Source organism: Bacillus sp. ISL-47, from assembly GCF_018613175.1.
Taxonomy (GTDB): domain Bacteria; phylum Bacillota; class Bacilli; order Bacillales; family Cytobacillaceae; genus Cytobacillus.
The window spans coordinates 13,943-71,613 of record NZ_JAGGQS010000054.1 but is presented as its reverse complement, the minus strand read 5'-3'; the positions used below and the strand labels follow the sequence as shown (position 1 = coordinate 71,613).

52 protein-coding genes, 1 pseudogene and 1 riboswitch (1 of these 54 cut by a window edge) are annotated in these 57,671 nt (G+C 43.3%); of the genes and pseudogenes, 16 read left to right on the top strand and 37 right to left on the bottom strand.

Features of this window, described 5'->3' with window-relative positions; genetic code table 11:
- Together J7I93_RS18590 and J7I93_RS18585 are read left to right on the top strand one after the other, a co-directional pair.
- Positions 1-2,716, top strand: the 3' portion of a protein-coding gene (locus J7I93_RS18590; protein WP_214727437.1) for an efflux RND transporter permease subunit. 347 nt of this gene lie to the left of the window's left edge; the window shows 2,716 of its 3,063 coding nt (coding positions 348-3,063); the start codon falls outside the window, past its left edge; the stop codon is at positions 2,714-2,716.
- A gap of 156 nt (positions 2,717-2,872) precedes the next feature.
- Positions 2,873-3,130, top strand: coding sequence for a hypothetical protein (locus J7I93_RS18585; RefSeq protein ID WP_214727435.1), 258 nt, complete (start codon positions 2,873-2,875; stop codon positions 3,128-3,130).
- Positions 3,131-3,175: 45 nt separating this feature from the next.
- Here the strand turns inward: J7I93_RS18585 and J7I93_RS18580 are convergent, their stop codons facing one another.
- From J7I93_RS18580 to J7I93_RS18570, 3 genes are read right to left on the bottom strand one after another with little or no spacing between them, the layout of a single operon-like run.
- On the bottom strand, positions 3,176-3,610 hold the full coding sequence (locus tag J7I93_RS18580; RefSeq protein ID WP_214727433.1) for a GtrA family protein: 435 nt from the start codon (positions 3,608-3,610) through the stop codon (positions 3,176-3,178).
- Positions 3,564-4,601 carry a glycosyltransferase family 2 protein gene (locus tag J7I93_RS18575; RefSeq protein ID WP_214727432.1) on the bottom strand — a complete coding sequence of 346 codons (1,038 nt, stop codon included), beginning with the start codon at positions 4,599-4,601 and terminating at the stop codon, positions 3,564-3,566. Before J7I93_RS18575 ends, J7I93_RS18580 begins: the two co-directional genes overlap by 47 nt.
- Before the next feature lie 14 nt (positions 4,602-4,615).
- A complete protein-coding gene (locus J7I93_RS18570) occupies positions 4,616-6,295 on the bottom strand; it encodes a DUF6044 family protein (RefSeq protein ID WP_214727431.1) in 1,680 nt (559 codons plus the stop codon).
- Between the two features lie 231 nt (positions 6,296-6,526).
- On the opposite strand from J7I93_RS18570, the gene galU reads away from it, so the two are divergent.
- Positions 6,527-7,387 carry a UTP--glucose-1-phosphate uridylyltransferase GalU gene (gene galU / locus J7I93_RS18565; protein WP_214727430.1) on the top strand — a complete coding sequence of 287 codons (861 nt, stop codon included), beginning with the start codon at positions 6,527-6,529 and terminating at the stop codon, positions 7,385-7,387.
- A gap of 4 nt (positions 7,388-7,391) precedes the next feature.
- Here the strand turns inward: galU and galE are convergent, their stop codons facing one another.
- The 4 genes from galE to J7I93_RS18545 form a co-directional block, all read right to left on the bottom strand.
- Positions 7,392-8,381, bottom strand: a complete 990-nt coding sequence (gene galE / locus J7I93_RS18560; protein WP_214727429.1) for a UDP-glucose 4-epimerase GalE — start codon at positions 8,379-8,381, stop codon at positions 7,392-7,394.
- 259 nt (positions 8,382-8,640) lie between these two features.
- A complete protein-coding gene (locus J7I93_RS18555; protein WP_214727428.1) occupies positions 8,641-9,210 on the bottom strand; it encodes a CBO0543 family protein in 570 nt (189 codons plus the stop codon).
- A 123-nt stretch (positions 9,211-9,333) separates the two neighbouring features.
- Positions 9,334-10,101: a MerR family transcriptional regulator gene (locus J7I93_RS18550; RefSeq protein ID WP_214727426.1), complete on the bottom strand. Its 768-nt coding sequence runs from the start codon at positions 10,099-10,101 to the stop codon at positions 9,334-9,336.
- A gap of 393 nt (positions 10,102-10,494) precedes the next feature.
- The gene (locus tag J7I93_RS18545; RefSeq protein WP_214988603.1) at positions 10,495-10,923 is read right to left on the bottom strand and encodes a hypothetical protein; all 429 of its coding nucleotides are present in this window, start codon (positions 10,921-10,923) and stop codon (positions 10,495-10,497) included.
- 255 nt (positions 10,924-11,178) lie between these two features.
- Between J7I93_RS18545 and J7I93_RS25640 the strand changes: the two genes are divergently transcribed.
- The gene (locus tag J7I93_RS25640) at positions 11,179-11,283 is read left to right on the top strand and encodes a hypothetical protein (RefSeq protein ID WP_483297142.1); all 105 of its coding nucleotides are present in this window, start codon (positions 11,179-11,181) and stop codon (positions 11,281-11,283) included.
- 107 nt (positions 11,284-11,390) lie between these two features.
- Here J7I93_RS25640 and J7I93_RS18540 read toward each other — a convergent pair whose 3' ends face one another.
- Positions 11,391-13,004, bottom strand: a complete 1,614-nt coding sequence (locus J7I93_RS18540; protein ID WP_214727424.1) for an acyl-CoA dehydrogenase family protein — start codon at positions 13,002-13,004, stop codon at positions 11,391-11,393.
- Positions 13,005-13,129: 125 nt separating this feature from the next.
- On the opposite strand from J7I93_RS18540, the gene J7I93_RS18535 reads away from it, so the two are divergent.
- A complete protein-coding gene (locus tag J7I93_RS18535; RefSeq protein WP_214727422.1) occupies positions 13,130-13,528 on the top strand; it encodes a MerR family DNA-binding protein in 399 nt (132 codons plus the stop codon).
- A gap of 24 nt (positions 13,529-13,552) precedes the next feature.
- Positions 13,553-15,040, top strand: a complete 1,488-nt coding sequence (locus J7I93_RS18530) for a class I adenylate-forming enzyme family protein (protein WP_214727420.1) — start codon at positions 13,553-13,555, stop codon at positions 15,038-15,040.
- 103 nt (positions 15,041-15,143) lie between these two features.
- On the opposite strand, the gene J7I93_RS18525 is transcribed toward J7I93_RS18530, so the two are convergent.
- From J7I93_RS18525 to pgmB, 3 genes are read right to left on the bottom strand one after another with little or no spacing between them, the layout of a single operon-like run.
- A complete protein-coding gene (locus J7I93_RS18525; protein ID WP_214727418.1) occupies positions 15,144-16,130 on the bottom strand; it encodes a BadF/BadG/BcrA/BcrD ATPase family protein in 987 nt (328 codons plus the stop codon).
- A 17-nt stretch (positions 16,131-16,147) separates the two neighbouring features.
- Positions 16,148-16,888 carry a hypothetical protein gene (locus J7I93_RS18520; protein WP_214727416.1) on the bottom strand — a complete coding sequence of 247 codons (741 nt, stop codon included), beginning with the start codon at positions 16,886-16,888 and terminating at the stop codon, positions 16,148-16,150.
- A 5-nt stretch (positions 16,889-16,893) separates the two neighbouring features.
- Positions 16,894-17,547: a beta-phosphoglucomutase gene (pgmB, locus tag J7I93_RS18515; RefSeq protein ID WP_251025899.1), complete on the bottom strand. Its 654-nt coding sequence runs from the start codon at positions 17,545-17,547 to the stop codon at positions 16,894-16,896.
- 263 nt (positions 17,548-17,810) lie between these two features.
- On the opposite strand from pgmB, the gene J7I93_RS18510 reads away from it, so the two are divergent.
- Positions 17,811-18,683, top strand: a complete 873-nt coding sequence (locus J7I93_RS18510) for an aminoglycoside 6-adenylyltransferase (RefSeq protein WP_214727412.1) — start codon at positions 17,811-17,813, stop codon at positions 18,681-18,683.
- A gap of 27 nt (positions 18,684-18,710) precedes the next feature.
- Here the strand turns inward: J7I93_RS18510 and J7I93_RS18505 are convergent, their stop codons facing one another.
- On the bottom strand, positions 18,711-20,018 hold the full coding sequence (locus J7I93_RS18505; RefSeq protein WP_214727410.1) for a uracil/xanthine transporter: 1,308 nt from the start codon (positions 20,016-20,018) through the stop codon (positions 18,711-18,713).
- 238 nt (positions 20,019-20,256) lie between these two features.
- Here J7I93_RS18505 and J7I93_RS18500 point away from each other — a divergent pair, with 238 nt between their 5' ends.
- Entirely contained in the window at positions 20,257-20,775 is a 519-nt protein-coding gene (locus J7I93_RS18500; protein ID WP_214727408.1) for a hypothetical protein, read from the top strand.
- A 129-nt stretch (positions 20,776-20,904) separates the two neighbouring features.
- Here J7I93_RS18500 and J7I93_RS18495 read toward each other — a convergent pair whose 3' ends face one another.
- The 4 genes from J7I93_RS18495 to J7I93_RS18480 form a co-directional block, all read right to left on the bottom strand.
- The gene (locus tag J7I93_RS18495; RefSeq protein WP_214727406.1) at positions 20,905-22,131 is read right to left on the bottom strand and encodes a DUF819 family protein; all 1,227 of its coding nucleotides are present in this window, start codon (positions 22,129-22,131) and stop codon (positions 20,905-20,907) included.
- Positions 22,132-22,271: 140 nt separating this feature from the next.
- Positions 22,272-22,724: an SRPBCC family protein gene (locus J7I93_RS18490; protein WP_214727404.1), complete on the bottom strand. Its 453-nt coding sequence runs from the start codon at positions 22,722-22,724 to the stop codon at positions 22,272-22,274.
- Positions 22,721-23,068: a MerR family transcriptional regulator gene (locus tag J7I93_RS18485; protein ID WP_214988605.1), complete on the bottom strand. Its 348-nt coding sequence runs from the start codon at positions 23,066-23,068 to the stop codon at positions 22,721-22,723. Before J7I93_RS18485 ends, J7I93_RS18490 begins: the two co-directional genes overlap by 4 nt.
- 138 nt (positions 23,069-23,206) lie before the next feature.
- Entirely contained in the window at positions 23,207-23,977 is a 771-nt protein-coding gene (locus J7I93_RS18480; RefSeq protein WP_214988607.1) for a DUF1836 domain-containing protein, read from the bottom strand.
- Positions 23,978-24,146: 169 nt separating this feature from the next.
- Here J7I93_RS18480 and htpX point away from each other — a divergent pair, with 169 nt between their 5' ends.
- Positions 24,147-25,028, top strand: a complete 882-nt coding sequence (gene htpX / locus J7I93_RS18475) for a protease HtpX (protein ID WP_214727403.1) — start codon at positions 24,147-24,149, stop codon at positions 25,026-25,028.
- 414 nt (positions 25,029-25,442) lie between these two features.
- Here the strand turns inward: htpX and J7I93_RS18470 are convergent, their stop codons facing one another.
- Positions 25,443-26,312, bottom strand: a complete 870-nt coding sequence (locus J7I93_RS18470; protein WP_214727401.1) for a DMT family transporter — start codon at positions 26,310-26,312, stop codon at positions 25,443-25,445.
- 417 nt (positions 26,313-26,729) lie between these two features.
- Here J7I93_RS18470 and J7I93_RS18465 point away from each other — a divergent pair, with 417 nt between their 5' ends.
- On the top strand, positions 26,730-27,449 hold the full coding sequence (locus J7I93_RS18465) for a CPBP family intramembrane glutamic endopeptidase (RefSeq protein WP_214727399.1): 720 nt from the start codon (positions 26,730-26,732) through the stop codon (positions 27,447-27,449).
- Positions 27,450-27,776: 327 nt separating this feature from the next.
- On the opposite strand, the gene J7I93_RS18460 is transcribed toward J7I93_RS18465, so the two are convergent.
- The 6 genes from J7I93_RS18460 to kynU form a co-directional block, all read right to left on the bottom strand.
- Positions 27,777-28,373, bottom strand: coding sequence for an SAM-dependent methyltransferase (locus J7I93_RS18460; RefSeq protein ID WP_214727397.1), 597 nt, complete (start codon positions 28,371-28,373; stop codon positions 27,777-27,779).
- 84 nt (positions 28,374-28,457) lie between these two features.
- Positions 28,458-29,297, bottom strand: a complete 840-nt coding sequence (locus J7I93_RS18455; protein WP_214727395.1) for an STAS domain-containing protein — start codon at positions 29,295-29,297, stop codon at positions 28,458-28,460.
- A gap of 660 nt (positions 29,298-29,957) precedes the next feature.
- Positions 29,958-31,301: a sodium-dependent transporter gene (locus J7I93_RS18450; RefSeq protein WP_214727394.1), complete on the bottom strand. Its 1,344-nt coding sequence runs from the start codon at positions 31,299-31,301 to the stop codon at positions 29,958-29,960.
- A gap of 201 nt (positions 31,302-31,502) precedes the next feature.
- The gene (kynA, locus tag J7I93_RS18445; RefSeq protein ID WP_214727393.1) at positions 31,503-32,360 is read right to left on the bottom strand and encodes a tryptophan 2,3-dioxygenase; all 858 of its coding nucleotides are present in this window, start codon (positions 32,358-32,360) and stop codon (positions 31,503-31,505) included.
- Between the two features lie 326 nt (positions 32,361-32,686).
- Positions 32,687-33,316, bottom strand: coding sequence for an arylformamidase (gene kynB / locus J7I93_RS18440; protein ID WP_214727392.1), 630 nt, complete (start codon positions 33,314-33,316; stop codon positions 32,687-32,689).
- Positions 33,313-34,584 (bottom strand): kynureninase, encoded by a 1,272-nt coding sequence (gene kynU / locus J7I93_RS18435; RefSeq protein ID WP_214727391.1) that lies wholly within the window; start codon positions 34,582-34,584, stop codon positions 33,313-33,315. Before kynU ends, kynB begins: the two co-directional genes overlap by 4 nt.
- A gap of 173 nt (positions 34,585-34,757) precedes the next feature.
- On the opposite strand from kynU, the gene J7I93_RS18430 reads away from it, so the two are divergent.
- Positions 34,758-35,375, top strand: coding sequence for a TetR/AcrR family transcriptional regulator (locus tag J7I93_RS18430; RefSeq protein WP_214727390.1), 618 nt, complete (start codon positions 34,758-34,760; stop codon positions 35,373-35,375).
- Between the two features lie 233 nt (positions 35,376-35,608).
- Here J7I93_RS18430 and J7I93_RS18425 read toward each other — a convergent pair whose 3' ends face one another.
- The 6 genes from J7I93_RS18425 to J7I93_RS18400 form a co-directional block, all read right to left on the bottom strand.
- Positions 35,609-36,307, bottom strand: coding sequence for an ABC transporter ATP-binding protein (locus J7I93_RS18425; protein WP_214727388.1), 699 nt, complete (start codon positions 36,305-36,307; stop codon positions 35,609-35,611).
- Positions 36,308-36,321: 14 nt separating this feature from the next.
- Positions 36,322-37,779: an ABC transporter permease gene (locus tag J7I93_RS18420; RefSeq protein ID WP_214727387.1), complete on the bottom strand. Its 1,458-nt coding sequence runs from the start codon at positions 37,777-37,779 to the stop codon at positions 36,322-36,324.
- A 13-nt stretch (positions 37,780-37,792) separates the two neighbouring features.
- Entirely contained in the window at positions 37,793-38,668 is an 876-nt protein-coding gene (locus J7I93_RS18415) for a peptidylprolyl isomerase (RefSeq protein ID WP_214727386.1), read from the bottom strand.
- 14 nt (positions 38,669-38,682) lie between these two features.
- On the bottom strand, positions 38,683-39,882 hold the full coding sequence (locus tag J7I93_RS18410; RefSeq protein WP_214727385.1) for a S1C family serine protease: 1,200 nt from the start codon (positions 39,880-39,882) through the stop codon (positions 38,683-38,685).
- Positions 39,883-40,185: 303 nt separating this feature from the next.
- Positions 40,186-40,860: an RQC-minor-1 family DNA-binding protein gene (locus J7I93_RS18405; protein ID WP_483297143.1), complete on the bottom strand. Its 675-nt coding sequence runs from the start codon at positions 40,858-40,860 to the stop codon at positions 40,186-40,188.
- 69 nt (positions 40,861-40,929) lie between these two features.
- Positions 40,930-41,211, bottom strand: a complete 282-nt coding sequence (locus J7I93_RS18400; RefSeq protein WP_214727384.1) for a hypothetical protein — start codon at positions 41,209-41,211, stop codon at positions 40,930-40,932.
- Between the two features lie 225 nt (positions 41,212-41,436).
- On the opposite strand from J7I93_RS18400, the gene J7I93_RS25245 reads away from it, so the two are divergent.
- From J7I93_RS25245 to J7I93_RS25240, 4 genes and pseudogenes are all read left to right on the top strand, one after another.
- Positions 41,437-41,904, top strand: a complete 468-nt coding sequence (locus J7I93_RS25245; protein WP_251025895.1) for a hypothetical protein — start codon at positions 41,437-41,439, stop codon at positions 41,902-41,904.
- A gap of 146 nt (positions 41,905-42,050) precedes the next feature.
- Positions 42,051-42,218 (top strand): hypothetical protein, encoded by a 168-nt coding sequence (locus J7I93_RS18395; protein ID WP_214727383.1) that lies wholly within the window; start codon positions 42,051-42,053, stop codon positions 42,216-42,218.
- 436 nt (positions 42,219-42,654) lie between these two features.
- Positions 42,655-42,844: riboswitch (cobalamin riboswitch) on the top strand.
- Between the two features lie 148 nt (positions 42,845-42,992).
- Positions 42,993-45,275, top strand: a pseudogene (gene metE / locus J7I93_RS18390) (5-methyltetrahydropteroyltriglutamate--homocysteine S-methyltransferase); the annotation flags it as partial.
- 48 nt (positions 45,276-45,323) lie between these two features.
- The gene (locus tag J7I93_RS25240; RefSeq protein WP_353050277.1) at positions 45,324-45,779 is read left to right on the top strand and encodes an acyl-CoA thioesterase; all 456 of its coding nucleotides are present in this window, start codon (positions 45,324-45,326) and stop codon (positions 45,777-45,779) included.
- Between the two features lie 691 nt (positions 45,780-46,470).
- On the opposite strand, the gene J7I93_RS18385 is transcribed toward J7I93_RS25240, so the two are convergent.
- Complete coding sequence (locus J7I93_RS18385) at positions 46,471-47,079, bottom strand: YitT family protein (RefSeq protein WP_214727380.1); 609 nt, start codon at positions 47,077-47,079, stop codon at positions 46,471-46,473.
- Between the two features lie 95 nt (positions 47,080-47,174).
- Here J7I93_RS18385 and J7I93_RS18380 point away from each other — a divergent pair, with 95 nt between their 5' ends.
- Positions 47,175-47,687, top strand: coding sequence for a GNAT family N-acetyltransferase (locus J7I93_RS18380; protein ID WP_214988188.1), 513 nt, complete (start codon positions 47,175-47,177; stop codon positions 47,685-47,687).
- A 253-nt stretch (positions 47,688-47,940) separates the two neighbouring features.
- Here the strand turns inward: J7I93_RS18380 and ltrA are convergent, their stop codons facing one another.
- The 7 genes from ltrA to J7I93_RS18345 all read right to left on the bottom strand — a co-directional run bounded on the left by ltrA (position 47,941) and on the right by J7I93_RS18345 (position 57,508).
- Positions 47,941-49,215 (bottom strand): group II intron reverse transcriptase/maturase, encoded by a 1,275-nt coding sequence (gene ltrA, locus J7I93_RS18375; protein ID WP_214727379.1) that lies wholly within the window; start codon positions 49,213-49,215, stop codon positions 47,941-47,943.
- A gap of 544 nt (positions 49,216-49,759) precedes the next feature.
- Positions 49,760-51,649, bottom strand: coding sequence for a Xaa-Pro dipeptidyl-peptidase (locus J7I93_RS18370; protein WP_214727378.1), 1,890 nt, complete (start codon positions 51,647-51,649; stop codon positions 49,760-49,762).
- Between the two features lie 405 nt (positions 51,650-52,054).
- Positions 52,055-53,278, bottom strand: coding sequence for a YeeE/YedE family protein (locus J7I93_RS18365; RefSeq protein ID WP_214727505.1), 1,224 nt, complete (start codon positions 53,276-53,278; stop codon positions 52,055-52,057).
- 206 nt (positions 53,279-53,484) lie between these two features.
- Complete coding sequence (dnaB, locus tag J7I93_RS18360; protein WP_214727503.1) at positions 53,485-54,783, bottom strand: replicative DNA helicase; 1,299 nt, start codon at positions 54,781-54,783, stop codon at positions 53,485-53,487.
- Positions 54,783-55,124 (bottom strand): hypothetical protein, encoded by a 342-nt coding sequence (locus J7I93_RS18355; protein ID WP_214727502.1) that lies wholly within the window; start codon positions 55,122-55,124, stop codon positions 54,783-54,785. The genes dnaB and J7I93_RS18355 overlap by 1 nt, the downstream gene beginning before the upstream one ends.
- Entirely contained in the window at positions 55,117-55,869 is a 753-nt protein-coding gene (locus tag J7I93_RS18350; RefSeq protein ID WP_214727377.1) for a conserved phage C-terminal domain-containing protein, read from the bottom strand. The genes J7I93_RS18355 and J7I93_RS18350 overlap by 8 nt, the downstream gene beginning before the upstream one ends.
- 394 nt (positions 55,870-56,263) lie before the next feature.
- Complete coding sequence (locus tag J7I93_RS18345; RefSeq protein WP_214727376.1) at positions 56,264-57,508, bottom strand: MFS transporter; 1,245 nt, start codon at positions 57,506-57,508, stop codon at positions 56,264-56,266.
- Positions 57,509-57,671 lie beyond the last annotated feature (163 nt).

Sequence of the window (57,671 nt, the reverse complement as noted above, 5' to 3'; positions counted from 1 at the left end):
CGAAAATGCCGCAATCACGGATGTTATGGCAGGACAATATGGAACGGCTCAAAGTTATGAGTTTTATATGGATGTTTCCGGCGGCACGATGGAGGAAATGACCGATTTTGCTAAAAATGTCCTCGAACCCCGTCTGGAGGCATTACCCGAAGTCCGTGACGTATCGCTGGCTGGCGTGCAGGAGCATGAAGTTACGATTGAATTAAACCGCTCCGAAATGGCGGAAAAAGGGCTGGATGCCACAGCAGTCATCGGTGCGATCCAGCAAGTGAACAGTGAAGCAACACTTGGAGAACTGAGCAGCGATTCCAACTCTCCTTCCCTTCGCTGGAACACAAAATTGGAAAATGTGGACGATGTAGAAAGGATTAGAATCCCGGCACAGGCAGGTTTCATTGAACTGAAGGAAGTGGCAGACGTTTCCCTTCAGCCGCTTGAAAGCTCTTCCTTTGTCTGGAAAAATGGCACAAAGGACTTTATCTTCGTCCAGGTAGGTCGTGTTGCGGATGCTACCCAAATTGACATGGCGGCAGCCGTCCGCGCCGAAATCAAAAATATTCGTGAAGATGGATGGGTTAAGGGCTTCGAACTGAATGAAATGGTGGCGCAAGCAGATTATGTCCAGGAATCCATTGATGGGGTAACCGGTAATATCCTGATCGGAGGCGTCATCGCGATTGCGATCCTGCTGATCTTTTTGCGTAATCTAAGGGCCACTTTTATCATCGGCCTGTCCATTCCCACTTCTATCCTGCTGACGTTTACAGCAATGTGGGTCTTTGATTACAGCTTTAACATCCTGACCCTGATTGGTTTGGGGCTTGGAATTGGAATGATGGTCGATTCCTCCATTGTTATTTTGGAATCAATCTATCGAAAGAAAGAGCAAGGCTTGGGCAAGCTGGAATCCGTTCTGGAAGGAACGAAGGAAGTATCATCAGCTGTTATTGCTTCTATGCTGACAACGATCGTTGTATTTCTGCCAATTGGCCTGATTGGCGGCGACATGGGGCAATTCATGATTATGCTGTCAGCTGTTGTGGCGATTACTTTGATCAGCTCAGTCATTATCTCGTTCACACTGATTCCGTCTCTTTCTGAAAAATGGCTGAAGCTACGTAAATCAAAGAAAGAAAGCAAAGAAGGGCCCATTATGCGCCTGTATAGCCGGATTGTCGCGTGGACGATCAAGAAAAAACGCTACAGCTTTGCCATGATTGCGATCTTCTTCCTGCTATTTGCCGGATCACTGACGCTTGTGACAAAAATCCCCATGACCATTATGCCGGATATGTTCAATCGTTACACCGAGTTGATGGTTGACCTGGAAACAGGCGTTTCAATAGAAGACAAAGAAGAAATTGCGCAAAACATAAATCAAAAACTGCAATCCATTGAGGATGTTGAGTCCAATTACGTCATGGATAACGGCGGCATGTTTTACACCATTATCAACATGACAAAGGGCGTTAACATTACGAGAGAGCAAAAAGATATTAATGAAGACATTATGAAGGAACTCCGCAGCCTATCAGAAACCCTTCCGGTTGAAAATGTCCAGGGAGCCATGTCGGGTGGAGGCAGTTCTCCAGTTCAAGTAAATATTCTGGGCGAGGATTTTGAAGAATTGCAGGCTATTGCCGCTGATTTTACAAAAGAACTTGAAGGTATTGATGGCATTGTTGGTGTGACAAATTCCATGGAGCGCACATCAGAGGAACAGATTATCGTTTTAAAGGAAGAAGCGATTGAAAAAGCAGGATTAACACAGCCGCAAATTAGACAATTCATCGAGCAGGCCTTTTTGACAATGCCAGTAGGAGAAATGACGGTCAACGAAGAAAATGTGCCGCTTGCTTTGAAATGGGCCGAGAAAACCGATTCCAAATCATCCCTATTAGATTTAAAAGTCCCAACTGCACAGGGTGAGAAAGCTTTATCTTCCTTTATCCAATTGGAGAGTGTCGAAACACCGAATGAAATTTCCCATCTGGATGGCGAGCGTTTCCTCTCCATCTCGGCTGATATGGAAGGCAAAGACCTTGGGGCAATAAACCGGGACGTACAGAAACTGATCAATGACTTTGATGCACCGGCTGGCTATTCGGTTTCGGTTGCAGGCGATCTTGAGCAGCAGCAGGAATTAATTATGGATATGGTGTTTGTGTTAGCCATCGCGATCTTCCTTGTGTACCTGGTGATGGCCGTCCAATTTAACCACCTTGGTCATCCGCTCATTGTTATGTCCGTCATCCCGATGACAATCGTTGGCGTCATTCTCGGATTGTTCATTACCCAAATGGAGCTTAGTGTCATGTCAGGCATGGGAATCGTGATGCTGATTGGAATAGTGCTCAATAATGCCATTCTCTTGATTGACCGGACGAATCAGCTTCGTGCAGAAGGATCCTCTGTGGAAGAAGCCCTTTTGGAAGCAGGGAAAAACCGGATTCGTCCAATCTTTATGACCACCTTGACAACAGCCGGCGGCATGCTTCCGCTTGCAATGGCGTCCGGAACTTCCGGCAACTACCAGGCCCCTATGGCTACGGTCATTATTTCCGGTCTGCTATTTGCCACCTTCATCACCCTGCTGCTGATTCCAGCCGTTTACCGCTTGTTCACAACCTCCAGCCTTCGTTTCGGATGGCTGAAGAAAAAGCGGAAAAAGGAACGCAGGGACGTTAAAGCAGTACCAGGAACAGTAAACAATTAATGTGCTCACCCCCTCCAATTGAGGGGGTTTTTGCAATAATTCCTAGGCAATCGCGGATGTTTTACACAATATGGACAAGGGCTCTTCCCTTCTGAATTTCCTTTCATATATTGTTAGCAGTTTAAATGAAAGGAGAGTAACCTATGTGCCACTATTGTGTTGAATATCATTATTTCAAAAAGAAAGTCTGCCATGATCCGCACTGCAAAATCTGCTGCAAAAAGAAAGACAGCCATGAACATCGCTGCTGCAAGAAATGCTGCCACGACCACAGCCATCACTGTTCCTGCAAGAAGTGCAGTCTCGATTTCCACCATTGCTGCAAAAAGAAGAGCTGCGGCTGCTAAAATTGCTTTTGTAAAAATAGGATACAAGCTTTACATTAAAAAGCAGGTTATTCCTGCTTTTTTTTGATTTCATTTTATACATGGATTCCTCTCGGTTACCTGGATGAAGAGGTCATTTAAAAACAAAGTATTTCTGGCCAACATAATTGGTCAAAGTGTAAATCGCTGCCCCCATGAATACCGCAAGCTCCACACGGGAAAGTTCATACCCCAAAAGGTTAAAATCCTGCACGATCTCTGCGGCCAAATCGCTTATTGAATAAGAAAGAAAATAACTAGATAAAATGACAAAAATAAAACGGTAAGCACTCTTTTGAATGCTGGCGTTACTCTGAAAAGTAAAGATCCTATTCAAAATGTAACTGATTGCAGCTCCCATGCTATTTCCGATAAAAGTAGCGATCCAGTATGACAGTCCGATTAAATTCAAAAGGATAAAGATAATAGATAGGCCCGCCAGCGTATTAACCGCTCCAACAAGCAAAAAGCGAATAAAGGTATTAGTTCGTTTCAGATAATTTTCCAAAATGAATGCCAGTGAACTCATTTTCAGTTCCTCCATCCGCAGCCAGATTAGGAGAAATAGGCATATTAAAAGCATCAATTTCTACTGAAAATTTAGGTCTCCTCTTTGTTTCTTTATAGATCTTCCCAATATATTCCCCAACTAAGCCAATCGCCATAAGCTGCAGCCCGCCAAGCATCCAGATGGAAGTGATCAAGGAAGTCCAGCCGGTTTCGGTTTCACCAAAAAACCTTAGTCCAAGAAAGTAAATGCCAAATAAAAGGCTAATAAAAAAGGAGCATATCCCCAATGCCATGACCATCCGGATCGGTGTAACCGAAAATGAGGTAATGCCTTCAAAGCAAAAGGCGATCATTTTTTTCAAAGGATACTTGGACTCTCCCGCAAGCCGTTCTTTACGGTCATAATACACAATGGCCGTTTTAAATCCGAGCATTGGCACGATCCCGCGCAGGAACATGTTTGTCTCCTCATATCGCTGCAGCTCTTCCAACGCACGTTTGCTCATTAAGCGGAAGTCTGCGTGATTATAAACAAGCTCGACTCCCATCTTCTTCATCATCTTATAGAATCCCTGAGCAGTGCTTCTTTTGAAAAAAGTATCCGTATCCCGTTTTCTCCTTACCCCATAGACAATTTCATACCCTTCCCGGAATTTCAGCATAAACTCCCGGATCACTGAAATATCGTCCTGAAGATCCGCATCGATTGAAACAGCACAATCGGCGGCCTTTCCTGCCGCTGATAAACCAGCAAGCAATGCATTCTGGTGACCCACATTTCTGGAAAGCTTTAGTCCCCTGACCTTATCATTATTTAAGCTTTGCTTATAAATGATCGGCCAAGTCCGGTCTTTGCTTCCGTCATCCACAAACAGAATTTTGCTTTTTTCCGATGCCAGATTTTCGTTCTCCAGTTCTTCAAGCAATTGGCTTAGTTGTTTAATCGTTTCCGGCAGTACCTCCTCTTCGTTATAGCAAGGAACCACGATGGTGAGTACTGGGTTATTCATTTTTTTCCTCCTGATTATATGGCTTTATAAAGGTAGATTTTCCATACAGAGCTTTTTGATTCAAAAACCTTTTCCAGGTGCAGAGCGTTATCGGCAGCATTATCGATGGGAACGGATGAGAAAATATAAGAACCCCCCATTGCCTTGAATGCATCTGTATTCAATTGAAGGTTTTTCAGCCTTTTTTTCGTATGCTTTTTAAACATATAATGCTTTCCAAGCTCGTCCGTAAAGAGATAGCACCTTCCGCCCCATTCATCAAAATAGATGCGGATTCTTTTGTTTTTTTCCAGTTCCTTTTCAATTATTTTCCGAAACTGATATTTGTATGTTAAAGGGTAAAAATTATTATACGAATCCAATGTGTAGAAGCCATTATACTGGGCGATGGCAGGGTGAAGGCCGATGCTTGCGACACGGTAATCCTCCTGCGGGCGCCCAATATAGTTCTTAATATCAGTAAACTGTTTTTCTGCATAAAATTGCTTTACAGTTGGCTTATCCTGAAAAAGAATTTCCTCATTAAAGAGTGATGCGACAATCACTTGTGCTAGGACAAAAACGGGAACCAGCCGCCTCCAAAACTGGCCACGGGACCAAATGATTTTCAAGGACAGGGCAAAAAGAACATAAATAACCAGAGGCCTTAAAAAGTGATACCTCGCAAAGTTGAATGTATCCAGAACATGAAAGCGTTCGGTAAGCGGCAGCCAGCCTTTGTAAAACCAGAAGGCATACCATGCTGATAAAGCAAAGTTTAGAAAAAACAGAAACACAAACACCTTTTCATCTTTCCAGTTCTTTTGCCAAATAATCATGAAAAGGGCTAAGAGCATAAGCGGGAGGATCACTAAGGTGTGAATCGTCGCTGCATGGTGGTGTCCCAAAGCAAAATTTTTAAAGGTTAAGCGGACGCAATGCCAAAAGGTTAGCCTTGCATGGAAATATTCATCACGGCTGTTTGGTTCATCGTCAAATAGAAAGGAATAAACAAGCCGATATTCTACGATAAAAAACATTCCGGTCATATAGGCAATCGATAATAGAAATGGCCAATTCCACTTTTTTTTCCTGATTACATCTGTCAGCCAAAAGATTCCCATGGCACTCAGGAAAAAGAAAAACCCGAGAACGATGCTCGCATACATGGGCAATAAGGTTAAGACAAGGATATCTCTCCAGGATCTTTCCCCTTGCCTGATATTTAAAAATGCCCAAAGCGCAAGCGGCATCCCAAGCGTACTTAGCATACCGGATGGCCAGAATGGAGTGAATGCAAATGCCAGCGCTGTCCCAATCGTAACAGGCGCCCACTTCTCTTCTTTTAGAAAATGCTTTTTCAAAAGAAAATACATTCCAATAAAAGCAAACACTCTAGTAATCGTCTGGCTGAGCGCATAGGCACTCATGGCCGGAAAGAGAGCATAAAGCCAAACAATTAAGGTCCATTCAGAGCCAAACGCATTCCGGGATAGGTTTCCGTTCATAATTTGCGGAATGACTGCATCAATCGGTCCTGTAAGCTCACCGCTTTCGGCGAGGATTTTATACCAGGCAAGATTGGAATCCAAATTATCGTGAACGCGGATATGAGCGTTTTCACCTAATAGGTACAACGGAGACACAAACAAAGCCAAAGCGATAAAGGCCAGGATCAGAAGGTTTTTTTCGGCTGTTATTTTATTCAAAAGCAATCTTTACACCTCTAGGTTCAAGATTATTTACAGCTTAGGGTTCACGAACCTGTGCAAAATATTCCTTAACAGCCATGCTGAGGATAATAAAGGGGATAATACAACCTGACGGCAACATAAAAATAAAAGGAAACTGCCTGCAAGCTGATGTATGACCGTAACTTATAGATAGCCTATAACTAAATGGCGGTTCATGCAGGGGGAATACTGTGGAAAAATGGGAGGGATTTTATGATTAAAAAAGCGGTTATTCCTGCTGCAGGCCTGGGCACGCGTTTTCTGCCGGCCACAAAGGCTCAGCCAAAAGAAATGCTCCCTATCGTCGACAAGCCGGCCATCCAATATATTGTTGAAGAAGCAATCGCTTCGGGGATTGAAGATATTATCATCATAACCGGCAGGAATAAAAGGGCCATTGAAGATCATTTCGACAAATCCGTTGAAATGGAGTTATTGCTGATGAAGAACGGAAAGCTGGAAATTCTTGAAGAAGTTCGCGGAATTTCCAATCTGGCAGATATTCATTATGTCAGGCAAAAGGATCCTCTTGGGTTGGGCCACGCCATTTTATGCGCCAAAAAGTTTATTGGCCATCAGCCCTTTGCCGTCCTTCTTGGTGATGACATCATTGACGGCAAAAAGCCGGCATTGCTGCAGATGATTGAGCAATATAACAAAATGGGCACGAGTATCCTTGGATGCAGTGAGGTTCCCATTTCAGAAGTAAGTAAATACGGGATAGTCGATTACTCAGAGCAGCGGGGCGCATTATATAAAGTTGACAGCCTTGTTGAAAAACCTTCAATCGCTGCCGCTCCTTCGACCCATGCTATAATTGGCCGTTATATTTTAACCCCATCTATTTTTGAAATGCTTGAAAACGGCAAGTTTGACAGCAGTGGAGAATTACAGCTGACAGATGCGCTTCATTTATTGCTCGGCCGCGAGAGAATGTATTCTTATTTAATCCAGGGCAATCGCTATGATGTTGGCGATAAGTTTGGGTTTTTAAAAGCCTCTATTGACTTCGCTTTACAAAGGCCTGAGCTAAAAGAAAAGCTATTGATGTATTTAAACCAAATCCGTCTTTGATTTTTTACCTTTTATATCCGTCAGGGTGAGACCTGTGCCATTTCCATGCATCTTGGATGATCTGGCGGATGGATAATTTTTTTGCATGCCAGCCCAGCAATGCATGAGCTTTGTCTGATGACGCTATTAATTCTGCCGGATCACCTGCTCTGCGGGGTGCTGCCTTTTCTTTAATTGTTTTTCCCGTTACCTCTTCAGCCGCTCTAACAACTTCTTTTACAGATATCCCTTTACTGCCTCCCAAATTAAAAACATTGCTGTCCCCTCCACTTTGCAGGTAGCAGAAAGACAGCAAATGGGCTTCCGCCAGATCTTCTACATGAATATAGTCCCTTATGCATGAACCGTCCCATGTGGGATAATCATCACCGAATATAGATACTTCCGCTCTTTTTCCCAGTGCCGCCTGGAGGATGATTGGGATTAAGTGTGTCTCCGTTTTATGGTCCTCCCCTATTTCGCCTGTTCCCTTTGCTCCGGCCGCATTGAAATAACGGAGCGATACGGACCTTGCACCGGATGCTTTCCCCCACCATGCAGCCATCCTTTCAATGGCCAGCTTTGTCTCCCCATATGGATTGGCAGGCTGGAGAGGTGCATCTTCCCGTATAGGCTGGCTTTTACCCTCGCCGTACACAGCAGCAGTGGAGGAAAACACCAAATAGCCAACCTTGTATTTTGCCATTGCCTTCAAAAGGTTAAGAGAGCCTATCAAATTATTATCATAGTATTTTAGCGGATCATTCATCGATTCCCCTACAAGAGACGAGGCTGCAAAGTGAAAAACACCCTCAATCGGCTCCTTTGAAAATACCTGATCCAGGAATTCTATCGACCTGATATCGCCCTCATAAAAAGCAGCTTTCGGATGAACCGCTGCCCTGTGGCCCGTTTCCAGGTTATCGATCACCACCGCCTCATACCCTTTTTCAATGAGTAAGTCTACAGTATGGGAACCAATATATTCCGCTCCGCCCGTAACCAAGATTACCATCCGATCACTCCTGCTAACATGTCTTTTACACTCAATGTTCTATATGCAGGAGCAATCAGGAGTATGCCTTTAACGCCGGAAGCCGGGACGTGGAGTACACCATGGAAAACTTTTTTCTTTACAAAAATAAGTGCCATTAATGCGACAGGCGATTTACAATATGCTCCAGCGAGAGACAGATGAATGATTTTAATGTAATGCCTGCTAATGAGCTGTCAAATGTCAGACATGATGGGAGATAAAAGAACCACTCTCATCCTTATAGCTGTTCACTGCTTTTTCCCCTAGGGAGCTTCGACTTTATGCCCAACATCAATAAACGAACCGTCAAAAACATAAGAATAAAGCCTATAAACGAATACGTATGCTTCCAATGAATCAATTCGAACATATGTAAAAGGCTAAATAATAGTTCAATGATATAGGCAAAAATTGCCGAAAGGATAGCCGAAGCAATGCCGAAGCTTTTCCATGTGCTGAAGTATTGATATATCAGCATTCCTGAAACCGGGATCACCACAAAATCTGCAGGCATTAATGGCGGGATAAAATGAAATAATTTATCGGGGTAGCCCCATAATAGAAGATCCACACCCATTACATCCAGGAAACAAGCAATCATTCCGCAGATTAAGCCGAAAGCAAGGAGTTCAAAAAAACGCTCCTTGTCCACCAGCCTCCACCAAATAACAAAGGGAAGAACGGTGGCAGCCACTAACAGCCACCAATTAAAGCTCCATAAATCGTCCTGCACCCAGTGTTCAAAAGAAACATCCCTTAACGTTTCCCTGACTTTTTGCACCTCTTCGTATGAAGGAAAATGACTCATAGCATCACCTGCTGTGCGAATTCTTTCTATTCATCTTTCCCCACGCAAGAAGTTACATGCAGTAAACCGATGTATTTAATGATAAATGTAAAAAAAACGGCTGGCCGAAGCCAGCCGCTATGCTTATTTGCTTTGTTGTCCTGTATAAATTAAAATCGCATCTCTTAAAAACTCTGCAGCATGAGGATGGATTTTATCATAATAGGCTTTAAACCTTTCATCTGCGACATACATTTCTGCCAGGCCTGCATGTGCCTCTTTGCTATATTCACTCCAATAAAACGTGATCCACTGCTTATGGAGATCAGCTGCTTTTTGTGCAAGCTCCCCTGCCGGATCGCCTGCTTGTATAGCTGCGGCTAAGGTGCTGTTCACCTCTTCACCCAATTTCGTTACAGCCTCATGCTGCTCCTTTGTCATATTCATCATCTTGGCATTCGATTGATTAACCGTCTCATCGCCATATTTCTCACGGATCTCTTTCCCGTATTTTTTCTCATTATCATCAATCATCTTCTTTTTAAATCCTTCAAACTTTTCCTTGTCTGACATGGCCGTTCTCCCTTCTGCTGACATAATGGTTTTTTCCACATTATCAATAAGCAAATCCAGCTGCTTTCTTTTCTCCAGGAGTTTCGCCCGATGCTCCTTCAATGCACCGGCAGCATCAAAAGCAGGTGCGGTGATGATTTCCTTGATTTGATCCAGGCTGACGCCAAGCTCTCTGTAAAAAAGAATCTGCTGTAGCCGATCCACTTCCTGCTGGCCATAAATCCGGTATCCCGACGAATTGGTTCTTGCCGGCTTCAGAATCCCAATTTCATCATAATACCTCAGAGTCCTCGAACTCACCCCAGCCAGCCTGGCAAGCTTTTGCACTGTATATTCCATGCCGTTGATGCCCTCCTTTCGAAAATAATGAATGAAAGTACTTTCTGCTTATTACGATACACCTTTACGCAGCGTGAAGGTCAAACCTTTTTTACAAAAGGCTGTTCGGGCAAACTTTGTTGCTTTTTAACAAGTAGTGAGAAGTGGTTGATTTCCGCTCCAGGATGCTCAGCGAACGCGGGGCGGGCGGTGAGCATCCCGCAGGACTTTGAATAAGCTTCCTTGAATAAACACCGCACGAAGGAAATGCGATAGCATTTTCGAGGAGCTCGCACCTTGCGCTCCAATCAACCAACCTTATTTATCAATGTTCATTTATGAAAATTACTTATAAACAACATTCGTTTAGAAAAGAGCCTTATAAAAAAATTCACCTGTTTTTTGAAGCGATTTTTAAGAATCCAGTTTTTTCACAAGGAGGGCTGCGGTCATTTTTGAGAGCTTGCATCCCTCCAGGTCCTCCTCCTTAATCAATCCAAGATCCAGTGCAGATTTAATTTTTCCTTCATCAGGCTTCTTTTGAATAAGATCAAGGAGATTCAATTCTTCCAGCTTTTGAACAGTCGTTGCCTGATCAAATTTTTCTGTTTTTCGAATCTGCCTTTGCAGTTTGTAGTTGTTAATTGTGACTTCTCCTTTCTCATTGTGTCCGACCGCTGCATCGAAATACTGGTGAAACAGGTCTTTCAGTTTACCCAGCTCTGTCTCAAGCTCTTTCTTCTTACGGTTCAGCTCGACAAAGCGGATCAGCATCTCTTCAGCTAAAATGCACTGGCTGTTAATCAACACAATCGCCTCTTTTCTTTGATGATACTTCATCATATTGAGAAGCTGATGCAGATATGCACGTCCAAAAGAACATTTGTTCCTATTTTTTCGATTCATGTAAAAGCAGTGAATTTGGTGCAAAATGGAAAAGATTAAACACCTTAATGGGAGAATAGGATGCTCATTTCGGTTATTTTGAAGATCATAGGTTTATATGTCTTGCTCATGCTGCCATTGCAGTATCGCTTTTTGGTCGCTTAAAAAAAGGAGGAATCTCACAATAAAGCCATTGGCAAAACACAGGGAGAGATGTACGACAATATGGAAACAGGGGAACTGGTGCTGCATGAAAATATGCAGGGCAACCCGATTTTTTTTAGGCGAATGTACGGGCTTCGGTTATTTATCGGGTAAACATTAGTAATCTTCCATTTCAAGCGGTTGACCATGGGTGTTTCCCCCATAATACAGTCATAAAAGTGCCTGGCAGTTTCAATTAAAGCAGCTGCCAGGCACTTTCTTTATTTCAATTCCTCAACCGCGACAGTCTGATACGCTTTAAAAAAGCAATCACAGAATTGATCCCATTCTTCAGCGGCTTCCATGGAAGCTTCGCTGACTTCCCCGCAGACCGGGCGCTGCAGCAGATCTGTCAGCTGTTCCGCGAAACGATCAACTGTTTCCTGAGAAGCGCCTTCGAGCACGTTCGCCACAAAATCAGCAGGCGGATACCAATCTGTCACTCTCTGAATGTCCCGGTAAATTTGTGTCAGCAGCAAATTGCGCGGTCCCTCCCATTGTTCATTCACGACGACGTCGCGGAAAATGCGCGGCAATGAGGAGAATTCCTCCATGACGCCATGGCCGGCAAAAACAGAGATCGCATCGCGCAGAACCTCAGCCCCTTCATTCGTTGTACAGACTTTTTGCAGCAGGACAAGCTCCCGCAAATTAAAGAGCTGCTTTCGCATTTCTAGCGGCTGATCGACTGGAATGCCGGCATTCAGCGGCTGATCCAGATGAAGGAAAAGGTCATATATTTTAAATGTGCCTGCAGTTGTCCGCTGTGCGGCATTTTCTATTCGCTTCAAAGTTCTGGCGGATAGCGGGTAGTCTTTTACCTTTTTTCCAAAAACCGTCCGGAAATCGCCATATAGCTTTGCCTCCCTTGCAGCACGGAGCATAAAGCCGGCACAGGCAATGCCAATCTCAAGGCGCGATAAAGTGAGAACAATTCCAACCGCAACTGCTACCCCTTTTCCTGCAGGACCGACCGGATAGGCTAGCGCTCCATTATATTGGAATTCGCCTGTCGGCAGCTCGGCCGTCCCCATCTTCCATTTGATGCGGTTGATTTCATAGCCATTGCGCTTTTCCTTTTCTTTTTCCCCTGGCAGCCAGGACGGAACAATGAACGTTGAAACTTTGTCTGTGCCTGAAATTTTTGCCGTGACAACCGAATAGTCTGCATGCGCTACTGAACAGAAAAACTTATTCCCGTACAGGCGATAGTTTTTCCCGTCCGGAACTGCTTCAAGGACATTGGCAGGTAAATCGGAGCCGCCCTGGATTTCCGTCATGAACTGGGCTCCGATTGCAAAGTCCCCGTCTATTCCCTCTTTTGTATGCTGCAAGATTTCCTGCAGCTCCGGTTGTTCTTCATTTGGATATTGTTCAAGGAGTGCAATTAATCCAATCGTGCATGTCAGCGGGCAGGCAACGCCTGCTTCCCCAAGCTGATGAATCAGCATCCGCTTCGCAAAACTCTCCCAGGATGGCATTTTTCTTGAAAACAGACCTTCGCCGAACACTTTTTTTTCGAGCTGATGGGTTTCCATTGGCCGGACAACGCGGTCAATCCGATGGTTAAACGCATCATAAGGCAGCATATACGGGCGGACTTCAGGCCTTGCCGCTCTCTCCGCCAGCTTGTTCCATTTGGCTGAAACAGCTGGGGAAAAGCTCAGCAGCTCTTTATGTATCTGTTCATAATGGGAGCCTGCAAATTTTTTAAGGGCTTTTTGCAAAAAAGGATCATCCTTGTACCAATCCAGATTGTCCCGCTGTTCTAAAAATTCATCAAAAGAATACGCATTCTTTCCTTTCGTCTGCTTGTCCTGGGAAGTCATGTTCATGGAAAAATCACTCCTTTAAATAATTTCTCAACCTGTGGTTTCTGGCTTTTTCTATTGACAAAATATAATTTTCAGAATTATTATAAAACTAAGCTAACGTTAACGTCAACTAGGAGGATACAGAAATGGCAGAAGAAAAACTTTTTACCATTAGCGAGCTGGCAACCATGTTTGATATCAGTTCAAGGACGATCCGCTATTATGAGGAAATCGGGATGCTGACTTCCGAGAACCGGGACAGCCTGACCAAACAGCGCAGCTATACAAATAAGGAGCGGAGACGCTTGAAGATGATTCTGCGCGGGAAGAAGCTTGGCTTTAGCCTCCAGGAAATTAAGGAAATGATCGGCCTCTATGAATCCAATCCTGAAGGCGAAGCGGAAAAGAGCAGAATTATTGCATTCGCAGACAGCAAGCTGAGGGAAATTGAGGAACAAATCATGCAGCTGCAGATGCTGCGGGAAGACATTTTGACGTACAAAGAAAAGTATGAAAACAGCCAGGTCAAGTCAGCTGAGCATTAATCATTTTTAAAGGGGCTGAGCAAAGTGGGAGCAACAATACATGGAGTTTTGGAGAGAAACGCGAGGAAATTTCCAGAGAAAGACGCATTTATTACGTCTTCGAACAGGCTTACATACGGAGATATGAACAAAACGAGCAACAGACTGGCAAGATTTCTGCAGGATGAAGGAATTCAGCGCGGTGACCGAATTGCCGTGATGTCTCGAAATAATGAGCATTTCTTTTATGCCTTTTTCGCTTGCATGAAAATCGGTGCGATTCCGATGCCGATGAATATCCGTTTGACCCCGACGGAATTGGGGGCTATTTTTGCAAATTCAAACGCAGCGGGCGTGCTATATGAAAATGAGCTTTCAGGAACCGTTACAGCCCTAAAGGCCAGCAGCAGCTTGAAGCACTACTTTTCCATTCAGGAAAGCACTGAAGCTTCCGCCCATTTTTCGGGCGAAAACCTGAATGTGCCAATTGATTCACGGGATGTTTGCGAAATTCTTTTCACTTCAGGGACAACCGGTACACCAAAAGGGGTCGTGTTCAACCATGAACGCATTCTCGCCATTGCTGCGGCTGTTTCGGTCAATTTCAGCTTGTCCCACAAAGATTCCATGCTCACCCTAATGCCGCTCTCCCACTCGGCTCCGTTAAATACCTTTTTCATGAGCGGCTTTTATTGCGGAGCTTCCCACGTTATTGGGGACTTTACGCCAAAGGGATTCATGAACTGGATTCAGCAGGAAAAGGTAACCTTCTCCTTCGCAGCACCGGTTGCCTATTTACTTGCGGCCAAGGATCCTGACCTATCTTCCTATGACTTATCAAGCATGCGCGTTTTTGCTTACGGCGGCGGGCCGCTTGCACTTGCTTCTTATCATCATGTAAAAAAAGCATTCCAGAACGAAAACTTCTATCAGGTTTATGGACTGACCGAAGCGGGACCAAATGGAATTTTACTATATCCTGAAGAGCATTCGGAGAAAGCCGGAAGCATCGGCAAGCATCCGACGGTGAATATGGAAATTCGTGTTGTCCGGCCGGATGGAACCGATACGGCACCGCATGAGTACGGGGAAATCCTTTTAACAGGCGACAGTCTGATGCTTGAATATGACAATAACCAGGATGAAACGAATGCAACGATCAAAGACGGCTGGCTGTATACCGGTGACATTGCTTATCGTGATGAGGATGGCTATTTTTACATTGTGGACCGGAAAAAAGATCTCATCATTTCGGGCGGTGTGAATATCTATCCGCGTGAAATTGAAGAAGTCCTTGCCAAGCATGATGCCGTTTTGGAATCCTGTGTTGTGGGTGTTCCGAATGAAGAGTGGGGTGAAACCGTTAAAGCAGTCGTTGTGCTGAAGGGGGATGTTTCTGAAGAGGAATTGCGTGCTTTTGCAGCTGAGCAATTGGCTGAGTTTAAGTGTCCGCGAATCTACTCCTTTGCGGATAGACTTCCGCGAAATGCGAGCGGGAAGATTTTGAGGCAGCAGGTGAAGCTGGTGCATTAAGAAAGATAAGAGGGTGCCGTTATAATCGAATTGGCGGATATACCGAAATTCTCACGAATAAAGCCAATCGGAAACCTGCCGGGACCCTCTTTTCTCTATTTTTCTAGTAATAATCATTTGTTTGTGCATGTTTTAAGAGCTTTTTTATTATTTCCTGGTCATGACGGGTTCCCCATTCTGTATAAGCATATAAAACAGCTCCTAAAACAGGCGGTAATTGAGGTTCTTGGCAATCAAAGGTTTTCTCCAGTCTGCCACTTTCAAGTTCATCCATGATTAGTTTCTGAATATAGTTATTCCTGGCCACCCCGCCTGTAAAAGCCAGCTGGACCTTTTCTTCTGAAAACAGGGATGATACCAGCCCTATGCCAACAGACAATGAATCAGCAGCCTTCTTACTAGCACGGTAGGCGATTTGACTTCCGCCGGCAGCTCCGGCTGTTACAACCTTCCCCATACTGCTCAGCCGCTGGATCCTTTCCACTTTATTTGAAGTAAAGCCTTTCGATGCCAGCAATCGGAGGTCGTCAACGCTGTCCGCACTCCAAAAGGCTAAAACTGATTCTATAAAAGGGTTCTCCTCATATAAAGGTTTATTTGACACAATCTCATATATAGCGTGATAGGAAAGGAATCTGGAAGCCGCTTCGGAATCGTGGTGAAAATCATAATTTTTAACAGACAAACCGTTCCCCGTTTTTCCCATCACAATTGAGCCAGTGCCGGCAATTGCCAGTATGCCACTCTTTCCCAGAAATGCCCCATATTGTGCAACTTCGGAATCATTGAGTATGAAAGCCGGGCAATTGAGTTCGCTTAGTTTTATAAATTCTGCCGCCCATTCCCGGTCTTCTGGTTTATTTATTCCAGCAAATCCGCCCACAATCCCTTTAACATTTTTTAACGACACACCTGCTTCATTCATGGCTTCCATAATAGCTGACTGCACATTTATTTTAGGATTGTGATTTTTTTCAGGGTGTGAGCCGCCCTTTTTGGAAAAACCCAGTATGTTGCCTTTCAGATCTGCAACGGCTGCTCTTGTATATGTGCCGCCCCCATCAATCCCTATTACAATATCCTGATTCAATCCATTCACCTTTTCTGCTATTTTTTGACCTTTTGGAAATATCGGTAATGGTATACAAAAAACAAAAAGTCGACAAGTAACAGTACACCATACAAAATCAGCCAGCCATACTCAGCAGCTGCCCAGGAGTTTAAAAGCTCCGGACCTTTCAAGGATGTTTCTTTTTGGTACATACTGAAATTATGGCCGAACGCCAGCAGAACGGAAAGAACACTAAGTCCTCCAAACATGATAATAATGGCTATATAATTGCTTTTAATCTTATTATTTCTTTCTTCATCCTTTTGAAACAAAAATGAAAACAGACCTTCTATCCAGCCCAGCATTCGTTTAAGCCTCGATCGTTCCTGGGTTTCTGCCTCTTCTTCCTTTGGTTTCCGTAAAAAAGTCTCCCATTCTAGCGCCTGCTCGTTTATATCGATTCTGCTGGAAAACTGCCGGTGAACCTTTTCTTCTATTCGTTTGATATATTGTCCTGCCCTGGACATCCGGCGGACTTCACCGTTCCATATAAGTATGATTAGATTGCACATAAAAGGGATAAATAACACATAAATGCTCTCAACAATATGCTCTTTTCCCCACAGATTGGCACTGAAGGCAATTAAGACACCAATTGCGGTTAAGCCATAATTTATGATGGATTGCTGGTGCTTCAAGGAGTCTCCTGCTTCATTTCTTAATGAGTTATACTCCTCCATGACCATGTCAAACCATTTTAACTCAAACTCTCTTACTCTCTCATCCCGATCTTCCATGCTCATCACCCTTCAAACCGTTTCAGAAGTTCTTGATAAGAAATTTCTTCTGTACTCATAACATGCCAATCAGGCTTTAACTCCTCTAATGCTTGCCCAATCCCAACCGAAAACATTTTTGTCTTTTTAATTGCCGTAAGCCCAGCTTCCCCATCTTCCAGCGCGGCACAATTTTCATAAGGAACCTGCAGGCAATCTGCTGCTTTTAGAAAAATCCCCGGATCCGGCTTTCCCTTTTGAAGGGAAGAAGGGTCTACAATGCAATCAAAGTATGCAGTGAGCCCAAGCTTTTGCAAAACGGTCGGGCCGTTTGAGCTTGAAGAAGCGATTGCCAGTTTCAGATTATGTTTTTTTAAGTCCATAATGAATTCTTTCATTCTTGGCAAAACAGCACTTTCATCCATAGCCTCGATCAATTCCTGATAGTGCTTATTCTTATCGTCACCCATTTTTATCTTCTCTGTATCTGTCAGAATTTTTCCTGAGGAATGAACTAGCGATTCTATAATTTCTTTCCGGGCAATGCCTTTAAATCTTTCATTATCTTCTCTTGTAAAAGGAACACCAAGTAAATCTGCTACCTTTTTATTCGCTATGTAATATAACTCAAATGTATCTGCAATGACACCATCCAAATCAAAAATGACGGCCTGTAGCATTCTTTTCAACCAGGACCTACCTCCATTTTCTAAAGGAATATCAGCCAAAACCTGATATGTCCAAAATATCTATTCCATTTTATCACTTTTGTTCATCCAACAGGGAGTATCCATGTGCACAATGTTTTCATTCGATTTTAATCAAACGTTTGATTGAACTTACCGCTGGATTTTTCTAAAAAGCTACTAAATTAATTTTGGAAATATTACAATAAATAAATAGAAAAGAATCAAACAATACCACTAGACTGGATGGAGGCCATATGAGATCCGAAACCGAAATGATGAACCTGATTTTATCAACAGCCAGGAAAGATGAACGAGTTCGCGCTGTCATCCTCAATGGTTCACGCGCGAATGCGAATGTAAAAAAAGATATCTGTCAAGATTACGATATTGTGTACCTGGTGAGGGGTATTGATTCCTTCACCCGTGATCATAGCTGGGTGGATGTGTTTGGCGAGCGGATTATGATGCAGCTGCCGGAGGAAAAGGTGCTGCCGCCTGCTGATGGGCTTGGCCGCTTTCCTTATCTAATGCAGTTTATGGACGGGAACCGAATCGATTTGACCTTAATTCCGGTTGAAAAAATGGATGAGCTTCTGCTGCCTGACAGCTTGAGTGTGCTGCTTCTCGATAAAGATGGGCTCATGGGCCCCATGCCGCCTGCCTCTGACCGGGATTATTGGGTCCAAAAGCCGACTGCTCAGGAGTTTGCAGATATCTGCAACGAGTTTTGGTGGATCAGCATGAACATCAGCAAAGGGCTTTGGCGAAGGGAGCTAACGTATGCGATGTTTATGCATGAGCAAATCAACCGCCATATGCTGATGAAGATGCTGGAATGGAAGGTCGGCATACAGACGGATTTTACAAAAAGCGCCGGGAAGGTTGGCAAGGACCTGCCGGATTTTCTAGATCAAGGGGAATGGGAGCAGTTCGAGGCTACTTATTCTGACGCTAAATTTCATAACATTTGGAATGCTCTGTTCGCGATGTGCGACCTTTTTAGGAAAAACGCGATTGAGGTCGCGGATAAGCTGGGCTTCGCCTATCATTATGAAGACGATAAAAGGGTTACCGCATTTTTGAAGCATGTGAGGAATCTGCCTGCTGATGCAGATTCTATCTATTAAAAAAATCCCCTTTGCCAGGGGATTTCTCTAGTTATTCTTCAATTCAAATGACTCAAACACAGACCAGTTCACCATTTTTTCCATAAGAATGGAAATGAACACGCCCATAATCAGCCCATTTGATATAAATGGCTGGATCAGGACTGGCAAATCAGCGAACAGCGCAGCTGGTGTGTTCATTAAACTGATACCGATCAGCACCGGAGCCGCCAGGCGAAATATCGTATTCGAGTTAAAGACTTTTCCGTTTAAGCTGTTAAAAGCCGTACCGAAAAGCTGCAGATAAGCGACAAACAGGACAGCATTTCCGACCGTAACCGGCATGCCTGCCAGCCATGTGCCCAGCGGCGGGATCAGGCCAATCACGGCCAGCAGTGCGCCCCCAAGGAAAAATGGCGTTTTCATGAAAATTCGTGTACTCTGCAAAAATCCAATGGATGATGTAAATGGCGTATACGGCACCAGTCCGAATCCGCTGCCGATCACGGTGAAAACGGCTGTAAAAAATATGGAACCACGGTACTCCCGGTGACCGGATTCTTTTTTAAAAAGTGTATCCCCTGAGCTAATTGAAGCAACTGTGTTGCTCAGGTTCATCAAACCAGCAAAGAACGTAACCGCAATAATCCCGATTTCGAGGTTAGGCGGTCCCAGCGGAAACAGCGTGAAACTCACATCTCCCGCAGCTGCGTCTTGCTGAACTTCACTCATAAAGAGCAAATCATAGCCGATCCAGCCGGCCAGCAATCCGATTAAAATTGAAAAATTGCTGACGATTCCGTTCCCTTTTAATTTTAGCAAACTGACAAAAATGACAAGGGCAAAAGAATATAAAGTGACGGGAACATCCATCGTGCCCTGTTCACTGACTTTCATCATGCCTTTGAAAAAGATAAAAATCAGCTGGAAGGTTAATAGAAACAGATAAACTGACATCACCATCGGGTTGAAAATCGTTTTTAATAGAGATATTCCATTAAATGCCGCGAGAATCAGCGTAACGGCTGAAGCTAAAAGTACTCCTGTGGCGATTCCGCCGCCTATTTCGGTATAGCTCATTCCCAGGGAGGATGCCGACAACCCCAAGTTTAAAATAACTCCCCAAAGCAAGCCGGAATGCCCCTCCATCAATGGATAGCGATGCCCTTTCCAGCCCTGAAAAATCGACGCAAGCCCTGTAAATACAAGCGAGGCTCTCAGCATCATTGCAATCGTTTCATCCGGCAGCTGGAAGACCGTTCCCACTGAAATCGGGATCATCACTGTATTCGCAAATATAAAGAAAAGCCATTGTACGGAAGAAAAGATCGTAACGGAACCAAACCGTTTATTCATGCTGCAAACACCGCTTTCAAATCTAAAAGTTTCGTCTCTCTAAAAATTAAACTAGCTATTATTATAATATAAATCCTGATAAATTTCCTTGGATTTCACTTGAAGAAAACTGGAAAATCGCTAAAAATGGCTGAATTCTGCCAAAGCGTCCGGAAACCTAGTTATATGCACTGACAAGCTCTTCCCTCTTTCAATACTATATTATGTATGAATTATTTCGGATAGGGATGTGAGAGCTTTGTCATCGGATATTCATTCTCAATCCAATCTTTTGTCTCCAAACGAACGGCAAGCTATTACACTTTGGATATCAAATATGAATAAATGGAAAAGTATGGGCATTTATAATAAGATGAAACTGGCCAAAAGAACCATGCGATTAAGGTATAAGTTGCTTGGCTATGGCCATAGCCGAATGGTTTATGACATGGGGAATGGTTATGTTTTAAAGGTGGCCACTTCAGAATGGGGCATTAGCGGGAATAAAACAGAATTTGAACTTTTTACAAAAAGTCCTCCAGAAATAAGAAACCACCTGTGCCCTGTCATACAACATGGACATGGATGGATCATCATGGAAAAAATGCCAGTGAACGTTCCTGATCACTCACGATATCAAAATAGTATTAATCAAATGCGAACTACATTTACCAGCCATGGTTTAACACCCAAAGACATCAGGAGAGCAAATTTAGCATTATCCAAAGATGGGGTCATAAAAGTCATTGATTATGGGAATTTCATCCAAAATAAATAACCCGCAAAAAGTTGCGGGCAGTTTTTTTGCAAAGGATTGTTTCTAAATAAAATGCTGCGGCATCCTGGAGCGGAATTCAACCGCTCCTTACTACTTGTTAAATAGCAACAAAGTTTGCCAAAACAGCCATTATATAAAAGCAGAAAACCAAAGTCCAAGCGTGGTGCCAACATAGTTGCCGATAATGTAGCCAATCGTTCCGACGACCAGAATGGGGCCAATCAGATCCTTCCATCCTTTCGCAATGGCCATCGCTGCAGCTGTTGTCGGACCGCCGACATTCGCATTGCTGGCAAGCAGGATTTCTTCAAGGTCATATTTTAATAGTTTGCCGGCAGTTAACGAAACGGCCATGTTCACCAGCACAATGATAAAAACGAATACCAAAAGCAGCGGAGCATTTTGAATGATCATTGGGATGGATGCCGGAATACCGATCACAACAAAAAACAAGTAAATGAGGAAGGTTCCGATTTCCTGACTTCCGTTAATCGATTCAAAGTACTTTGGAAATAACGCCAGGGCAAGGAATGTAAGGGTTGTCAGCATCAGATACCTGTCCCCGAATAGCCCATTAAGCAGATTTAGCAAGAATGATGTCTCTTCTCCGGAAGGTATAAGTCCGTCCAGGAATTCTGCTATTTTAAAAGAGACGATGACAAGCAGAAACGCGGTCCCTACGGATAATGCCATGTCCTTCAGCGAAATATCCTTCCGTTTCCAAAAGCTTTCTGCAAGCGTTTTGCCCTCTTCTCCTATACTTCCGCTTTCCACTTTTTCAACATGCGGGGCCTTAAAGCGGCTCCTGAAAAAGCTCATCGCTGGAATCATCATGAGAACAACAAAATAAATGGCCATCATTAAATTGTCTGCCACTACGGCTGAAGAGACCATTTCTCCCGGTGTTTCAAACTTTGCCGCCATAGCTGCAAAATTCACTCCCCCGCCAATATATGACGCACTGAGCATAGCGCCAATTTTATCAAGCATCGGGATATGATCCTTTAATAAAAAGAAACTGATGATCACACCTGCAACCGTCCCAATGGAGCTGATCAGAAAGATAATCAGCAAGCGGCCGCTTTCTTGCCATATTTTTTTAAAATTCACATGGAAAAGCAGGAGCGGAATGGCGAGCGGGATAATAAAAGTCCATACCGCATCATAAACAGGTGAGGCTGTAGGAATAATGCCGGTATTCGATAGAATGATCGCACCAATCAGGGCGACAATGGCACCTGAAATTTTCGCGGCCCAGTTATAGCGCTGCTCCAAATAAATACTCGCTGAAGCCCACACCACGATAATCCCCCACAAAGTCACATAATCATCAGCTTTAATCAGGGTTTGCTCCAAAACAGGATCCTCCTTTTTACAGTTTTTTACCACTATAAACATATTAACGATATCAAACAAAAAATTCAAAATATTCAATTTCGGCCCAAAAGCCCCATTCGACAAAATTCGGGTGGTACCTGGTACCATCACCATTTAATTCAAATTTTCAAAGCTTCCTCTCGAACCCGCTGCATAAATTCTTCTACCACCTTATGGTTGTTTTTTTCGCCTCCCAGCTTCAGCATGGCTCTTCCGACAAAGTTAACTCCCTTATTTTGACCTTCGTAAATAAACTTTGTATGGTTGTCATCAATTTTTAGAAGTGTAAAAGCCAGCCTGATTTCAAAGGCCTTTCCAAGGACAAATTGGATTTGCTTATGCTTTTTGGCTTCGCCATTTTCATAGTCCAATGTTTCTACGATATACGTTTCAAGGCGCTTGCCTTCTCTGTAGGTTTGCCGATGTTTCGCGCCCGCTTCCTGTTCCGTTTTTTCTATTAATGTATGCTCCTCGACCTTGGGCATTATTTTTTTGATCTGTTCGTCCAAAAACAAACTCCACACTTTTTCAATATTCGTCTCAATCATGATTTCCTCTTTCCACTCAATCACGATTCTTCCTCCCTCCCTGATTCCAAAAACACATCGATTTCTTCCATCTGAAGCCGAAGCTCCTCCATTTGCATCTGTATGAGCTCCCTTTTTTGCAGCAGTAATTTTTCCAAGTTGGCAAAGGATTCGTCTTCCATCACCGAAATCATTTCCTGGATGGTAAATCCTAATCTTCTAAGTTTTATTAAAAGGATAGCCAAGAAATAGCTTCCATCATCGTAGTACCGGTAATTGTTTTTTGGATCAATATAAGCAGGCTCGAGCAATTTCACTTCCGCATAATAGCGCAGTGTTTCTTTGGTTAAGCCAGTCATCTCGGCAAATTCACTAATCTTGTACATCATTTCCTCCCACTCCAATCATAAACTGAGGGGTGCACCACACGGTCAACAGGTATTTGAAAGATTTTTTTAATAAAAATGATGTCCCACCCCTGATAGGTAAAAACATCGCCAGCTGTAAAGCTGGCGATGTTTTTTCAGCTACCCATTTAAAAACAAGGTAGCAGACACATATTTTTTTGTAAGCGACTTATAGTACGCCGATAGGACCGTTAAAGATGCGGTCACAAGGATATTGGAGACAATGTCTTTTTGCTGGTCGGTTAATTCCTGAAAAGTCTCCAGCGTTCTCAAGGCTTCTTTTTTGATGCACTGTTCCATCTGTTCGTGCATGCTTTCCCCTACGATGTTTTGATGATGCGCTTTTTCAAAAATAGCTGCGTATGCCGAATAAAAAGGGATCGGCTCAATCACATCATCTGTCCGGTCATCAAGGTCATTGAATAAGAGAGCGAGGATTTTCCGGATAGAGTCGAAATCGAGAGTTGCTTTCAAATCCTCCACGATAAACAGCATGGCAGCCTGGTCGACCGAATACTTTTTTCCAAGCTGTGGGCTTCCTATGAGCTCCTTTACATCCCGCTTCACCCAGTTTTGCACCGCAGCTGACGATAAATTCGTAAATTCAATCTGGTTTCCCAGTGCAACAATTTCATTTATCGAAAAGCCAATTTTGTGCAAATCAGCCCTTAGCAATTTTTCGAAAATGGCAGGCATTTTTGTATCTAAGAACGCCTCCATTGTTTTATCGTTCTGTTGATGGGCAGCTTGCCACGCAATCTGGAGGATTTCTTTAGGTGAATAGGTCCCTTCCCCCTTTAATGAGTAGAGAAAATCAGCCATGCTTTTTCTCGATAGCTGGAATAATTCCAAGGTTATCAGCCCCTGCGTTCTTCTATTAGATGTCTCCATCCTAATTGTTTCCTATTTAACAGTCAATGGCTTTCCCTTTTGTTTACCCTTTTAAAACTATGGTCAGATTATTTAATTCTTGTAATTTTATTAGAAAAAATATAAAATATAGTCAGGTGACAAGTTCATATGACCTTGAAATAAAAAATTTATATATAAGGGTGAGAAAATGGGTAAGCGCATATTCTACTTTTTATTGACGAACGTACTTGTTCTATTGACGATCAGTATTATTTTCTCGCTGATTGGCGGAGGAAATTACATTAATGCCCAAGGCGGCATTGATTTCGGTGCCTTGCTGGTTGTGAGTGCTGTCATTGGTTTCTCTGGCTCCTTCATTTCACTCTTGATGTCCCGCTGGATGGCCAAGAAAATGATGAATGTCCAGGTGCTGGATCCGAATGGAGCACTATCATCAGCTGAACGCACTATTGTGGAAAAGGTTCACCGCCTATCCAGAGCAGCAGGCTTAACACATATGCCTGAGGTGGGAATCTATCATTCTCCTGAAGTGAACGCATTTGCCACTGGACCCTCTAAGAAACGCTCTCTTGTAGCGGTTTCGACCGGATTGCTGCAGGAAATGGACGACGATGCCATTGAAGGCGTCATTGCCCATGAGGTTGCACATATTGCAAACGGAGATATGGTTACCATGACACTTCTTCAAGGTGTCGTGAACACATTTGTGGTTTTCCTTGCACGAATTGCAGCATGGGTAGCATCCCGTTTTGTTAGAGAAGAAATGGCGCCAATCGTTCATTTCATTGCGGTCATCGTGTTCCAAATCGTCTTCTCAATTCTCGGCAGCCTCGTGGTCTTCGCTTATTCCCGTCACCGTGAGTTTCATGCGGACCGCGGCGGCGCAGACCTGGCAGGCAAGGACAAAATGACACATGCTCTGCAAATGCTGAAGGCTTACTCAAACCGTATCCAGGGTGAAGAGCAAACAGCGATTTCTACTTTGAAAATTAATAATAGAACCAAAGCTTCATTGTTCTCAACGCATCCGAATTTGGATGAGCGGATTAGACGTTTGAGCATGAAGTAAGAAAAAAGGACGGCAGTGTAAAATATCCTGCCGTCCTTTTTCCTTTGGGCTGTATTTTTACTAGGCTCTTTTCGTATAGATTGTTGTTTTTAGACTATAAAGCTTGCCCGTTGATTTCCGCTCCAGTCACGCAGCGAACCCGCGGGGAGGAACGGGAGCCTCCTCGGCGTTTCACGCCTGCGGGGTCTCCCGCTCCCTCTCTTCCCGCAGGACATTGAATAAGCTTCCTCGAATAAGCACCGCACGAAGAAAATGCGAATGCATTTTCGAGGATCAAGTGCCTTCCACTTCAATCAACTCAGTAATTAAAACTAGTTTGTAAGCAACAAACTTTGCGAAAACAGCCTTTTACTAAGAAAATGCCGTTTTACAAAAAAATGATCAGCTAAATTAGTCGAGTGAAGATAAGCTTGCTCAGTCGGACTGCTTCACACTAAGTACGGTGATTGTAACCAAGATGACCATCATTCCAAGAAGTTGAATGATAGTCAAATGATCTCCGATAATCAGAACACCAAATAATGAAGCTGTGACCGGCTCAACCATAGCAACCATCGAAGCAGTTGTCGCGGAAGTCAACCGAACGCCAATCACATAAAATATAAATGAAATTCCAGCACCCACGATCCCTAATAGAAGAAACCATCCTATGTCACTTGACGTCACCACAGCAACTGCTTCATTTTTATCCGTAAAAAGAAAAAGGATGACACATAAAGAAAAAAAGGCGATGGTTAACGTAGTCTGCGGCTTTCCGATAGAAGAGGCATTTTTAAATCCAAATATAAACAATGAATAGGAAAGACCAGCAGCCAGCCCCGCTGCCGCCCCTAGAAAACTCACTGAAATTGATTTGGTGTTGTAGGCACCTGTCAGCAGGGTAATTCCTATAAGTACACCTGCAATGCAGCCCCATTTAAACCAGGTTGAACGTTCTATTCGCAACAAAAAAGATATTATGAGGACGAAGACAGGCGCCGTGTACATTAAAGTAGCAGCAACAGCAATGCTTGAAGCTTGAATACTTAGAAAATAGAAAGTGAAATTTCCAGCAACACCAACACCCGCCAATAGGGACCATATGTATAAACGAGTGGAGAAGGTCCAATTTTGTCTAAAGCGAAAGAGAAACCATGCAAAAAAACATATAAATCCAACAGCTCCCCGGTACAGTGAAATCACAATAGGATCCCAGCCCTTGGTCATTAAAATGTCGGCAATTCCTCCACTAATGCCCCAGCATATTGCGGCTAGCATAATTAGACCTATCCCAGCAAATTTCATCGTGTGCCTCCTAAAAGTAAGTATTGGCTCGAATTTTTGGTCAAGCTATTAGAAACCTATCGCGGCCTTAACGAAGATTTAAAGACAAACAATTCTCTTCACGCTCCTCATCAAATATATGTTTTTAAAAAAGGTATTAACCGTAATTCCCTAGATTTCCTACCTAAAACCTAAATCAGCTTACATGCAATAATGGCGTATCCTTAAAAGAATAAATGAAACAGAAACCAACCAGTTTCCCGATGGTTGGTTTTTAATGGCAAAAAATATGCCCCTCTCGAGTGAGAAGGCTTTTCATTTTTATTGAGCTAAAGTGCAGGTTAGTAAAAAAGCACACATTAATATCAGAATATTATGATATTATTTCAAGGTAGAGGGAAGTCATATAAATTAAGTAATGAGATTGGAGAGATGATATTGTTAGGAATAATAGTACAACTAATTATTTCCTGGATACTGATTTATATATTTGCTAAGAAAAATTTATTTGTTTTAGGTATTACCCCTGTAAGAACGAGGTTTTTTCAATTTTTAATTGGATTTATTTTTACTGGTGTACTATGTGCTTTCATACAAATTATTGATTCAACACTAACAAGTGCGCAATGGGAATTAAATCCTAGCGTAACCTTTGTTGGAATTGCAAACTTTCTTTGGTGGAACATCAAATCTGTTGTCTTTGAAGAATTAATTTTTAGGGGTGCACTACTATACATTGCAATTCAAAAATTGGGAGCAAGAATAGGAATTTTTCTTTCAGCGATTAGCTTTGGTATATACCATTGGTTTTCCTATGGTGTTTTAGGAGACGTAGTATCAATGAGTGTTGTATTTATTATAACAGCAATAACAGGCTTAGTATGGGCGCTCGCCTTTTTAAAAACGAAATCAATTGCACTGCCCATTGGATTACATTTAGGTTGGAACTTTACTTATAATTCAATTTTTTCGAAAGGTCCATTGGGAGAACAAATATTGGTTAAAGGAAATGAAAATATACAATTAATGGGTGAACTTAACTTTTTGATAAATTTTCTATTACCCAATTTAGCTGTGCCGTTGCTAACTTATTTATTTATCAAGTTCTTTCATTCAAAACTTTATTCGAAAGACCAATGGATAGAAACAAAAGCTTAATCTAATCAAATTCACTGTAAATGAAAAGAAATTTGAATCTAATATCATTGTTTCTTATTTAACTAAAGGGTGCTTTAGTTGAAGAAGAAAAAAAAAGAAAGGAGCCAGGATCTATTAAGATCCAGCTCCTTTTATTGCTAAAAGGCGGGCTAAAATTGTTTGCTAATTCATATGTGAAACACCTTGCTATTTTCTATGTTTTTCCATTTTTCACTTTGCGTTACGAATGGGGGGGCACCCTTTTTTAGCTCCTAGATGTTAAATCATGCAGTTTGACCGGTATTTTTTTCGTTCAATGCAGTTGGAGATTTCAAAGCCTCTCCTTTTTCAATCAAACGTTTGATTAAACCGATACACCAAAAACCGCTCATTTTCATTCTGCTTTCCCAGGCCAACTTCCTTCATCATCTCAAAAGGTGTGCTGTTTCCCAGGTAAAAAATATAATCCTCCGATGGATAATAGAGAATGATATCAATCTCCCGCTGGTGTTCTTCAGCAGACTTCAGGATATTGTTGACCACTTTCATGAAAATCTGCACGGTAAACGGGTTAAAGAAGTAAAAACGGTTGTCTGCACTCGAAATATCATATTCCTGCGCCAGGCAGCACTGAAATTCAACACGGTCTTTATCTCCTTTATAACGCTGTAAATTGGCAGCGGCCTCTTCATAAAAATCCTCACTCATCTCCACTCCGGCTGCGGAAGCGCCAAACTTATGATGAACATAAAACGGCAGCCGGCCCTTCCCGCAGCCAAAGTCCACTACCCGATCACTGCTTTTCAGTACATATTCGGCAAATAAATTTTCCAATCCCTCATAAGGGGTAGGCTCATAGCGGTGATAATGAAAGGATTTGTGAAACCCTTTCTGCTCACCGCCCGTTTCGATATTTAGCAACTCATCCATATCTGATTCTTTCATGCTGTGCCTCCGCTAAAAAAGTGCCTGGCACCGCCACTTGAAATTTCCCAATGGCAGTGCCAGGCACTCGTGTATGTATTTGGACTATTTCGGCGCATCCAACACCAAATATTCCCGCAATGTCTGCTGCAGGGTTCCCTTTGTTTCTGCCTGCTTCTCGAATGCCACACCAGCATGGATCATTTTGCGGACAAGTTCAGCACGCAAGCCCGTAAGCACTGCATCGCATCCCATCATTTTGATGCCGCTCAGAATCTTTTTAAAGTGTACGATCACGTCAATTTCCATATCCGCGATGCCGGAAAGGTCCATGATTAAAGTCTGAATCTTAATTGAAGAAATATCCATCAAAACTTTTTCTTCGATGGTCTGGATACGGTAGGAATCAATCATGCCAATAAGCGGAAGGACTGCTACAGAAGTACTGATTGGAATAATCGGCACAGATAAATGCTCAACCAGTTTCCGCTGGGATTTCAGCATATCATCCTTATAATCCGAATAGCTGATGAAGAAGTTATTCAGAAATTCGTCAACATGGTCATTGATCTCTTTTTCCAAATTGTAAAAGGTTTCGCGCGATGTGTTTTCATCCTTTATTTTGTCAAACTGATAGAGGAAGTGCCATAGCGTACGCCTGATTGCCTGAACCCATTCCAGTTTGAATGAAAGAGTCAGGGAATGCTCCGCCCATGCCACGCCTTCCTGCTTGGCAAACGCAATCAGCTCTTCCTCTCTATTTTCTGCTACAAATAGCGCCAGCTTCTCGGCGTTTTTTAAAAGGTCGATATTTCCCCTTTGTAAAATGTCATTAATTTTTGAGGCCACATTAACAGCCTCTGATAATAACTTTTGCTGAAAATTCTCACGGTTCGCAACGATGAATTCCGCAATATCCTTGCTATCCTTGTATGTTGCTTCCATTTTAAGCATACGCCCCTTTTTATTCTGAATAGTATACACTTTCGTTTTAATGGTGGAAAATCCTCCCCAAAACTTAAATATGGAAGATGTTGATCTTATTTTATCAAACCCTAAATGTTAATACCCTTATTAAACTCCTGTTAAACCATGAAATTAAATTTTTTTCAGGCTTGGCGAGTCAAAATGGAGATCCTCGTTTTGATCCGTACTCTTTCAGCTGTGCCAGGCTGAAGCTTTGTCCCCGGTATAGGTGTCATATGCTTACATCAACCATTTAGTTAAACGGAATCTAATCGCCATTTGACTAAAAGGATGTCATTAGCCTTTTTCACTTTATTATCAAACATGCCCAATCCCCTGCTTTTTTATCATTATATATCTTTACGCTTATTCATTATGAACATTTCGCTTCAACGGAAAAAAGCGCCGCAAACGGGCGCTTTCTTTTTAAATGGCTGTTTTCGCAAACTTTGTTGCTTTTAAACAAGTAGTGAGGAGTGGTTGATTTCCGCTTCAGGATGCTCAGCAAACCGCGGGGCGGGCGGTGAGCATCCTGAAGCGCAGGAGTCTCGCACCTTCCGCTCCAATCAACCAACCTTATTTGTCAACGCTTTATTCACAGATCTATTTAAGTACAACAATCTTTTAGAAAATAGCCTTTTAAATAAAACCAAGTGTGCTCATGAACACAACAATAATCGTAATCGGAACGACCCATTTCATCAGGAAGCTCCAGGCTGAGTACAGGGCAGGCGATAGTGTGCTGCTGCGTGTGAATTCGTCTTTCACAAGCTGTTTATTCATTTTGTATGAAATAAACAGCGCGATCAGCAGGCTGCCGAGCGGAAGCAAAATATTGCTGACAAGGAAATCTGTTGCATCAAAGACATTTTTCCCGAAAATTGCGAAATCTCCCAGCAGGCTGAATGACAAAGCTGCAGGAATTCCAGCCCCAAACACAACCAGGCCAGAGATCCATGAGATCTTTTTCCGTGAGTGTTTTCCGTTCTCGATAAAAGCAGATACGATGATTTCCAGCATGCTAAACGAAGAAGTTAGTGTTGCAAATAAGAATAGAAGCAGGAAGATCGCCAGGAAAAATTCGCCCATTGGAATTTGTGAAAATACTGCCGGCAAAACCATGAACAGCAGGCCAGGACCTTCTGCAGGCTCAAATCCAAATGCAAACACAACAGGGAATATAGCCAGGCCAGCCAGAATGGAAATAAAGATATTCATGGTCACAACGGAACCCGCTGATGCAGGAATGCTTACCTTTTTATCCAAGTAAGAGCTGTATGTAACCATGCAGGAAAAGCCGACCGCAAGCGCAAAGAATGACTGTCCAAGTGCGTAAAGGGCAGATTCACCGGTGATTTTGCTGAAGTCCGGGTTCAGAAAAAACTTAACCCCTTCCATTGCACCATCCAGTGTCAATGCACGGATCACAAGCACAATAAAAAAGACGAATAAAAGCGGCATCATATATTTGCTTGCTTTTTCAATTCCATTTTGTATGCCGAACGTAATAACAATAATATTAATAAGCAAAAATGCCGCCAGCCCGAAAAGTGTTAAACCAGGTGTGGAGGTGATGCTTCCAAATAATTCAGGGTACGCCGCATCTGGTGTGATAATTTGGCCCCCAATGGCCATCACACTATAAATCAGCACCCATCCCCCTACAACCGCATAGAAGGAAAGAAGCAGGAAACAGCCAATGACACCAAGCTTTCCGGTGATCGTCCACCAGCTGTTGGGAGCAAGCTTATAATAAGCAGAAACCGCCTCTTTCTGTGCGCCACGCCCAATGATGAACTCTGAAACAAGCATAGGCAGCCCAATCAGAACAGTAAAGGCAATAAACATAAGCAAAAATGCGCCACCGCCGCTCGTTCCAGCTACGTACGGAAACTTCCAAATGGCCCCCAGGCCGATCGCTGCACCGGCCGAGGACATGATAAAACCAAATTTAGATGACCATTGCTCTCGATTTGTACTCATAGTACCCCCTATTAAAATTTCTCTATTTTTATCGTAAAACAACGGCAGGAATCCCCCCGCTTAAGGATAATGAATAGCGGGGATAATTAAGCTGCCTGTATAGTATGAAGGAACGCAGACTAAGATCGCCACGCCGCCATGCGCTTGACACATAGATTGTGAGTCGAAGCTAACCATCCATTGAGATGAATCCCTTTTATTTTATAGCTCAGTGCGGATATCCCAAAGTTCAGGGAAGAAGCGCTGATCCAGCACCTTTTTCAGGTAGCCGACACCTGAAGAACCGCCTGTTCCCATTTTAAAGCCGATGATTCTTTCCACCGTTTTCATATGGCGGAAGCGCCACTGCTGAAGCCAGTCTTCAATATCCACAAGCTTTTCTGCCAGCTCATAAAGCTCCCAATACTTTTCAGGATTTTTATACACAGTCATCCAGGCGTCGCGGACGGAAACATTTTCTTTGTATGTTCTGGTTACATCTCTATTTAAGATTTCTTCGTCAATTGCCAGACCTGCTTTGTGGAGGGCGCGGATTGCGACATCGTAAAGTCCTGGTGCTTCGAACGCCTCTGTTAATTTCGCATGCAGCTCAGGATCTTTTTGATAGATTTTCAGAACATGCTCCGTTTTGTATCCTAACGCAAATTCTACCATACGGTACTGGTAGGATTGGAAGCCAGATGCCTGGCCAAGTGAATCACGGAACTCCATATACTCGGACGGCGTCATTGTGGACAACACATCCCATGCCTGGATAATCTGAGATTGCGTCTTCGAAACACGTGCAAGACGCTTCTGTGCTGTGGATAAGTCGTTGTTTTCGATTGATTCAATAGCTGCGCCCATCTCATGAAGAATCAATTTCATCCACAGCTCACTCACCTGGTGGATAACAATGAACAGCATCTCATCATGATGGCCGGAAAGCCGGTTTTGTGCAGACAGGATCTTATCCAGCTGCAGGTACTCACCATATGTCATATTGTTAGTAAAATCCGTATGAATACTTTTTTCCGATGTAGTTGCGTTAATATCTTGATGTTTTTTTTCGTTGATCATGGTGGATCCTCCTTGTGTTTTTGGTTCTGGTTCTACATGTAGTTACGGTCCGGTGTATCAGCATCTTTACTAAAGAGGCCGCTGCTATGGACCTCACAAATTGACAAACTGGCTTTGGCCGGTAAATCATGCTGTTTGGCCGGTATTTCCCGCTTTTTGGCCGGTATTTATTTAAAAATGGCCGGTAACTGGTTGTTCTGCTCGCTAATTCAGGTCCGGATAGCTGCAAAATAACTGTTTGGCCGTTAAATCTGGTAGTGGAGCCGATAACTAGACGAGTCCGCAATATAACTTCCTCAAATCAGCCATCCCCCGTCCAATAATCTTTAAATCGGCCGAATAACCGCCCGCACCGGACTGCCATCCGCATCTTTAATCGGCAGCGGCAAAGCAATCAGCTCATAATTGCCTTCTTTTACATCATCAAGCATAATATTTTCTAAAATATGAATGCCATTCCGATATAAAGCATGGTGCGTTTCCATGTCCTTGCTGTCGAGCGGGTCGACGGATGGAACATCCACACCCAGAAGGCGCACCCCCTTACTGCCCAGGTAGTCAGCCATATCCGCCGCCAATTCTGAAATCCTTTCTGGGAACACTTCCGGATTATTCGGAACCGCTGTTTTCATTAGCACACGTTCCACGCCTTCTAAATCAAAACCCTGCAATACTTCAGCATCTACGCGATCATAACCAGACACATCAATCACACGCGCAGGCCCGATATACAGCTCAATATCAAGATCAATAATCTTCTCGCCTTCATCATTAAAATGAAACGGCGCATCGACATGGGTACCGGTATGCAGGCTGGTTGTGATCCGGCCAATATTGACCGATCCTGTTTGTTCTTTTGTAAAAGCCGTTTCATAGCTGAATGGCGTATCGCCGGGCCAGTGTGCAATATCGCTGCTTAATGGCTGTGAAATATCAATCCACCCTTTTTTCGTCATGCTACGACTCCCCGTTTGTTTTCATATTGCTTGTATTTTTCCTCTTCCATAATGCTCTTTAAAATTTGAACGGTTTTCCAGACATCCTCAAATGTATTGTAAAGCGCAACCGGTGCCAGCCTAATTCCATTCGGTGCACGGAAATCAGGAATGACCCCCTCCGCCTTCAAGGCCTTACAAATTCTGGCCGCTTCCGGATGCTCCAGATAAATATGACCGCCGCGCTTCTTCTCATCAAGCGGATTTCGCAGAACAAAACCGAGCCCGTCCAGCTCATGCTTAAATAAATCGATCAAATAGCCTGTCATTTTAAGAGACTTCTCGCGGATCTTTTCCATCCCTACTTCATTAAACATGCTGAGAGAGCCAATAATCGGCGCCATGCTAAAAATATTCGGCGTTCCGATTTGGTATGCGCCTGCATCCTCAGCAACTGTAAGCTCATGCTCCATATCAAATTGCTTATCCTTGCGGGAGCTGAACCAGCCGGCAAGACCTGGCACTTTGCCAAAATGGCGCTTGTTCACAAACAATCCGCCTGTGGAACCTGGTCCGCCGTTTAGATGCTTATAGTTGCACCAGAAAGCAAAATCAGCATCCCACGCACTCAGTTCATGCGGAATGGAACCAACCGAATGGCATAAGTCAAAGCCAATCTCGATGCCGCGCTTATGCGCCTCGGCCGTCAAATATTCCATATCCAGCACCTGGCCGCTGCGATACAAAACGCCCGGCAGGACAATCAGCGCGATCTCATCCGTCATCGCCGCGACAATATCTTCTTCCTTCAGCGTATGGCCATCTCCGCTCTTTACCTGGACAAGATGCTCGGCAGGATCATAGCCCTTCAGCTTAACCTGGCTTTGCAGCGCATAAATATCGCTCGGAAAGTTTAATTCGTCGGCCAATATTTTCGTTCTTTTTCCTTCCGGCTTATAAAAAGTAGATACAAGCTGGTGCAAGTTTACGGTAGTGGAACCGCTTACAATCACTTCCTCCGGATTTGCCCCTACGATTGGCGCAAGCTCTTTTCCAAGTGTTTCAGACAGATAGAACCAAGGATTGTCCCCTTCTGTCCAGCCGTCGATTCCATGGTTCCTCCAGGAATCCAGCAAATCAAGAAGCGATTTTTCCGCTCGCTTGGAAAGCAGGCCAAGGGAGTTTCCATCCAAGTAAATTCCGTTTTCCTTTATATAAAACTCTTCCCGGTAAGATGCCAGACCATCCTGGGCATCCAGTCCGATTGCATATTCGCGTGTAATATCCATAGATTTCCAACCTTTCAGAATATTTATTATTTACGCAAATTATATAAGTTTAATTGACACTATGTCAATGATATAATGTCAATAAGGTTGTCAGAAAACTCAAAACCATTTAAACTGATTAAAAATACTTCAATGTTCGAAATATAAAAGCAAACTGGCAAAGGAATGAAAACATGACAAACTCAATTGACCAATTGCCGGCAAGGCAGCAGCAAGCCATTAAAACACGGAATAAACTCCTAAAAGCAGGAAAAGAAATCTTCCTCGAAAATGGCTTTCAAAAAGCGACCATCTCGCAAATTATTAAAAAAGCCAAAACAGGCTACGGAACAGCGTATGTTTATTTTAAAAATAAAGATGAGCTTTTCATCACCTTGATGGAAGATTTAATGAACCAATTTTACGAAGTGGCCGAGATGCCCTTCAAACCGCAGACAAAAGACGAAGCCTATGAAAATATCAAAAAGCAGGTTCGCCTTTTCCTGCAGTTGGCTTTGGATGAGCAGGACATGATGAAGGTGGTAAAAGAAGCAATTGGTGTCTCACCTGAAATCGACCATAAATGGTATAGGATCCGCGAACGATTCATCGAGCGGATTTCAGTGGATATCCGCTATGCCCAGGAGCAAAAGCTTGCCAAGCAGCATCTCGATCCATCTCTCACCGCAAGAGGCTGGTTCTACTCCAATGAAATGTTCATGTGGGAATTGGTTATGAACGAGGATAAATATGAAATGGAAGACATCATTGTGAACCTGACCAGTATGTATACAGGCGGGTTATATGATTAAAGAAGCATTCGCGGGATAAATCAGCGCCATTTTACATTTAGCCATCGCCTTCATAGATTTATGCGTCAGTTTACTAGTTTTGTGCTTCACTTTTTCGATTTATGCGTCAGTTTTGTTGACTTATGCACCACTTTTCGATTTTATGCGTCACTTCCCATTCCACCGTTTGGTTTAAAGTCAAAAATCGTTCGTAAAAAAGGTGCCTGCCCCCACCCCGGGGAAAGGCACCTTTTTCAATTTGAAACCAGCTCTCGATCATTTGACGAAACTGTAATATTCCCTTTCGACAGCTTCACCGTAACATCCGAATCCCGCGCAATATTCGGGTCATGCGTTACGACAATCACGCACTTCTCTTCCTCATGAGCAAGCGATCGCAGCAACCCAACAATCTCCTGAGCCGTATCCTCATCCAAGTTCCCAGTCGGTTCATCCGCCACTATCAGTTCGGCATCACAGCACAATGCCCGCGCAATGGAAACACGCTGCTGCTGTCCGCCGCTCAATGTGAGGACTTTTTGCCGGGCCTGAAGCTCAGAAATTCCGACCTGCTGCAGCATTTCCAAGGCAATTGCCTTTTTATTTTTTGTGGAAGACCCCGTAATTTCCATCGCAGTCAGGACATTTTGCAGCGCCGTCATATACGGAAGCAGATTATAAGATTGAAAGACAATCGAAACATATTTATTCCGGAACCGGGTGAGCCCAATTTTTCGGATATCCTTCCCTTCATACAGCACTTCTCCCTCTTTTGGAACATCGAGGGCGCTGGCCAGCGCCAGGAACGTGGTTTTCCCGGAGCCGGATGGCCCAATGATGCTGTAAAAATTCCCTTTTTCAAAGGTAACATTAATATTTTTCAAGATATCGTGTTTTTTATTTTCGTGTTTATACCAGTAGCTGATTTTTTTGAATTCCAGCAATGAACTCATATTTCCATCTCCTTTTAATCCTGCTTGCTAAGAATGGCTTTTGGCTGAAGGCGCAGAACCGATAACGAAGGCAATAATACTGACACAGCCGCAATCACCAGGCCGATTAGTGCCAGGAACCCAAGATCCTCTGTTGTCACCTGGACATTCAGCTCATCAACTGTTTCCACTGATGCTTGAGCCTGCATCATTCCCGGTCCAAAGCCGCCCATGCCCCTTCCTCTGAAGGATTCAGGTGTATTCGTCTGTTCCGCGGACGCTAACTCCTGATTCAAGAGCTTATCGCCAAGCTGGCCCGCCACCACATTGCCGCTTGCTGTTGCAATGCCGAGCGATAGAACCGCCACCACTAAGATTTCGGCAATAAACTGGCCTGCGAGCTTCCATCTTTTTTCGCCAATGGCCAGCAGAACGCCCATTTCATACTTTCTTTCACGGATCGACATCATGACAATTAAGCCCAAAATAATCGCCCCGGCTATGGATACCAAGTACACAATGTTATTCGAAAAGCTGGCTACGTTCTCAATCGGCCCGACCATCTGCTGATACAGCTGGTCATCGGCATCAAGCTTGAACGTTTCAAAATCAATGCTGCTCTCTCTCTTTGCCTGGTCAATAAAGCTTTGCATTTCAGCAGGGTCATCAATGTAGTAAATGGCGCTATCGATCGAATTTTCATAATCCGCCCCTTTTATTGAAGCTGCCGCTGTATATGGAACGTATAGCTTGTTATATGGATTCAAGGCTGTAAAATCCATTGCCTGATCTGAGCCGGCGGACGCCGTTTGATAGATTCCGATAATTTCAAACTCCAGAACGGCCGTTTCATCCCGAGGGTTCGTGACAGTAATCTTATCGCCAACACCCAACTCATTTTCTTCCGCCAATGTCTGTTCAATCAGCGTGACATTTTTTCCGATATGCTCTTCTGTAATCCCGCTGCCTTCAACAATCGCTGAAGTTCCATCCCTAAATTCTGCAACAGAGTCTGTAAAGGCAACTCCCTGCAGGCTGACATCTCCCTGCATCATTCCGCCCGGCATGCCTCTACCAGGCTCCTGCCCTTCACCGCTTTCATCCGAGGTATCGGCATCAGCCGACTCACTTTCAATCGGTTCAAAATTGGAGGCTAGCCCAGTAGTGGATGAGTAAAAATTATAGCCTTTAATCTGCTCGTAAGAAGCTAGTTCCTCTGCCGCTTCAAGCGGAACCAGCACAGACTGGAAACGCACCCGCTCCCCTCCGCTCTGCTCGGACATCGCCTGCTCTCTCAGTTTTTCCATATCAGCCTGCAGGGTGACATCTGCACCCAGTTTTTGCCGGGCAAGATCACCCGACTTTTCGGCAGCTGTCTGGGTCGACAGTCCCGCCAGCACTAATACACAAATCACAGTAAACACGAAAATCTGCAGAATGCTTTTCCCTTTTCGTGCTTTCACACTTAAAAAAGCTCGCTTTAAAAAATTCATCTTCATTTTCCCCTCAGCCCTCTAAAAAGTTCTTTATCTCATATTCTTCAAATTTTTCTTCCAGCCATGCGGTGTATTCGTTCTGCATCTCTGTTTCAAATAACGTATTTTTGATGTCTTCTTTTACATCCTCATAGACCGCTTCTTTGGCTTCCTGCTTTTCTGCTACCTTGATGACGTGGTAGCCATATTCCGTTTTAACGGGCTCGCTGATTTTTCCCGGCTCCAGAGAGAAAGCGACTTCTTCAAATTCAGCGACCATGTCTCCCTTTCCGAAAAAGCCGAGGTCTCCGCCTGCATCTTTATTGCTGTCATCGGTCGAATATTCCGCTGCCAATTCGGCGAAGTCCCCGCCGTCATTCAGCTTCTCAATGACTTCTTTTGCCGCCTTCTCATCTTCCACTAAAATATGGCTCGCAGACACCTGTTCCTCCTGGGCAAAGCTGTCTTTGTTTTCATCAAAATAGGCTTTCATCTCCTCTTCCGAAATCTCAATCCTTGGTTCAAGCAGCTTTTTCGTTGCCAGGTAGGATTCGATATCATCCTCAAAATCAGCCATCGTCACGCCGCTTGATTCGAGTGTCTGCTTTAAAGCATCCTCACCGCCGTATGATTCCGCATAAGCAGCCTTTTCCTCGTCAATTTCTTCTTGTGTCACTTTCACATTCTCTTTCTTTACTTCCTGATCAATTACTTTCTCCGTAATCAGTGAATCCAGAAGCTCCTGCCCGTACTGGGCAACGAGCTGCTCATGCAGCTCATCCTGACTGATTTTCTCGCCATTAACGGTAGCTGCCGCGTCATCCTGTATGGTAAAAAAGATGGCTGCAGCTGTCCCGATTGTCAAAACACTGCCTAAAATCCAATATAAAACTTGCTTATTCTTCATCGTGTTCCCCTTTCCTAATTCGCTTTCTGATTACTTGTTAACGTCACTTCAGCTGTCTTCAATTCGTCCCCGCGGTAAAATTCGATTTTCACCTGATCGCCAATCGAAAAATCGCTGTATAAATGCTTGCGCAGATCCCCTGAATTCGTAATTTCCTTGCCGCCGATGCTGACGAGAATATCCTCCACCTGAAGGCCGGCTCCCGCTGCTGCCGAATCCGGATCAATATTGGCTACAATCGCTCCGCTTTTCACGCCATAAGGAAGATTGCCCAAATATTGAGGGGGCACTTCGTCAAAGCTTGCCAGTCCAATGCCAAGATACGGCCGGACCACTTGTCCATTTTCAATCAGCTGATCAATCAGCGTTTTGACCTCATTGCTTGGGATTGCAAATCCAAGGCCTTCCACTCCGCTGTCCGCGATTTTCAGGCTGTTGATTCCAACCAGCTGCCCGGCTGTATTCATCAATGCTCCTCCGCTGTTGCCGGGATTTATGGCGGCATCCGTTTGAATGACATTTAAGTTCCATTCACCTGCAGATGTGCTGACTTCAATGGACCGGTCCACCGCGCTCACGATCCCTTGTGTCACCGTTCTGGATAAATCAAGGCCAAGCGGATTGCCGATCGCCAGCACCTGATCGCCGGCTCTTAGCTTGGAAGAATCGCCAAACGGCATGGCAGCTGCGGAGATGCCTCCTTTAATTTTCAGCACTGCAATATCTGTTAGCGCATCCGTACCAACCAATTCAGCCGTCACCTTTTCACCATCATGCAGTGTCACCTGAATCTCGCTGGCATTTTCAATCACATGGTTGTTCGTCACGATATAAGCTGCATCGTCTGTCTTTTTAAAAACAACCCCAGAACCCGTACCGCTTTCGGCAGCTTCACTCGTTTGGCTGAACGGATTATTGTTTTGCTGCTGCATATTCACAACCCCGACAATGGCTTTGGAGGCTTGCTCAATGGTATCCGCCAGTGAATTGGATGAAGCAGACACTGGAGTCACGTCTAGATTGGAAGAGCTTTCAGCTTGTACACTTTCTTCCGGCACGGTCGCCAGTGGTGTGTCTTCCTGGAAATACGGAACGGCTGTCAGCGTAAGCGCCGACCCCAGCACACCAGCAGCCACGGTTGAAAGGAATCCTTTCCATACCGGCTTTTTTACCGCCCGGTTTTCTGTTCTGCTTTCTTCGTTAAAATCCGTCATAATTAAACACTTCCTTCTTATCTATTTTGAAATTGGCTTAGTTATCGTTTGCCTTACAAGTCATACTTTAAAGGCCCAATGTGTCAGGAAAATGTCAAAGGGGTATTTTCTAAATATTTTTCGAAACAACACAAAAAAGCCCAGAGATATTTGACTCTGAGCTTTTCAAGGGACAAGGGGACTGGCTCCATGTCCCAAATAATTTGAGAACGTGTACTTGTCCGCTTGTCTCTTTAAATTCCTTCCTCTTCAAGGAAAAGAAACTATTCCATAAAAAACAAAATGTGCAGGTACTCCTATAGATTATTCATAGGAATGCCGGCATTTTCCACATCGTTTCGGCAGCGATAATCCCTTCTTTTTGTGAAACTGCTGTTCTCCTACAGTAAAAATAAATCGATCACCGCAAATCCAGCATTTTAGAAGGAGGTCCTGAGGCTCATTGATTTCTAATGCTTCGCCGATACGTTTTTTTCTTTCCTGTTCAGCCTTGCCGTCCACTGGATTATTTTGCTCCAAAGCTGTTATTACTTTGGTAATTTCGGTTTGCACTTTTTTATATTCGATCTTTTTCCATAACTCCAGATAGGGAATAAAAGATTGATTGCCGGATCCTTTAATTTTCTCAAGCAGCAGGAAGATGATTTCTCTGTTCCGATCCTTTAGATACATCATATCCGGGTCTCTCTTCCCCTGTTTGATCCATTCCATCCATTCTTCTAATAGTTCATTTGTATATTGATCGGATTGAATCAGCCATCCACGTTCTGTGAATATAATCATAGGCAGCTTCCCATTATATTCAATATCCAAGAAATCATGATTAACCATACAGTCCACTTTTTCCCTGATGTCATCCAGCTTCTCCGACTTAAAATATCCATAGACAGGACACTTATCCAGTTCCAGCTCCAGGATCTTTTTCTCTCGTGAACCTTTTAAAATTTTCGTGAGTAACGTTCTTCCTCCCCTTGCGATGATTTCATCTGCCGCTCTTAAGATAACTTTAACTTCATCTTGAGATAATTGATTTGATGTCAGCTGACATCAAAATGGCATCTCCTTATCCAAAATAGCTTGCTTTGTCTTCCTCTTTTCAACTGTTTTTTCCGCAGGCTTATCATCCAGGACTTTACCAAACTTATTTTCATATAAATCCCTCACCCATTCTTTTACCGGGGTTTTCCATTGCTGATTAGGAGCAGGAATATTTTTCAACAAACTCTTTCGCGACATTCCCAATTCTTTCGCCATCTGGATGTCTGCTTCATTTAACCTGAATCGCTTTTTAGCCTCTGACCATGCTTCACTGTTCTTTTTATTCGCCATATATTTTCCTCCCTTATTTACTAAATGAATGCCGGAGGATTTCCTCGTTTTTGTTATTGATTTGTCCTAAAGGATAAAAGCTTTTTAAATGCCCATTCTCACGCAAAGTGTACAATATTATACTAACACTGTGCAATTGCAGAGAGTCAGGAAAAAAATAGTGTTTTTTTCAGGATATTGGATACTTTAAAAAAGAGTTTAAAGCAGGATGAGGTGAATTCCCTTATGATAAAAACGAGGCATTTACTATTTAATCTCTCTATAATAGTGATTCCGTGGTTATCGCTGTTATTTATAGGAAAGCGCAGTTTCAAACGTTATTCTTTTGCGGGCGTTATTATTATTATTTTTGAGATCATAAATCACATGTATGGACACAAGCGGAATTGGTGGAAGTTTTACGATAAGCGGAAATCCTTTTTTAAGGATGAACTTCCGTTTAGTATTGGTCCCTATATGCCTCTGTCCATGTGGTTACTTAAATATTCGTATGGAAACTTTAAAAAGTTTATATTGCTTAATGTTATTGCTGATGGACTCTTTGCTTTTATCATCATTGATGTACTAAAAAAACTTAAGATCATAAGGTTGAACCGATTAAATCATTTTCAATTTTTCATCTACCTTCACTACAAAGCCTATTTATTATATGGAGTACAGTATTTGTTTGAAAAAGCAAGAAAATTTAGCTGATAAGGAAACAGAGGGACAGGTCCCTTGTCCCACTGTTTCAAGTAATAATCCAGGACAGTGAACCTGTCCCCTTGTCCCTCTATGCCATTATTGAATAGTTTCACAAATATTAAGCAATCTAAACTGTGTATGGGAGGTGAAAATATTTGTCACATCAAAACAGTAAGACAGAGAAGCAAAAAACTAAATCATTAATAGATAATCAACAAGCTGCAGGTTCAGAATATCACAGAGAGCATGCTGGTAACGTTGAGGGATACGGTCAGCCGCACCCAGTTAATGGTGTTGATAATAGGACCAAAAACAATGATTAATTCTGTTAAGAGTGGACTAATTTCTAGTTCACTCTTTTTTTCACTGCTATTTAAATACGGTATATATTTTGGCCCTTTTCTAAAAGACTGTTGCTTTTAAATAGATTTTGTAGAGGAGCAAAAAAGTTTGCAAAAACAGCACTTGTTTTTAAACAAACCTGCAATAAAACTACTCCAAATATCTCTACACACTGATTTACTAAACAAATGCTCTTATAACCTATTTTGTTAAGTCATTCTGCGCCTTTTGAAGTAAAGGAATGTCTTGATGAATTCTTTTTTCGTACTTGGTCATGGCTACAGTTCTCTTTTCTATTAAAGCAGCATAAACAAAAAATCTTTTGACAGCAGGATTATCCCGTGCTAGTATTTTCTTTAAATTTAAATATTTTAAATTTTCGCGGTCATCATATCCGCCGCACCATCATCAGACAATTTCATATGAAATGCTTCAGGTGCTGAGCAAAATCTGCTCAGTTAAAAGGGAAGTCCGGTTAAATGCCGGCGCGGTCCCGCCACTGTATTGGGGAGCGACTTATCATCATGCCACTGTTTCATTTGAAATGGGAAGGGATTAAGTTGCTGTGAACCAGAGCCAGGAGACCTGCCTGTTGTATGCACTTGTACTCTACGGGTATATAGAGAGGAGTGAGGTAAGCACGTTGGGAAAACTGTAATGGCCCCAACTCTATTTGACTATGCACATTTATCTCTCTTTTCGATGAAAAGAGAGATTTTTTATTTTCGGAAAAAAATACGGGGAGTGTTTCAATATTGGCATACGTAAGGAGCTCTAACTTAGGATATCCACGGATCGGAGAACACAGGGAATGGAAAAAAGCCTTGGAGCAGTATTGGGCCGGGAAATCTGACCGGGAATATTTTTTAAAGCAAATGGAAGAATTGCGTCTGGCTCATCTTCAAAGGCAGCAGGAGCAGGGAATAGATTTGATACCTGTCGGTGACTGGAGCATGTACGATCATGTCTTGGATACAGCGTTGATGTTTGGGTTAGTTCCAAAGCGCTTTAAATATGATGGAGGCAAAGTCCCATTGGAGACCTATTTTGATATGGCACGAGGCAGTTCTTCTGCGGTTGCCTCCGAAATGACGAAATGGTTTAACACAAACTACCATTATATCGTGCCGGAATTGGACCAGATGGTACCGGTGCTTGCCGAAAACCGGCCACTCGCATTATTTAACGAAGCAAAACAAAAGCTTAACATCATCGGCAAGCCGGTGATCATTGGCCCGGTCACCTTCGTAAAACTATCGAAAGGATATAAGGAAAAAGAGTTAAACGAAATGGTACACCTTTTTGTCCCTCTTTATGCTCAAATTCTAAAAGAACTGCAGGAGGCAGGCGCTGAATGGGTTCAAATGGACGAACCGATCTTATGCAGTACTATTTCGGAAGAAGACATCGAGCTTCTTAAAGAAGTCTATGAAGCATTATGTCTTGCAGCTCCAAACATCAAAATAATCCTGCAGACCTATTTTGACTATGTAGATTATTTTGAAGAAGTTACTGCCCTTCCCGTTCATGGAATTGGGCTGGACTTTGTCCATGATGGAGGAAAGAATCTTGAAGCTCTAAAAGAGTTCGGTTTCCCTCAGGAGAAGGTGCTGGCAGCAGGTATTATTGATGGCAGAAATGTTTGGCGGGCAGATTTGGAGGACTGTTTCAATCTCCTTGATGAAATTTCTGAATACGTTTGTCCAGGGCACTTGATTGTACAGCCTTCTTCAAGCCTTTTGCATTCTCCGGTAACGGTCAGAAACGAAGATACACTCAAGACGACCATAAAAAAAGCCCTCTCTTTTGCCGATGAAAAGCTTCGGGAAATTCACATTCTTACAACTGGCTTAAATAATGGAAGAGGAACAGTTGAAAAAGACATTACCGCCAGTTCAGCTGCATTCAAGACCTTAGCTGACTCAGCTGAACGCAAGCATACGGAAGTTCAGAAGGCTATCGAAAATCTGCATACATTTAAAACGGAACGGAAAGCTCCTTATGAAATCCGCAATAAAGCACAGGACGCTGCTTTTAAGCTGCCCATTCTGCCAACGACCACGATCGGCAGTCTCCCGCAGACACAGGAAGTTCGGAAGCAGCGGCTGAAGTGGCGAAAAGGTGAACTGACAAGTGAACAGTACGAAGAATTTATAAAAGCAGAAATCAAGCGATGGATCCACATTCAGGAGGAGCTGGGTCTGGATGTGCTTGTACATGGGGAATTTGAAAGAACCGATATGGTAGAGTATTTTGGGGAAAAATTGGGGGGTTTTCAATTCACAAAATTCGGATGGGTTCAGTCTTATGGCTCACGATGTGTAAAGCCTCCAATCATATTTGGGGATGTCTTTTTCAAGGCTCCCATTACACTGAAGGAGTCCCTCTACGCCCAATCACTGACATCTAAGCCTGTAAAGGGCATGCTGACGGGTCCTATCACCATTTTAAATTGGTCATTTGTCCGGAATGATCTTTCCCGATATACAGTGGCAAATCAAATCGCCCTGGCGCTGCGTGAGGAAATCAAAGCACTTGAGAAGAACGGTATCGGGATGATCCAGGTCGATGAACCGGCCCTTCGTGAAGGCTTGCCATTAAAAAGGAAGAATTGGGACAGCTACTTGCATGCTGCGGTCCATGCTTTTAAGCTGGCTACCTCTTCCGTCCGGAACGAGACCCAAATTCATACGCATATGTGCTATTCCAATTTTAAAGACATTATCGAGGCAATTGATGCTCTTGATGCTGATGTCATATCAATCGAGACTTCCAGAAGCCACGGGGAACTGATTCAAGCCTTTGAAGACAGCACCTATAAAAAAGGCATCGGGCTTGGCATTTACGATATTCACAGTCCCCGAGTACCGAGCCGTGAGGAAATGGCCAGAAATATTGACCGCGCCCTTCAAGTCCTTGATCCAAAGCTATTCTGGATTAATCCAGACTGCGGATTAAAGACACGCAAGACCCATGAAACAATTGAGGCTCTGAAGGTTATGACGGAGGCCGCCCAGCAGACGCGAGAAAAACTGCTTACGGGTTTGCTTGATTTTAATGACTGCAATGCGGCCAAAGCCCATTCAGTGGAACGTTCGAAAACCATCCAGACAAAGCTGGTTCTTCCGCCCGACACCAATCACCTTCAGACTATATTTGGCGGCAAGGTCCTTTCTTATATAGATGAGATTGCTGCTCTGGCAGCCATGAAGCATTCCAACCACGCTGTCGTTACAGCTTCCATTGACTCTGTCGATTTTTTATCTTCTGCCACAGTCGGAGACGCGCTTAGCCTGGAAGCCTATGTCACTTCTACAGGCAGGACCTCAATGGAGGTGTATGTAAAAGTCAGATCCACAGATTTGCTGACAGGCGACAGCAAGCTGACAACCGAATCTTTTTTGACCATGGTTGCCGTAGATGAAAATGGCCGTCCGGTGCCTGTCCCAAATGTAATCCCGCTATCAGACGAAGAAATCAGGCTCCATGAAACAGCAGCTGCCCGTAAAGAGCATCGTAAAAATAGAGCGAGTATACGATAAAAGAATAAATAAAGAAAAAGGCCGTCTTTGTGTAACGGGTACTTTTACCTGTCACAAAAATCCAATATGTATATTAAAATGACCATCAATTTGTATGTGTATTTGATGGTCATTTTTTATTGATATAACGCGAATAATTATAAAAATAGGCTTGAAAATGTGGTCCAATTTGTATTTCGAAATGTAAGGTTACAGAGATTGGACTGCAAAATGCTGTGTGTTTTTTTACAAAACCTAGTTTTTCTTTGGCTCTGTAATTATTCATTGATGATTTTCGTATAGGTATGAGAATTAGTAGGCGGAGTACTTCCGACTAATGTATATAGTGGAAGCTTAAGAAGCAGAGATAAGCGGAGGAATTCCGGTTAACTGCTCTAAATAAGCCAAAATTCAAAGATTTGGATCATATAAGCGAAAAAACTCCGCTTATTCTTAAGGAAATATGGGGATTTCCCATTTTTAACGGAATTTTTCCGGTTATTTTTCAAACACAGTGAAATCAATATCTAGTTTTATAACAGTACTTTGGCCATAAAGTGCATTATACATAGGTGGCACTTTGTAATATTCTTACATAACAAAAAGCCCTGCATTTTGCAGGACAAAATATATAATAAATATGAGCAGATTTTCAAACGTATTTTTATAAAAAGTGTCAGGTATCCGAACCCTTAGTCTTTGTGCGGCCTTTTTAATGAAACCGATGATTTTCTGCAAGTTTAACCTTAAAGTCCAATTTGTATATAACATCGATAATCCGCGTCCCGATCATCTGGCAAATTATTGCATAAATAATAACTTTCCAGTCAACGACAACCCCGGTGATCAATAACAGGCTGCTGTTTATGTAAAAAAGCGTTCTGCCCGGTGCAGCACCTCTTGCTTTTGAAATAATTAAAGCCAGAATGTCCATGCCGCCTGAAGAGGCTCCCATTCGAAAAAGAATACCTACACCCATTCCAAACACAACTGCTCCGAGTAAAAGATCCAGCAGAACCGGATTTAGCGGCTCTGTTACAAGCGGAGTAAGAAAATCAATCGTAATGGAAGTCACGGAGACGCATAACAGCGTCCAGATCACACTGCTTTTTCCCAGCCACTTGGCTGCTGCCAGTAAAAGGCTCGCGTTCAGCACCCATAAAGTAACCGAGTAAGGCGTGTCCAATAAATAGTTTAATAAAACAGCTAAGCTTGCCGCGCCGCCCGACGGGATGAAATGCGGAAATAAAAAAAATGTCATGGCAATGCCCTGGATCGCAGCAGCCATTCCAAGTATCAAAGACTTATAGAGTACGTGCATAACAAAATCTCCTAACCGTTTTTTCCTTCCTCTATCTTATAATATTCTCATATAATTAGAAACCACATGATAGAATACACGTAAGAGAGGTGTGAATGATGCCCTATCAATTTGAAACAGAACGCCTTCTGCTCAGAACGATGCAAACGGCTGACCTGGATGATGTATTTCAGATCTGGGGTGATGCTCTGGTCATGAAATACTGCGGCGGCGCCAGCACAAAGGACCGTATCCAGCGCTCCATCGAATTTTACAAGCAGCTGCAGGAGGAAAAAGGCTACTCGGTTTACACCGTGGTGTTAAAAGAAACCTCATCTGTTATCGGAGTTTGCGGATTTAATCCTGCAGAAAAGGAAGAAGAAGCAGAGCTCCTTTATCACTTGAACCGGCATTACTGGGGGAAAGGCTTTGCCGCAGAGGCTGCTGCTGCCTGTGTAACTGACATAAGAAAAAATAATCCGCGAATGAAGAAAATCATCGCGGCTGTTGACCCAGCTAATCCTGCTTCAGGCAAGATACTATCAAAAATTGGCTTACTAGCCAAAGGACTGAAGTGGTTTGAGGATACACAGCAGGAAGAACTCTATTTTGAGCTGGATTTAACGTAAAAAGCTGGCTGAGGAGGCCAGCTTTTTTATTCTATTAAAATTTCTACGCTAATTTTGGCTGTTTCTTCGCTAAAAGCCCCGTTTTATTCGTAAAGTACACACTGTGGCAAGGCTGCTTTCTCAAACTGTTTTTAGAAAAACTTCTTAAAAGCTTTTGTTCATAAACAACCAATCGAGTAGAGGGAAAATAAGTGTATTATTTTCGCCCCTCTCACAACACCGTACGTACGGTTCGCGTATACGGCGTTTCAATTTATATCACAGTGTGTACTTTTAGATAATGTTCTAAAGCAGAGGGGACTCCCCTCTGCTTTAGTCTTTTGTTTGAGATTGCTCTTTGGACGACTTTGGATAATCCTATGAATCGATAACCTTTTCGACAGTAGGTTAATCCTTTCGCTTCTTCCTCCGGAATTCCTAGTTGAATAAGCGATTTAATTTGTTTCTTCGCTACTTTCCATTGTTTCCAGATGATGACCCTAATTCTGGAGCGAAGCTTTGTGTCTATTCGTTCAGTCACTTTTTTCATATTTGCCACTCTGAAGTAGTTTACCCATCCAAATATTACTTGTTTCAATTTCAACATTCGGTAGTCTAGTGGAACACTCCAGTTTCGCTTTGTCAGATGTCGAAGTTTCCTTTGAAACTTCTGTACCGAACTTGGATGAGGTTTCACTTTATATCTCTTGTTATTAATGTCGTAATAATACCCAAATCCTAAGAATTTTAATTCTTTTGGACGTGAGATTCTACTCTTCTCTATGTTGACTATCAGACCTAATTTCTCTTCTATATATCTCACGATTGAATTCATTACTCGGTTCGCTGCTTTTTCACTTTTCACAAAGATAAGGGCATCATCAGCGTACCTCACGAACCTTAATCCTCTTTTCTCTAGTTCCTTATCAAGTTCGTTTAACATAATATTACTCAATAGTGGACTGAGGTTTCCTCCTTGCGGAGTACCGACAGGTGTGTCTTCATAGTTCCCATTCACCATGACTCCACTGACTAAGTATTTTCTGATTAACGAGATGACATCTCCGTCTTTTATTGTGTTGGATATAATTCGCATGAGTTTATCGTGATGAACGGTGTCGAAGAATCTTTCAAGGTCAATGTCGACTACCCAATCATAACCATCATTCAGAAATTCCAGGCTTTTTATAATCGCCATTTCACAACTTCTTTTTGGTCTGAAACCGTAACTGAATTCGCTGAACTGTTCTTCAAATATCGGACTGAGAACCTGATGAATGGCTTGTTGAACAACTCTATCCACTACTGTTGGTATTCCCAATTTGCGCATCTTTCCGTTTTCTTTTGGGATTTCCACTCTTAAGGCAGCTTGTGGTTGGTATTTTCTTGTTCTGATGCGCTGGCGCAACTCATCTTTGTTCTCTTTCAGGTGTTGCTTGAGTTCGTCGACTGTTACTCCATCAACACCACTGGCACCTTTATTTTTATAGACACGTAAGTAGGCTTCGTTCATATTTTGATTACTTAGAATTTGTTCTAAAAGTTCCACACTCGTTTCTCCTTTCCTCTCACGTAGTAAGTGATAGCTCCATTTTGGTTATCCTTTGAGGTACGCTCATACTTTCACCATTAACACATTCGGAGTATGTCACTCACGCATTCGTGGCGTTGAAACACTATAAATTGTTCAGCCCTTCATGAAATTATTTCATTACTATGGCTTCTGCTGACTTCTTGCGACTAACCTTTTTCGACTGTACCTTCTGTACATCCGCAAGACCTCCCAGGGTAAGACAACTATCTTTCCTCTTTTACTCGCCTGATTTACTCTACAAATTTACGCACATCTTTTGGACTTTAACTTGCTTAGGAGTTTAATCCCTTTATAGAGCCTTAGTATCAGATTCCTGTTCGTCGAGTCAAGATTTTATTCCACGCTTCCTCCAGCCCTTACCTCACGATAAGTACCTTGCGCTTCCTTAGTGGTTGGTCGATGTGTACCCCCACAGTGGACTTTCACCACCTAGATAGTTGCCATGCCTGGCACACTAAGAAAAGCCTGCATCATGATGCAGGCTTCCCCTTCCATTCTATTAGAATCCAATTGCCTTTTTCCCATTCACAACTGGAAGGCTGATAAAACTTTGTCCAAGATCCACTTCAAATGTGGCACCTGTTGTCGAAGGAATCGCCCGTCTGCGATCACTGCCTGCTATAATCACTCCGATTCGGTGTCCTTCTTTAAATACGTAATCCTCAGGCAATGCATTCCATTCGAATTTATAGCTTTTTCCTTCTTTTAAGGAGTCATCCAGCTCGATGGTTTTCCAGTTTTGCGGATCGAACCATCCTCTTGTAACGACTTCATATGATGCAGTATGTGTGGTTTTTTCTGTATCTTTGTAACACGCATCATCTGTGGAAATGCTTTCTCCCCAGCAGCTTTCTGTATCAAGGGTTTTTATGCCTTCACCCCGGCTTTCATGGTTGATGCGTGTATCCGTTCCATAGTCTACAATTAAAACAGTTAAATTGGAGTCTTCTTTATCGACTTTTGCCCTGAGTGAGATTTCGGGTATGCCGCTAAACCTTACATCCTCTTTAAGCGGTTCAGATAGGAAAGCCAGTCGGTCGCTTTTTACAACTGTTTCATTGGATACCATCTGCTGTTCTGTTTGCTGCGGGTTATCGGTAAACGATTGCTTTACATTGCCCTGTACAGGACCTGTTGTCAAAGTGCCATTTGTATGTTCATTTTCTCCTGGGCCCAGACGAATTTTAACATTTGCAGCATCTTTATCCGGCCATGAGGATTGAGTTTCCCACACATCTGCCCCTCTTTCAATATCAACCGCCGGCTCGTCCATAATGCCGTTTTCAATATCCATCAGCCAATAATCAAACCAGCGGTGGAGCGTATCCACCCACTCCGCCCTTCTGAAATCAAACGGATCGACATGACCGGTTTGGGTAAGCCACAGTTTACGCGGGACATCTTCTTTAGAAAGGGCTGTCCACCAATCAGCAAGGTGATTCATTTTAACATTGTAGTCATTTAACCCATGAACCGCAAACACACTAGCCTTTACATTTTTTGCATCCTTAACGTAATTTCTCTCATCCCAGAAATCATTGTAATCTCCTGATGGATCGTCCGCTTCTGCGTTCAAACGATCAAATACAGGCTTGCAGGCATCTTTTCGGGAGCTGGTGACAACTCTGCTTGCCAAGCCTCCTGGACCGTTGTTGTAATATGTAAGCCCTGCGTACCGATAATAATTATACCAGCTGCTAATGGCCCCGATTGGAACAATTGTTTTTAATCCCTCTACTCCAGTGGCCGCAACCCCGTTGGCTAACGTACCATCATACGATTTTCCAATCATGCCGACATTCCCGGTTGTCCAATCTGCTTTCACTTCCTGATTGTCCTCATCCCAGGCTTTCGCACTGCCATTCATCCAATCAATGACTACTCTTATACTTTCAATCTCTTCATAGCCGCCAGTCGTCGGGCACCCATCTGATTGGTTCGTTCCGACCATTTCGGGTAAAGCCACTGCATAGCCTCTGGGAACAAAATAGTTATCATAAAAAAGTGGAAATTTCTCATTTATGCCGTCTTTGTCCCGGTCTTTCACTTCACTTTCATTTCCTCTGCCAAGGCTTTCATAGTAAGGGCTGGCATCCATGATTACCGGTACCTTGAGTCCTTCTTCCGTTTCTTTCGGACGAATAATATCCACGGCAATCCTGTCTGGTTTTCCGTTTTCATCCGAATCAAGAGTGGACTCGACATAGACAGTCTCACGAATCGCCTCTTCAAATGAATAAATTGGCTGAGACTTGAGGTCCTCGATTTGTGCTGCCTGTCCTGGTTTTTCTTTCGCAACTGCATGATCAGCCGTGTAGGTAAAAGTTGATAGAGTCATAGAAATGACGGCTAACATAGCTGCAGACCTGAGAAGCTTTTTCTTTTTCATAAAATCCCTCCTCTGTATTTGACCTTTATTATATTTCGAGTTATGAAATATTAATAGATTACTTTATCCTAAAATTATATATTTTTCTAAATATTTCTATTAATCTCTCCTAGGATAATAGTCTTGCTAAAATTCTTTGCTGTCTTCAGCTTTCGGATATTGAATCAATAATTGCACTCCGTTCCTTCACTTGTCCCCACTTCTGAAAAACTATGAGCCTGAATCATTTGCTGCCTTTGGTCTTTTTTGCTGGATTTAGTAGTTTGTTTGCCAGATTTCCGATTTGTTTGCAAGTTCCAGCAGTTTATTCGCTAATTATCCGGTTTTATTGGCTAAGTCCACAATGACGCCAAATCCTATCCAAAAAAAAAGCTCGGCACTCAACCTGAGTACCAAGCCTTTTTATTAACAAACTGAATCCGTAGACTTCGGATTCTTCAAGCCAAACAACGGACGGATAAACAATGCTGCACCTGTTCCGAGCATCGCCATGATTGCCCATACCCAGCCGTGCAGGCTGAAGGACGCGATTCCACCGAAGTAGGCGCCAATGTTGCACCCGAAAGCAAGACGTGCGCCATAACCCATAAGAATACCGCCAACAATGGCTGCACCTGCTACGCCAGGCTTCACTTTCCCTGGCTTGAACGTTCCCTGCAAGGCTGCGGAAATAAAGGCTCCAAGCATAATGCCAAAGTTCATGACACTTGTGGAATCAGACAGCACAGTGCTTTTCAGCGCCGCCAGGTTTTTGTCTGTAGCAAAATATCCCCAGGATGTTACGTCGATTCCCATCGCCATTAAGGCTTTTCCGCCCCATAGAGCAAAACCGGATGTGATGCCCCAAGGAGAACCTTTTATAGTTAACGTCAAAGCATTCAATAAGGCTAAAACAATTGCTGCTGCAAATAATGGCCAAGAGCCTCTTAAAATCTTTTTAAAGCCAGTTGTAGTCGGCAGCGCCTTCATCATCGGCGCATTTTTCTTTTTCGCAATTTGCAAGGTAATCCAGTAAATCAGTGCAAACAATGCCATTTGCACCACCCAGGCACCACCGTAGCCAAGCCCTGTTGACTCAGCAAGTGAAAATGGCTGCAAGGCAGGTGTTTCTTCCATCCAGAAGGCAAAATGATAAGCACCTAAAGTCGAACCGGCAATAAAAGCGAGCAAGGTCAAAATCATGGAAGATTGGCCGCCGCCTAAGGAATATAATGTGCCCGATGCACATCCATTGCCGAGCTGCATGCCAATTCCAAACAGGAAGGAACCAACAATGACACTGACACCAACGGGTGCAACAGATGCACTAGGCGTTGCTCCAAAGAAACTGAATCCCGTGCTTAAAATAGTCGCAAATAAAGTCGTCGCAACAGCCAGCATCAGCATATGCGCCTGCAGTCCCTGTCCGTTGCCGACAGATGCAAAGCGCCTGAAAGCGGATGTGAATCCGAAACGGGCATGAAGCAGCGTCATTCCCAAAGCAATTCCAAGGATAAACAGAACTCCATGTTTGATGCTTGCTGCATTAAGAATTGAAATAAATAGAATAATAGCTGCAAAAACGCCAGCTGCAACAAATGGCTTCTGTACAGGATTAAGGTTCGTCACCACGGTAGTGGGTGCAGACATCCATTGCTTGCCAGCATGATTTTTTAACTCAAGAGATGAATTATTTTTTAATTCTACCTGATCCAAACCATTCACTCCTTTTCTCATCATATTAGTCGGATTAAAGCACTATTCTATACTATATTTTGTAAAATGTAAATGGTGAAATGGGCATTAAATGGATTGCACAGCGGCAATATTTTTCCAAGTACTCTATGCTCAGTACCTCATCCTGCCAAATCCCCAAATTTCCCAATCTCCTTTATAAACGCCAGCCGCACCGTTCCGATCGGACCATTCCGCTGCTTGGCGAGGATAATTTCAATCGTATCCTGCTGTTCCGATTCTTTGTCATAATAATCATCCCGGTACAAAAAGGCGATCACATCCGCATCCTGCTCAATCTGGCCGCTCTCCCGCAAATCCGACAGCATCGGCCGTTTATCCTGGCGGCTTTCCACACCCCTGCTCAGCTGCGAAAGAGCAATGACCGCGACATTCAAATCCCTTGCCATCGTCTTCAGCTTCCGGCTGATTTCGCTGATCTCACCCTGGCGGTTCTGGTGCCGGCTATCCCCAATAATCAGCTGTAAATAATCGATCATGACCAATATGCGCTTATCTTCACCGTACTTCCTGCGTGCCTTTCGAACCTTGGACCATACATACTGAATGTCCATTCCGGCCTGGTCAAAAATATGAAGCTTAGCTTTGCCAAGCTCCCCCATGACACCGGAAAAATGCGCCCAATCTCCATTGCCGAAATAACGAGTCGGATTCCGCATTTTAACCGAGTTGATTTCCCCTTTGCAGCTGATCATTCTTTTCAAAAGCTGCTTTTTGGACATCTCCAGGGAAAAAATAAGTGCAATATCGTGATCAGCTGCATTCAAAGCGATATTGAGGGCAAATGCTGTTTTTCCGACACTCGGCCTTGCTCCGACAATGATTAAGTCAGACTCCTGAAAGCCGCCGGTCAGCCTGTCCAGCTTCGCAAAACCGGAAGGAATCCCGGTCATTTCACCACAGTCCCTTTCCGACTCCTCGTAAAGCTCAATCAAAGCTGGCATGACCTCTCCAAGATCTTCATCGCCCATACGATCTTCAATTAGCATGAGGTCATGAATGCCTTCCTTCAACACCCCGGCAATATTTCCTGTCTGGGCATTCTGCTGAATTCGGCCTGCAATCTCAACAGCCTTGCGCTTTTGGTAATATTCAAGAACCGTATCTTGGTAAAACTTGAAATTGGCAACAGTCGGCACACTCCCCGCAAGCTGCGTGATATAACCGATTCCGCCAATGCTTTCCAGGTTTTGGTGGCCGGCTTCTTCGACAACAGAAATTACATCGATCGGTTTGCCTTTTGCCTCAAGCTGGTGAATAAGGGTTAGCAGCCGCTTCAGCCTGGCTAAATATAAGTGCTCCGGCCGGACTGTGCAATCCTTTACGAGCCCTTCCTCCAAAAACAGTGCGCCGACTAATGCTTCCTCTGCCTCCTGGCTATACAACCCATATCCCTGCATCAAGCTTCACTCCTCCTGATTCCAAGAATCTCCCGCATTTTTGCCAGTTCAGCCTGCACCACTTCTTCGCTTGCCGGCTTCCAGGCTATCGGGACAATGCAGTCTGTATCCAGGCAATTAGGAATGGCTCTGGAAACCATCGCAGATTTACGCACCAAATCCGAAATCTTTGGCGGATAGGGCGATTCCTTAACATGCAGCAGCAAGTTCCTCCTCAGATCCTCCACTTCATGACTCTGCAGCACTTCATGCCAGGAATCAATTTTTCGCTGATTCACCTCAAACTGCTCATAATAAACCGCAATCAATGCCAGCAGCGTATATGTCTCCCGCTTAGTCATCAAGGTTAAAATCCTCCTCTCGCCATCGCTTAGCCTGCCGCTTTTGATTCAAATACGACTCAAACCGGGTGCCAAACAGCGTCTCCGGCCTGAGGAACTTGCTCCAGTACGGATCATGAAACCATTCCTCCGCTTTCAGGTCGATCACCTTTTTAAAATCATCCAGCGTAAATCCCTCAAGCCACCTGGCCCGGATCAGGTTCCTCGTTTTCTTGGAGCCTGTCCGATAAGCCGATTGGGTTTTGGCATTCAGGTATTCAACAACCGCAGCATAAGGGATATCTTTTTTCTCTGCAGTAGTCTCTGTAGTAGTCTCTGGTATTGCTTGCAGCACGCTGTCATCCTCGATATCGCAATCTGTTATAGTCAATCCTCCATCCTGATGAACTCGATGTTCCATTCCGGAGGTTCCAAAGGAGGCACTCCATTCTTCCAGCTTCTGATAATCGATTGTGTACCATTTCGTCTTATCCATTTTACTTGCATTAAAATTGCCGGAGATCAGCAGCCCTTTTTCCTCAAGCGAACGAATCGTCCTTCCAATCGTCGCATTCGACCAAAATGGCATCTGCTTCTGCCAGTCTTTATATGTATTGTAAATCCACATGCGCCCTTCCTTTTTATGTCTGCTTATCCTCAGCCAAAAATGCATCTGCTGAAGCAGCACCGCTTCATTCAATCCCAGCTTTTCCGCCAATGACGGAAGAATCAAAACCGGATTTTCATTAATTAATAGATTGCTCATCGTGACCCCTCACCCTTTTTTAAAAATAAATTGGACCATTCGAAGGAATGGCAAAGTTCTTTCTGCAAGCTTCCATTCCATCAGTCCCCTCATCTATATAATATGAATGAGACGCCCAATCGGACATGGTGAAATAAAATATCCCACGCAGCTGTGAACATTCGGTGAACGAGGAAGGGTTTATTTATATAAAAAAGAAGACTGCAGATATCTCCCACAGTCTTCTAAACTTGTTTAAATTCAGTCATCATCTGGTGCTGCTTTTTTAAATGAACGCTACTGCGTTTGAATTTGAGTTTCCTGTATCCTTTTTATAAAAATTTACGACTTTTATAGTATGCCCATTTTGACAGCTCTATCAACTGGTCAATGGACCATACTCCGGCCTATTAACTTATGATGCATGCAATGCCGGTTTTCCCGCTTCAATTAGTGTTTTGTCACGGCCTAATAATATAGCCAGCAACAGGATCAATATGCCAGTTCCAATGAGGAGCCACTCAATGTCAATGACATCTGCAATCGGTCCGAATATAAGCATTCCAATCGGCATCATCGAGGTTGAGATCATACCCATGACCCCAAAGACTCTTCCTAAATAGTTCTCTTCGATCTTCTCCTGCAATAAAACGGTTGTTGGTGTATTAAAAATGGGCACGGCAACACCGAATAAAGCCATGAATACTAAATAGATCCAAAAAACCGGAACAATCCCAAGCGCAAATGTGCAGGCTCCCATAATAAGGCTTGCGAATGTCATTGTTATAATTTTATTTTTAAAGCCTCCCCAGGAAGCAATAATTCCTCCGCCCGCCATCATGCCTATTGAAAAAGCAATTTCAATTGCGGTCAACTCCCACACGTCACCGCCAAAGCTGCGTGTGACCTGCAGCGGTGTCAAAAAGGCTGCAGGGGCCATCAAAACAAAAAATACGGCAAAAAATAGGAAGAACTTCTTCAGAAAACCATGGTTATTAACATATTGCAAGCCTTGTTTAAAGTCACTGAAATAGCTCGTTGTCTGTTTTTCCGCTGCCTTCTCATGCACAGAGATTTTTAAAAAGGCTAACAGTGTGACAATCGCAATTGCTGCCGTAATCACATCAATAAAAAAGATGATTTCAAGGGAAGCCATTGCTAATAGAGCGGCACTGACCATTGGAGATACAAACATAATTACAGCTTGAATGCTTCCATTTGCCCCATTCACCTTCGTCAGTTTATCCTTTGGGACAATTTGCGGCAAAATAGCTCCGACAGCGGGTGTCTGAATTCCTGTCCCAAGGGCACGAATCGCTGCCATGACAAAAAGCAGCCAAATGGCGTCATAACCCATTAAAAAGAGAATGGCGAGAATCAGTGTTGAAAATGCAATAAGACCATCTGCTAAAATGATCAGCATTTTCCGGTTATAGCGATCCGCCCAAACACCCGCAACCGGGGATAAAAAGAAGGTCGGGATAAAGCCGCAAATGATGAACAACGTCATCATCACACCAGATTCTGTTGTTAACGTAATATGCCACATAATCGCATATTGAACCAGGGACGATCCAAATAGCGATATCGTCTGGCTGCTTAAAAAGAGAATGATATTCTTTAGCCAATTTTCCTTTGGATTGATATTTACAGTGTTCATCGATAACAACTCATTTCTATTAAATTTTATAAAAACAAGCCATACCTACATTCACTTACATCAAATGGTTCTATATATTTTTATTTTTAGGCACTGTTAAAGCTTATTGTTGTTTTTTAGCACCCTGTTGATTGGAGCGGAGGGCACGAGACTCCTGCGGGAG

Excerpts from the sequence above, each read along its gene's own strand:
- J7I93_RS18580 (WP_214727433.1), bottom strand. The coding sequence starts at position 3,610 with ATGAGTTCACTGGCATTCATTTTGGAAAATTATCTGAAACGAACTAAT.
- J7I93_RS18575 (WP_214727432.1), bottom strand. The coding sequence starts at position 4,601 with ATGAATAACCCAGTACTCACCATCGTGGTTCCTTGCTATAACGAAGAG.
- galU (WP_214727430.1), top strand. The coding sequence starts at position 6,527 with ATGATTAAAAAAGCGGTTATTCCTGCTGCAGGCCTGGGCACGCGTTTT.
- galE (WP_214727429.1), bottom strand. The coding sequence starts at position 8,381 with ATGGTAATCTTGGTTACGGGCGGAGCGGAATATATTGGTTCCCATACT.
- J7I93_RS18555 (WP_214727428.1), bottom strand. The coding sequence starts at position 9,210 with ATGAGTCATTTTCCTTCATACGAAGAGGTGCAAAAAGTCAGGGAAACG.
- J7I93_RS18550 (WP_214727426.1), bottom strand. The coding sequence starts at position 10,101 with ATGGAATATACAGTGCAAAAGCTTGCCAGGCTGGCTGGGGTGAGTTCG.
- J7I93_RS18545 (WP_214988603.1), bottom strand. The coding sequence starts at position 10,923 with ATGATGAAGTATCATCAAAGAAAAGAGGCGATTGTGTTGATTAACAGC.
- J7I93_RS25640 (WP_483297142.1), top strand. The coding sequence starts at position 11,179 with ATGTACGACAATATGGAAACAGGGGAACTGGTGCTGCATGAAAATATG.
- J7I93_RS18540 (WP_214727424.1), bottom strand. The coding sequence starts at position 13,004 with ATGAACATGACTTCCCAGGACAAGCAGACGAAAGGAAAGAATGCGTAT.
- J7I93_RS18535 (WP_214727422.1), top strand. The coding sequence starts at position 13,130 with ATGGCAGAAGAAAAACTTTTTACCATTAGCGAGCTGGCAACCATGTTT.
- J7I93_RS18520 (WP_214727416.1), bottom strand. The coding sequence starts at position 16,888 with ATGGAAGATCGGGATGAGAGAGTAAGAGAGTTTGAGTTAAAATGGTTT.
- pgmB (WP_251025899.1), bottom strand. The coding sequence starts at position 17,547 with ATGCTACAGGCCGTCATTTTTGATTTGGATGGTGTCATTGCAGATACA.
- J7I93_RS18510 (WP_214727412.1), top strand. The coding sequence starts at position 17,811 with ATGAGATCCGAAACCGAAATGATGAACCTGATTTTATCAACAGCCAGG.
- J7I93_RS18505 (WP_214727410.1), bottom strand. The coding sequence starts at position 20,018 with ATGAATAAACGGTTTGGTTCCGTTACGATCTTTTCTTCCGTACAATGG.
- J7I93_RS18485 (WP_214988605.1), bottom strand. The coding sequence starts at position 23,068 with ATGATGTACAAGATTAGTGAATTTGCCGAGATGACTGGCTTAACCAAA.
- J7I93_RS18480 (WP_214988607.1), bottom strand. The coding sequence starts at position 23,977 with ATGGAGACATCTAATAGAAGAACGCAGGGGCTGATAACCTTGGAATTA.
- htpX (WP_214727403.1), top strand. The coding sequence starts at position 24,147 with ATGGGTAAGCGCATATTCTACTTTTTATTGACGAACGTACTTGTTCTA.
- J7I93_RS18470 (WP_214727401.1), bottom strand. The coding sequence starts at position 26,312 with ATGAAATTTGCTGGGATAGGTCTAATTATGCTAGCCGCAATATGCTGG.
- J7I93_RS18460 (WP_214727397.1), bottom strand. The coding sequence starts at position 28,373 with ATGAAAGAATCAGATATGGATGAGTTGCTAAATATCGAAACGGGCGGT.
- J7I93_RS18455 (WP_214727395.1), bottom strand. The coding sequence starts at position 29,297 with ATGGAAGCAACATACAAGGATAGCAAGGATATTGCGGAATTCATCGTT.
- J7I93_RS18450 (WP_214727394.1), bottom strand. The coding sequence starts at position 31,301 with ATGAGTACAAATCGAGAGCAATGGTCATCTAAATTTGGTTTTATCATG.
- kynA (WP_214727393.1), bottom strand. The coding sequence starts at position 32,360 with ATGATCAACGAAAAAAAACATCAAGATATTAACGCAACTACATCGGAA.
- kynB (WP_214727392.1), bottom strand. The coding sequence starts at position 33,316 with ATGACGAAAAAAGGGTGGATTGATATTTCACAGCCATTAAGCAGCGAT.
- kynU (WP_214727391.1), bottom strand. The coding sequence starts at position 34,584 with ATGGATATTACACGCGAATATGCAATCGGACTGGATGCCCAGGATGGT.
- J7I93_RS18430 (WP_214727390.1), top strand. The coding sequence starts at position 34,758 with ATGACAAACTCAATTGACCAATTGCCGGCAAGGCAGCAGCAAGCCATT.
- J7I93_RS18425 (WP_214727388.1), bottom strand. The coding sequence starts at position 36,307 with ATGAGTTCATTGCTGGAATTCAAAAAAATCAGCTACTGGTATAAACAC.
- J7I93_RS18420 (WP_214727387.1), bottom strand. The coding sequence starts at position 37,779 with ATGAATTTTTTAAAGCGAGCTTTTTTAAGTGTGAAAGCACGAAAAGGG.
- J7I93_RS18415 (WP_214727386.1), bottom strand. The coding sequence starts at position 38,668 with ATGAAGAATAAGCAAGTTTTATATTGGATTTTAGGCAGTGTTTTGACA.
- J7I93_RS18410 (WP_214727385.1), bottom strand. The coding sequence starts at position 39,882 with ATGACGGATTTTAACGAAGAAAGCAGAACAGAAAACCGGGCGGTAAAA.
- J7I93_RS18400 (WP_214727384.1), bottom strand. The coding sequence starts at position 41,211 with ATGGCGAATAAAAAGAACAGTGAAGCATGGTCAGAGGCTAAAAAGCGA.
- J7I93_RS25245 (WP_251025895.1), top strand. The coding sequence starts at position 41,437 with ATGATAAAAACGAGGCATTTACTATTTAATCTCTCTATAATAGTGATT.
- J7I93_RS18385 (WP_214727380.1), bottom strand. The coding sequence starts at position 47,079 with ATGCACGTACTCTATAAGTCTTTGATACTTGGAATGGCTGCTGCGATC.
- J7I93_RS18380 (WP_214988188.1), top strand. The coding sequence starts at position 47,175 with ATGATGCCCTATCAATTTGAAACAGAACGCCTTCTGCTCAGAACGATG.
- J7I93_RS18370 (WP_214727378.1), bottom strand. The coding sequence starts at position 51,649 with ATGAAAAAGAAAAAGCTTCTCAGGTCTGCAGCTATGTTAGCCGTCATT.
- J7I93_RS18365 (WP_214727505.1), bottom strand. The coding sequence starts at position 53,278 with ATGTCTGCACCCACTACCGTGGTGACGAACCTTAATCCTGTACAGAAG.
- dnaB (WP_214727503.1), bottom strand. The coding sequence starts at position 54,783 with ATGCAGGGATATGGGTTGTATAGCCAGGAGGCAGAGGAAGCATTAGTC.
- J7I93_RS18355 (WP_214727502.1), bottom strand. The coding sequence starts at position 55,124 with ATGACTAAGCGGGAGACATATACGCTGCTGGCATTGATTGCGGTTTAT.
- J7I93_RS18350 (WP_214727377.1), bottom strand. The coding sequence starts at position 55,869 with ATGAGCAATCTATTAATTAATGAAAATCCGGTTTTGATTCTTCCGTCA.
- J7I93_RS18345 (WP_214727376.1), bottom strand. The coding sequence starts at position 57,508 with ATGAACACTGTAAATATCAATCCAAAGGAAAATTGGCTAAAGAATATC.